The sequence below is a fragment of the Streptomyces sp. NPDC001315 genome, from assembly GCF_042896175.1.
Classification (GTDB): Bacteria; Actinomycetota; Actinomycetes; order Streptomycetales; family Streptomycetaceae; genus Streptomyces.
Genome location: NZ_JBIAWZ010000026.1, coordinates 1 through 57,671, shown reverse-complemented (window position 1 = coordinate 57,671; position 57,671 = coordinate 1). Strand labels below are relative to the sequence as shown.

Annotated in this window: 38 protein-coding genes and 4 pseudogenes; 16 read left to right on the top strand and 26 right to left on the bottom strand. The window is 69.6% G+C overall.

Going from position 1 to position 57,671, the window contains the following annotated elements:
- Window positions 1–43: 43 nt before the first annotated feature.
- From ACFY16_RS38050 to ACFY16_RS38035, 4 genes are all read right to left on the bottom strand, one after another.
- Entirely contained in the window at window positions 44–310 is a 267-nt protein-coding gene (locus ACFY16_RS38050) for a DUF1876 domain-containing protein (protein ID WP_390651797.1), read from the bottom strand.
- 376 nt (window positions 311–686) lie between these two features.
- Window positions 687–1,937, bottom strand: coding sequence for a formamidase (fmdA, locus tag ACFY16_RS38045; RefSeq protein WP_390651796.1), 1,251 nt, complete (start codon window positions 1,935–1,937; stop codon window positions 687–689).
- 25 nt (window positions 1,938–1,962) lie between these two features.
- Window positions 1,963–2,601 carry an AmiS/UreI family transporter gene (locus ACFY16_RS38040; protein ID WP_390651795.1) on the bottom strand — a complete coding sequence of 213 codons (639 nt, stop codon included), beginning with the start codon at window positions 2,599–2,601 and terminating at the stop codon, window positions 1,963–1,965.
- A gap of 186 nt (window positions 2,602–2,787) precedes the next feature.
- On the bottom strand, window positions 2,788–3,066 hold the full coding sequence (locus tag ACFY16_RS38035; RefSeq protein WP_390651794.1) for an FmdB family zinc ribbon protein: 279 nt from the start codon (window positions 3,064–3,066) through the stop codon (window positions 2,788–2,790).
- A gap of 498 nt (window positions 3,067–3,564) precedes the next feature.
- On the opposite strand from ACFY16_RS38035, the gene ACFY16_RS38030 reads away from it, so the two are divergent.
- Both ACFY16_RS38030 and ACFY16_RS38025 read left to right on the top strand, forming a co-directional pair.
- Entirely contained in the window at window positions 3,565–4,728 is a 1,164-nt protein-coding gene (locus ACFY16_RS38030; RefSeq protein ID WP_390651793.1) for an NAD-dependent formate dehydrogenase, read from the top strand.
- A 271-nt stretch (window positions 4,729–4,999) separates the two neighbouring features.
- Window positions 5,000–5,431, top strand: coding sequence for a hypothetical protein (locus ACFY16_RS38025; protein WP_390651792.1), 432 nt, complete (start codon window positions 5,000–5,002; stop codon window positions 5,429–5,431).
- A 245-nt stretch (window positions 5,432–5,676) separates the two neighbouring features.
- Here the strand turns inward: ACFY16_RS38025 and ACFY16_RS38020 are convergent, their stop codons facing one another.
- A complete protein-coding gene (locus ACFY16_RS38020) occupies window positions 5,677–6,219 on the bottom strand; it encodes a GNAT family N-acetyltransferase (RefSeq protein ID WP_390651791.1) in 543 nt (180 codons plus the stop codon).
- Window positions 6,220–6,662: 443 nt separating this feature from the next.
- Window positions 6,663–6,848 (bottom strand): hypothetical protein, encoded by a 186-nt coding sequence (locus ACFY16_RS38015; RefSeq protein ID WP_390651790.1) that lies wholly within the window; start codon window positions 6,846–6,848, stop codon window positions 6,663–6,665.
- A gap of 130 nt (window positions 6,849–6,978) precedes the next feature.
- Here ACFY16_RS38015 and ACFY16_RS38010 point away from each other — a divergent pair, with 130 nt between their 5' ends.
- Complete coding sequence (locus tag ACFY16_RS38010) at window positions 6,979–10,368, top strand: S8 family serine peptidase (RefSeq protein ID WP_390651789.1); 3,390 nt, start codon at window positions 6,979–6,981, stop codon at window positions 10,366–10,368.
- Between the two features lie 219 nt (window positions 10,369–10,587).
- Here the strand turns inward: ACFY16_RS38010 and ACFY16_RS38005 are convergent, their stop codons facing one another.
- From ACFY16_RS38005 to gmd, 3 genes are all read right to left on the bottom strand, one after another.
- Window positions 10,588–11,277 (bottom strand): hypothetical protein, encoded by a 690-nt coding sequence (locus ACFY16_RS38005; protein ID WP_390651788.1) that lies wholly within the window; start codon window positions 11,275–11,277, stop codon window positions 10,588–10,590.
- Window positions 11,278–11,403: 126 nt separating this feature from the next.
- On the bottom strand, window positions 11,404–14,127 hold the full coding sequence (locus ACFY16_RS38000) for a LamG-like jellyroll fold domain-containing protein (protein ID WP_390651787.1): 2,724 nt from the start codon (window positions 14,125–14,127) through the stop codon (window positions 11,404–11,406).
- A gap of 235 nt (window positions 14,128–14,362) precedes the next feature.
- On the bottom strand, window positions 14,363–15,376 hold the full coding sequence (gene gmd / locus ACFY16_RS37995) for a GDP-mannose 4,6-dehydratase (protein WP_390651786.1): 1,014 nt from the start codon (window positions 15,374–15,376) through the stop codon (window positions 14,363–14,365).
- Window positions 15,377–15,516: 140 nt separating this feature from the next.
- Here gmd and ACFY16_RS37990 point away from each other — a divergent pair, with 140 nt between their 5' ends.
- Entirely contained in the window at window positions 15,517–16,473 is a 957-nt protein-coding gene (locus ACFY16_RS37990; RefSeq protein ID WP_390651785.1) for a GDP-L-fucose synthase family protein, read from the top strand.
- Between the two features lie 74 nt (window positions 16,474–16,547).
- Here the strand turns inward: ACFY16_RS37990 and ACFY16_RS37985 are convergent, their stop codons facing one another.
- A complete protein-coding gene (locus ACFY16_RS37985; protein ID WP_390651784.1) occupies window positions 16,548–17,951 on the bottom strand; it encodes a sugar transferase in 1,404 nt (467 codons plus the stop codon).
- 526 nt (window positions 17,952–18,477) lie between these two features.
- On the opposite strand from ACFY16_RS37985, the gene ACFY16_RS37980 reads away from it, so the two are divergent.
- The 3 genes from ACFY16_RS37980 (at window position 18,478) to ACFY16_RS37970 (ending at window position 21,411) form a co-directional block, all read left to right on the top strand.
- The gene (locus tag ACFY16_RS37980) at window positions 18,478–19,482 is read left to right on the top strand and encodes an LCP family protein (protein WP_390651783.1); all 1,005 of its coding nucleotides are present in this window, start codon (window positions 18,478–18,480) and stop codon (window positions 19,480–19,482) included.
- A gap of 113 nt (window positions 19,483–19,595) precedes the next feature.
- Window positions 19,596–21,107: a glycoside hydrolase family 71 protein gene (locus ACFY16_RS37975; protein ID WP_390651782.1), complete on the top strand. Its 1,512-nt coding sequence runs from the start codon at window positions 19,596–19,598 to the stop codon at window positions 21,105–21,107.
- Window positions 21,097–21,411: a hypothetical protein gene (locus tag ACFY16_RS37970; RefSeq protein WP_390651781.1), complete on the top strand. Its 315-nt coding sequence runs from the start codon at window positions 21,097–21,099 to the stop codon at window positions 21,409–21,411. Before ACFY16_RS37975 ends, ACFY16_RS37970 begins: the two co-directional genes overlap by 11 nt.
- Before the next feature lie 194 nt (window positions 21,412–21,605).
- On the opposite strand, the gene ACFY16_RS37965 is transcribed toward ACFY16_RS37970, so the two are convergent.
- The 4 genes and pseudogenes from ACFY16_RS37965 to ACFY16_RS37950 all read right to left on the bottom strand — a co-directional run bounded on the left by ACFY16_RS37965 (window position 21,606) and on the right by ACFY16_RS37950 (window position 24,701).
- Window positions 21,606–22,202 carry a class F sortase gene (locus ACFY16_RS37965; protein ID WP_390651829.1) on the bottom strand — a complete coding sequence of 199 codons (597 nt, stop codon included), beginning with the start codon at window positions 22,200–22,202 and terminating at the stop codon, window positions 21,606–21,608.
- 200 nt (window positions 22,203–22,402) lie between these two features.
- The gene (locus ACFY16_RS37960) at window positions 22,403–22,894 is read right to left on the bottom strand and encodes a sortase (protein ID WP_390651780.1); all 492 of its coding nucleotides are present in this window, start codon (window positions 22,892–22,894) and stop codon (window positions 22,403–22,405) included.
- Window positions 22,895–23,385: 491 nt separating this feature from the next.
- Window positions 23,386–23,678, bottom strand: a pseudogene (locus ACFY16_RS37955) (DUF1684 domain-containing protein); the annotation flags it as partial.
- A gap of 186 nt (window positions 23,679–23,864) precedes the next feature.
- Window positions 23,865–24,701 (bottom strand): helix-turn-helix domain-containing protein, encoded by an 837-nt coding sequence (locus tag ACFY16_RS37950; protein WP_390651779.1) that lies wholly within the window; start codon window positions 24,699–24,701, stop codon window positions 23,865–23,867.
- Between the two features lie 112 nt (window positions 24,702–24,813).
- On the opposite strand from ACFY16_RS37950, the gene ACFY16_RS37945 reads away from it, so the two are divergent.
- The gene (locus tag ACFY16_RS37945; RefSeq protein ID WP_390651778.1) at window positions 24,814–25,407 is read left to right on the top strand and encodes an NADPH-dependent FMN reductase; all 594 of its coding nucleotides are present in this window, start codon (window positions 24,814–24,816) and stop codon (window positions 25,405–25,407) included.
- A gap of 8 nt (window positions 25,408–25,415) precedes the next feature.
- Here ACFY16_RS37945 and ACFY16_RS37940 read toward each other — a convergent pair whose 3' ends face one another.
- Window positions 25,416–25,898, bottom strand: coding sequence for a hypothetical protein (locus ACFY16_RS37940; protein WP_390651777.1), 483 nt, complete (start codon window positions 25,896–25,898; stop codon window positions 25,416–25,418).
- A gap of 199 nt (window positions 25,899–26,097) precedes the next feature.
- On the opposite strand from ACFY16_RS37940, the gene ACFY16_RS37935 reads away from it, so the two are divergent.
- Both ACFY16_RS37935 and ACFY16_RS37930 read left to right on the top strand, forming a co-directional pair.
- On the top strand, window positions 26,098–26,754 hold the full coding sequence (locus ACFY16_RS37935; RefSeq protein ID WP_390651776.1) for a class I SAM-dependent methyltransferase: 657 nt from the start codon (window positions 26,098–26,100) through the stop codon (window positions 26,752–26,754).
- Between the two features lie 320 nt (window positions 26,755–27,074).
- Window positions 27,075–28,313 carry a PP2C family protein-serine/threonine phosphatase gene (locus ACFY16_RS37930; protein ID WP_390651828.1) on the top strand — a complete coding sequence of 413 codons (1,239 nt, stop codon included), beginning with the start codon at window positions 27,075–27,077 and terminating at the stop codon, window positions 28,311–28,313.
- A gap of 443 nt (window positions 28,314–28,756) precedes the next feature.
- Here the strand turns inward: ACFY16_RS37930 and ACFY16_RS37925 are convergent, their stop codons facing one another.
- Together ACFY16_RS37925 and ACFY16_RS37920 are read right to left on the bottom strand one after the other, a co-directional pair.
- Window positions 28,757–30,259, bottom strand: a complete 1,503-nt coding sequence (locus tag ACFY16_RS37925; protein ID WP_390651775.1) for an MFS transporter — start codon at window positions 30,257–30,259, stop codon at window positions 28,757–28,759.
- A 130-nt stretch (window positions 30,260–30,389) separates the two neighbouring features.
- Window positions 30,390–33,854: a phosphodiester glycosidase family protein gene (locus ACFY16_RS37920; protein ID WP_390651774.1), complete on the bottom strand. Its 3,465-nt coding sequence runs from the start codon at window positions 33,852–33,854 to the stop codon at window positions 30,390–30,392.
- 257 nt (window positions 33,855–34,111) lie between these two features.
- Between ACFY16_RS37920 and ACFY16_RS37915 the strand changes: the two are divergent.
- A pseudogene (locus ACFY16_RS37915) lies at window positions 34,112–34,231 on the top strand (anhydro-N-acetylmuramic acid kinase); the annotation flags it as partial.
- Between the two features lie 742 nt (window positions 34,232–34,973).
- On the opposite strand, the gene ACFY16_RS37910 reads toward ACFY16_RS37915, so the two are convergent.
- A complete protein-coding gene (locus ACFY16_RS37910) occupies window positions 34,974–36,206 on the bottom strand; it encodes a cytochrome P450 (protein WP_390651773.1) in 1,233 nt (410 codons plus the stop codon).
- Window positions 36,207–37,594: 1,388 nt separating this feature from the next.
- Here ACFY16_RS37910 and ACFY16_RS37905 point away from each other — a divergent pair.
- From ACFY16_RS37905 to ACFY16_RS37895, 3 genes are all read left to right on the top strand, one after another.
- Window positions 37,595–41,368 (top strand): S8 family serine peptidase, encoded by a 3,774-nt coding sequence (locus ACFY16_RS37905; protein WP_390651772.1) that lies wholly within the window; start codon window positions 37,595–37,597, stop codon window positions 41,366–41,368.
- Window positions 41,369–41,473: 105 nt separating this feature from the next.
- Window positions 41,474–42,478: a helix-turn-helix domain-containing protein gene (locus ACFY16_RS37900; RefSeq protein ID WP_390651771.1), complete on the top strand. Its 1,005-nt coding sequence runs from the start codon at window positions 41,474–41,476 to the stop codon at window positions 42,476–42,478.
- A 393-nt stretch (window positions 42,479–42,871) separates the two neighbouring features.
- Window positions 42,872–46,471, top strand: a complete 3,600-nt coding sequence (locus ACFY16_RS37895; RefSeq protein ID WP_390651770.1) for a S8 family serine peptidase — start codon at window positions 42,872–42,874, stop codon at window positions 46,469–46,471.
- A 207-nt stretch (window positions 46,472–46,678) separates the two neighbouring features.
- Here the strand turns inward: ACFY16_RS37895 and ACFY16_RS37890 are convergent.
- Window positions 46,679–46,829 (bottom strand): annotated as a pseudogene (locus tag ACFY16_RS37890) (site-specific integrase); the annotation flags it as partial.
- 57 nt (window positions 46,830–46,886) lie between these two features.
- Entirely contained in the window at window positions 46,887–47,432 is a 546-nt protein-coding gene (locus tag ACFY16_RS37885; protein WP_390651769.1) for a hypothetical protein, read from the bottom strand.
- A 574-nt stretch (window positions 47,433–48,006) separates the two neighbouring features.
- Here ACFY16_RS37885 and ACFY16_RS37880 point away from each other — a divergent pair.
- Window positions 48,007–49,317, top strand: coding sequence for a glycoside hydrolase family 26 protein (locus ACFY16_RS37880; RefSeq protein ID WP_390651827.1), 1,311 nt, complete (start codon window positions 48,007–48,009; stop codon window positions 49,315–49,317).
- Here the strand turns inward: ACFY16_RS37880 and ACFY16_RS37875 are convergent.
- The 5 genes and pseudogenes from ACFY16_RS37875 to ACFY16_RS37855 all read right to left on the bottom strand — a co-directional run.
- A pseudogene (locus tag ACFY16_RS37875) lies at window positions 49,316–49,438 on the bottom strand (threonine dehydratase); the annotation flags it as partial. The gene ACFY16_RS37880 and the pseudogene ACFY16_RS37875 sit on opposite strands and share 2 nt — an antisense overlap.
- Before the next feature lie 243 nt (window positions 49,439–49,681).
- Window positions 49,682–49,978: a DUF1876 domain-containing protein gene (locus ACFY16_RS37870; RefSeq protein ID WP_390651768.1), complete on the bottom strand. Its 297-nt coding sequence runs from the start codon at window positions 49,976–49,978 to the stop codon at window positions 49,682–49,684.
- 669 nt (window positions 49,979–50,647) lie between these two features.
- On the bottom strand, window positions 50,648–53,014 hold the full coding sequence (locus tag ACFY16_RS37865; protein WP_390651767.1) for a SpoIIE family protein phosphatase: 2,367 nt from the start codon (window positions 53,012–53,014) through the stop codon (window positions 50,648–50,650).
- 186 nt (window positions 53,015–53,200) lie between these two features.
- On the bottom strand, window positions 53,201–54,172 hold the full coding sequence (locus ACFY16_RS37860; protein WP_390651766.1) for a quinone oxidoreductase family protein: 972 nt from the start codon (window positions 54,170–54,172) through the stop codon (window positions 53,201–53,203).
- A 124-nt stretch (window positions 54,173–54,296) separates the two neighbouring features.
- Entirely contained in the window at window positions 54,297–54,677 is a 381-nt protein-coding gene (locus tag ACFY16_RS37855; RefSeq protein ID WP_390651765.1) for a nuclear transport factor 2 family protein, read from the bottom strand.
- 249 nt (window positions 54,678–54,926) lie between these two features.
- On the opposite strand from ACFY16_RS37855, the gene ACFY16_RS37850 reads away from it, so the two are divergent.
- Window positions 54,927–55,526: a TetR/AcrR family transcriptional regulator gene (locus ACFY16_RS37850; RefSeq protein ID WP_390651764.1), complete on the top strand. Its 600-nt coding sequence runs from the start codon at window positions 54,927–54,929 to the stop codon at window positions 55,524–55,526.
- 737 nt (window positions 55,527–56,263) lie between these two features.
- Here the strand turns inward: ACFY16_RS37850 and ACFY16_RS37845 are convergent.
- Window positions 56,264–57,466, bottom strand: coding sequence for a permease (locus ACFY16_RS37845; RefSeq protein WP_390651763.1), 1,203 nt, complete (start codon window positions 57,464–57,466; stop codon window positions 56,264–56,266).
- Window positions 57,467–57,671 lie beyond the last annotated feature (205 nt).

Sequence of the window (57,671 nt, the reverse complement as noted above, 5' to 3'; positions counted from 1 at the left end):
TGAACCGGCCGGTCGTGCTGGTTCCGCCCGACTGAGGACGCCCTCAGGCTTCGACAGGCCCGGCCAGCTGCACGATGTCGTCGGCGGCGACGTCGTGCAGTCGGATGGCCAGGTCCTCCAGAGCGCGACTGGCAGCGAGTTCGTCACCGATCTCGGGGATCGGCCGGTCGATCGGATTGCGCCGCGCCTCACCTTTGCCGGTGACGGTCGAGGTGTCCCGGGTGGTCAGCACGGCACGTGCGTGCGTGTCGTCGCCGTCCTCGGTGATGTAGATCTGCACGTTCCACTGCTTGGCTTCCATCGTGATCATCTCCGTGCCCGAGCTTCCCACTCATCAGGCTGCGCCCCTCCGCGGAACCCGTCCAGAGCCAACCTCCGGAAAGGCCGGCCTCGATCATGTCCGTCGTTCGTGCGGACCGTTCCTATGGACGGGATTGATCGCCACGGCGGCTGCGTCGTGGTGGGTGGTCTTCCTGTTTTCGCTGGTGAGGGGTTCTTGTCAGTGCTGGGCGCCCCCTCGGAGTCCACATATCGCCCGTGCGGGGCGTCGGCCAGGTGGGCAGCGGGGCGGGGAGCCTGATGCCGACCTCGCCGCCGGGGCTGACATGGATGGTTCAAGCCGAGGTCGGCATGCCAAGCGCTGCATCGTACGGCCCCGCAGCGCGTGCTGCGGGGCCGTCGTCCGGTCAGGCGGTGGTGAGCGCGCACTGGCCGCGGTCGGCCTTCATCGGGCCGGCGGCGGTGGGCCGGACGTCGAAGTCGAACATGGCGGTGGGTACGTACAGCGAGCAGCAGGCGTTGGGGATGTCGACGATGCCGCTGATGCGTCCCTCTATGGGGGAGGAGCCGAGCAGCAGGTAGGCCTGCTCTCCGCTGTAGCCGAACTTCTTGAAGTACTCGACGGCGTTGAGGCAGGCCCGGCGGTAGGCCAGCGTCGCGTCCATGTAGTAGTTCGTGTCCGTGTCGTGGTCGACGGAGATCCCGATGAAGGTGAGGAACTCCGTGTACCTCGGCTCGACGTTGCCGGGAATGAACACGGGGTTGGTGGAGATGCCATACGTCTCCATGCCGCCCTTGATCAGGTCGACGTGGAAGTCGATGAAGCCGCCCATCTCGATGGCACCGCAGAAGGTGATCTCTCCGTCGCCCTGGCTGAAGTGCAGGTCGCCTCCGGAGAGCTTGGCGTCCTTGACGTGTACGGGGTAGAACACCCTGGACCCCCGGGTGAAGTTCTTGATGTCCTGGTTGCCTCCGTTCTCGCGGGCCGGGACCGTGCGCGCGCCTTCTTCGCAGATGCGCCGTGCGAGGTCTCCGGTGGCCGTGCCGGCGAGTGCGTTGGTGATGTCCGGCGGTACGGCGAGGGGTGGGACCCGGTTGGGGTCTGTTTCGATCAGCGCCTTCTCGCGGGCGTTCCAGCGGGCGAGCATCTCGGCGGACGGGGCGGTTCCGAACAGCCCGGGGTGGGTGATTCCGGTGAAGCGGATCCCGGGAAGGTGGCGGGAGACGGCCTGCTGTCCGTGGAAGTCCCAAATCGCCTTGTAGGCGTCCGGGAAGTAGTCGGTCAGGAAGCCGCCGCCGTTGGCCTTGGCGAAGATGCCGGTGTAGCCCCAGCCCTGTCCTGCCGCGTCTCCGGTCTGCTGCGGCACGGGCCCGAGGTCGAGGATGTCGACGACGAGCAGGTCGCCGGGTTCGGCGCCCTCCACGCCTATCGGGCCGCTGAGCATGTGAGGGATGGTCAGGTCGATGTCGCGTACGTCGTTGGCGGTGTCGCTGTTGCCGACCTGGCAGTCGGTCCAGTCGCGGCACTCCAAGCGGAACTCCGCTCCTGGCTTCACCATGGCAACGGCGGGGACATCCGGGTGCCACCTGTTGTGTCCGGGAACGTCCTGGTCACGCATCGACTTGCTGTGGTCCACTCTGAAGAGAATTTCAGGCATGACAGCTCCTTATTTTCTGATCCGGTCACGTCGGCGCGCCCACGCTTCCGGGCGGCGGAGCGGCTGGGGTCGGCTGGGGCGATTTCCGGGTGCGCGGCCACAGTCCCGCGAACGCCACCACGCCGAAGACCGCCAGAGCGATGGCGATCTCGGTGGGGTGCTTCCAGTAGCCGGAGAGCAGCAGCCCAGCGGGAATCACGCCGGTGACCCAGCCCTGGATCGCTGTGACCCATCCCGTATAGATCCTGAGGTGGTCCATCTTGAGACCGAGCAGGAGGAAGAACAGGAACCACAGGAATGCCCAGTAGAGCCAGATGACTCCGAAGGGGTAGTCCTTGAAGAGCCGAAAATTGACGAACGAATATCCCAGGGCGGCAACTGCCACAAACAGCGAGTAATAGCCCACGCCGGTGCTGTCGAGGCCGGCGAGCAGGCCGACACCTACATAGAGGTAGGTGAAGCCGAACAGGTAGATGCCGGATGCCGCCAGGATCTTCATGGGGTCGTTGTCGGCGGTGAAGATGAGGTAAGTCGGCGTCAGTACCTGCAGTGCGCCTATGAAAAGGTTGAACACCGCTCCTGCCCGGGCATCCACCTTCCCGAGGAGCAGCAACCCGTTGATGAAGAGCACCGCACCGACAAAGAGCAGCCCCACGTTGCCCACGGGGACGCACCTCCCAAGTCCGCGCGCGGGTGAGAATCGCGTTGCGCCAGGATCGAGCAGCCGATCGCGGTCCAGGCTGCCGCCCGCCGTCACGTGGTTCCGTATTCCGTGCACCGCTACGGGCACGACGTCCGTCCTGCGACGTCGAAGCCCGCGTGAGACGTTTTGGCTTGTCGACCGCCGTCCTCAGGGACGGGGCAACCGCGAGAGCGCGGGGTGTGGGCGCCGCTGTACCTGCCTGCGTGGCGGCACGGCGGAGACCACTGCCGGAGCCTCACGGCTCTGCTCCTCCCGTTCATGGAGGGCGGCAGCTGTGTTCGAGGCCGACGAAAGGCCGGGTGGAGAGTACACGCGTCGCGCAGGGCGTGCGCAAACTGGGCAACCGTAACCTTTGGGCGCTGTTCCGATTGCCAACTTCACATCGAAAGGCCCACACCGGCTGCATGCATATTCATAGGTTGCCATAAGCTGCCTCCGGATGCCGGTGACGCTGGCCAACCCTGAGGTGTGCGGCACGCTCCAACAGGCACACACCACACCACAGTTCCTTTTTCAAGGCTAATCCGCGTGTCAAGTCAAGCGCGATCGGGCCCGACCGTCCCAGCTCGACCCGATGGCGAGCCCTGTCGCTGTTGCCGGCAGACCCACCGCGACGCTCAACGCACCGACGGATTTTCTGGCCTGTCATTTCTCGCACAGGTGGACCACGTGACTGCATTTGGAGAACGTCCAGACGCTGCAGAAACCGGCGTCTGCAAATGTCATGACCGGCTCCGACAGCCCGCACACACCGAGTGCCCCACTGCTGCCGCGGGCTCGTCGGCATTTCTGCATCCCTATCCACTGGCCCACTTGCCCCTCGCCTCCGGGGATTGCAGCGCCGATGCGTGCTCGACTAAAATTCAAGATCATCGGTGCCCCATCGGCTAAGCGGAGCAGGGGCCTTACCGATGGAGGGCGGCCATGGCAAAGATCCTTGCGGTGCTCTATCCGGACCCCGTGGGCGGTTATCCTCCCGACTACGCCCGCGACGAGATTCCGGCCATCACTGGCTATCCGGGCGGTCAGACCGCGCCGACCCCACAAGCCATAGATTTCACCCCGGGGCAGCTCCTCGGCAGCGTCTCGGGGGAACTGGGACTGCGCCGGTTCCTGGAGGACCGGGGCGACACCTTTGTCGTCACCAGCGACAAGGAAGGTCCGGACTCCACTTTGGACCGTGAGCTGCGTGATGCCGACGTGGTGATCTCGCAGCCCTTCTGGCCCGCCTATCTGACGGCGGAGCGGATTGCCGCGGCTCCCCAGCTCAGGCTCGCGATCACTGCGGGGATCGGGTCGGACCATGTCGACCTGCCGAGCGCCATCGCCCACGGCATGACGGTGGCCGAGGTGACCTACAGCAACAGCATCAGTGTGTCCGAGCATGCCGTCATGCAGATCCTCACCCTGGTGCACAACTACATGCCCGCCCATGACTGGGTGACCGCCAAGAAGGGCTGGAACATCGCAGACAGCGTCTCGCGCGCCTACGACGTGGAAGGCATGGACGTCGGCGTCCTCGGCTCCGGCCGTATCGGCCAGGCGGTACTGCGTCGCCTCAAGCCGTTCGACGTCGCACTGCACTACTTCGACGTGCACCGGCTGCCCAAGGAGGTCGAAGAGGAACTGGAGCTGACCTGGCATCCCGACGCGCGTTCGCTGGCCTCCTCGGTCGACGTGCTGTCGATCCACGCTCCACTGCATCCGCAGACGCAGAACCTCTTCGACGACGACCTGATCGGGGTCATGAAGCGCGGTTCCTACATCGTGAACACAGCACGCGCGCTCATCGTCAATCGCGACGCCGTGGTGCGGGCCCTCAACAGCGGCCAGCTGGCCGGTTACGCCGGTGACGTCTGGTACCCGCAGCCGCCACCGCCCGACCATCCGTGGCGCACCATGCCGTACGAGGCGATGACGCCGCACGTCTCCGGTTCGACCCTGTCGGCGCAGGCCCGCTACGCGGCCGGTACCCGGGAGATCCTGGAGTGCTGGTTCGACGGACGCCCGATCCGCCCCGAGTACCTGATCGTCGACAGCGGTGGGCTTGCCGGGACGGGAGCGCGCTCCTACACCGTCGCCGGATGACGAATAACAGCCGGTGGTCATGATATCGGCAGAGGATTCATTGGAAGATCCAGCACAAGATCCATCAGACGAGGGGTAATGGATCTTCCGGTATGTCATGCCCAGTGAGATTCCATGCCGCTGTGAGTCGACTCACTCCGGCATATGCTGGACGCACGTTTCCGAGGCCTTTAGTGTCCCTAAATGGATTAATTTTTCCCTATGCGGAGGCATCGGCGCCGCGCAGACCGTTTTGCAAGAGAACCAAGGCGAACGCCGGGAAGGCGGATCAGTGAGCAGCAGCGACGCCGTGTGGGTACGGGGCGTGAACGGCATTCAATTGCATCACGTGACCGACCTCCAGGATGCCAGCAGGTTTTTGGGTAACGCAGCGATGGCACTGCGGGCCGCACACGTAAGGACTGGCGCCGACCGGTACTCCAGCATCGCCGCCGAGCTCAAGAGCCTGGTGGAGCGAGTGCGGGAGCTGGAAGACGAGGCGCGGGGGCGGATGCACGAACTGCACTCCACCGACCCCGAGCGGTTCGTCCGCTGCCGGGATGGGCACGAGCCGTGGCCCGGTGAGATCCCGGCCGGATTCATCCCGCGCCACACTTGCAGGGATGAGTGCCTTTACCACGACCGCGAGGTCTTGGACGCCATCATGCAGTGCACCTGCGGTCAGCCGCCGTGCCGGGCGTGTGAGATCGGTGGGAAGCTCTGACAAGCCCGGGTCCGGGGGGCTCCCTCACCCCTCGCCGACGTTGAACGGGAGCTCGGAGCTGATCACCAGGGCGGTCCAGGGCAGCTCGGCCCTCGATTGCCCACATCCAGCCGAACTGTCGCTGGTGGGAGAGCATCGCCTCGGACACGGCGGGCTCTACGGCGCCCCGGCGGGTCCTCACCAAGGTCCCCACGTAGTCTCACGCTGACACCGATCGGCACCGCAAAGGGACGCAGACTTGACGATCAGGGGAGATTGAGGCCCCACGTCTGCAGGGCATAGGGCCGCCCCTTCTCCTGCCCCTTGATCAGCGGCACGTCGAGCAGGCTGAAGCCCGCCTTCGTGGCCACGGCGACGCTGGCGGCGTTTTCGGCCTCCAGCTCCAGGATCACTTGCTCCACGCCCAGCTGCTCGAAGGCATACGCAGCCATCACCCGCACTGCCCGCGCAGCCAGCCCCTGGCCGCGGTGCGCCGGGCCGATCACGTAGCCGAGCTCTGTGCCCTCGGGGGCACACCGCAGCATCACCTCGCCGAGCGGTGCGCGGCCGTCAACGGTGATGGCGAGCAGGATGGTCGTTCCCTCCGCCCGCAGCTGCCGGGCCCGCCCCAGCCGTGCGCGGGCGGCCGCTCCGTCGAAGGGGGAGACGATCGGCGTCCAGTACGCGATGTCGGGGTGGTCGAACAGATCCGTCATCGCGCCCAGATCCCCTTCCGTCCAGTCGCGCAGGACGAGACCTTCCCCCGTGAGCTCGATCCGCTCGGGAAAGGGCATCGTGGTGCTGCTCATGGTGAGGGACCTCCCTGGCGTGTTCCGGAAGAGGCAGGATAACCGCGGGCAGTTATCGGCTCGCGAGAATTTCCGGGGGACTCTCATACCGACGCCGAGCACTTGTTCTGCGGCTGACGTATTCCTGGCAGACTCCGCTGATCTCCTCATCGACCTCCACGTACAGTGCGCAGGCAACAGATGGTGGGCACTGGCGTGCAGATGATGTATCACTGGCGCGTGCCGCCGGACACGGCTGCGCTTCCCGAGGAACTGGCGGACGTGGAGCGGGTCGTGGCCTATTGCGGAGGCAGGCCGGAGGTACGCCGTTGTATCGAGGCCCCACCGTCCGAGACCAGCTTCTTCGAACCGCACCGGACTTACGATCGCTGCTGCATGACAGCTGGATTTCGCTTCCTTGGCCGGGCGTTGTGGCTCCGATGACGTTGCCGGCTTCCGGTTGCTCAAGGGGTGCCGGATTCTTTGTGTCCGTTGCCTGACTCTGCTTCTGCGTCGTGTGCGACCTGGCCGTTGACGTTGCCCGGCTCATGGTCGCTCACGGCGTCGGCTTTCACTTCTGTGCCGCTTTCGCCGGACACGTCCGGCTGTGGCGGAAACAGGCCATGGCGGGAAGCCGTCACGATCGCCATCCGCCGCTGAATTGACGCTGTGGCAGGGTCTCACCAGCAACCACCCATCCTCCCGTGCAGGGGGCTGCGCCGTACGCAGTCGCCCGGGCGCACACCCTGCCCGCCGGGGGGAGCGCAGCGAGGGAGTTCCATGGCTCTGATATCCCGGCTGACGCTGGGCGCGGCGACCGCCGCGGTCCTGGCTGTCACCGCGGCTTTCCCCTCGGCGGCGACCCCGCCGTCCTCGGGGGACGGCGGAAGACCGATCGTCGGCAGTGAGGCCGCGTCGAAGACAGGCGGTTCGACCGCGACCGTGACTCTGGTCAGCGGTGACAAGGTCCGCGTCACCACCGATGCGCAGGGCCGCAGTTCCGTCGTCGTACTGCCCAACGAGGACGGTACCGACCCGATCGTCCAGACCCGCCAGGTCGGTGACGACCTCTATGTCTACCCCGCCTCGGTGAGCCGGGCGCTCGCCGACGGCCTGGTCGACGAGGAGTTGTTCAACGTCACCGGCCTGGTCCGGCAGGGCTACGACGACGCGCACTCCGACACCCTCCCGCTCATCGCGACATACCAGGACGGCACCGATGTCGGCCGCAGCCTTCCGGTCACGCCCCGCGGGGCCGAACGGGGACTGACTCTCTCGGCGGTGGACGGTGTCGCGCTCAAGGCCGACAAGGCCTCCGCCACCGACTTCTGGCAGGACGTCACCGACAAGAAGTCCCGCGCCGCCTCCACTCTCAAGAAGCTGTGGCTGGACCGTAAGGTAACCGCCACCCTCGACAAGTCCACCGCCCAGGTGAACGCCCCCGCGGCCTGGGCGGCCGGCTACGACGGGACCGGTACGAAGGTCGCCGTGCTGGACACCGGAGTCGACGCCGACCACCCCGACCTGCAGAACCGAGTCGTCGAGTCCGAAGATTTCACCGGATCCAGCAGCGGCACCGCCGACAAGCAGGGCCACGGCACCCACACCGCCTCCACGGTCGGCGGGTCGGGCGCGGCGAGCGACGGCAAGAAGAAGGGCGTCGCCCCCGGAACGTCCCTGCTCATCGGCAAGGTGCTCAACGACTCCGGTGAGGGCGACTCCTCCTGGATCATCGCGGGTATGCAGTGGGCCGTCGACCAGCAGGCCGACGTGGTCTCCATGAGCCTGGGCTCCACCGACGTGGGCGACTGCACCGACGTCATGGCGCAGGCCGCGAAGGAGCTCTCGCAGAGCACCCGCACCCTGTTCGTCGTCGCCGCCGGCAACTCCGGCCCGCACGCTGAGACCGTCTCCTCGCCCGGCTGCGCACCCGGTGTGCTGACCGTCGGCGCGGTCGACCGCGACGACACCACGGCGTCGTTCTCGAGCCGGGGCCCGGTCGCCGTCACCCACACGCTCAAGCCCGAGATCGCTGCCCCCGGCGTCGGGATATCCGCGGCCAACGCGGGCGGCCGCGGCGTGTACGCGTACCAGACGATGTCGGGTACCTCCATGGCCACCCCGCATGTCGCCGGTGCTGCCGCCATCGTCCGCCAGGCGCACCCCGACTGGACCGCGCAGCAGGTCAAGGCCGCCCTGGTCGGCTCTGCCCGGACCGGCGGCAGTGTCGGCGAGGCCGACGAGGTCGGCGCCGGCGTGCTGGACGTCGCCGCCGCGATCAACGAGACGGTGGTCTCCGAGTCCGCCGTCCAGGCCGGCGCCTACGACTGGCCGCAGCAGGCGTCCGACCGCACCACCGTGGATGTGCCGTTCACCAACAGCGGCAGCAAGGCCGTCACCCTGAAGCTGGACGTCAGCGGGGTGCACGGCAACGACGGCAGCGCCGTCACCACCCCGGTCGCCCAGTTGGGCGACAAGAAGGTGACCGTTCCGGCCGGGGGCACCGTCAAGGTGCCGCTGCGGATCGATCCGACGGCGCACCTCAAGGACAACCAGTACGGCGGCGTCACCGGGCGCATCCTGGCCACCGGCGACGGGGTGCACGTCTCCGTGCCGTTCACGCTGTACGTCGAGCCGGAGACCGTGACGCTGAAGGTCAAGGTCCTCGACCGCAACGGCGAGCCCGCGACCGGCGACAGCTCCCTGGACGTCACCGCGATGGACACCGACAGCGCCGAGCGCCGCACCCTCGACGGCACCGCCGAGGAGGAGTACAGCGTCCGCCCGGGTGACTACACGATCAGCAGCTTCGCGGTGTCGTACGACGACGCGGGTGCGGCCACGTCGGTCAGCTACCTCGCGGACCCGCAGTTGCGGATCACCGGTGACACCACCGTGGTCCTCGACGCCAGGAAGGCCGGCCGGCTGAGCGTCGAGACCGAGCGCCCGGCCACTGTGGGCCGGACCACCCTCAGCTACGTCCGGACCTGGGACGACTACTGGCTGATGACCGGTACGCTCACCGCCGGCAGCACCGTGCAGGACTACTACGCGTCGGTGGACGGCCGGGCCAGGACGGGCTCGTACGAGTTCCGTTCCACCTGGCGCCTCGCCGGCTCCGACGCCGACTCGTCCTACGTGTACAACCTCACCTATCCGACCGACGGCCCGATCGAGTCCGACCAGGTGTACCGCGCGAAGAACGCGGGCCTGGCCCAGGTCACCGAGAAGTGGAACGCGGTCGGCAAGGAGGCCGACTACCGCGACTTCCTGTGGGTCCGCCCGTCCTGGAGCGATGACACCTACATCACGGTGAGCGCGGGCGACGCGGTCCACGCGCCCGGTACCCGTACCGCCTACTACACCCCCGGCGACGACGCATGGTCGCACTACGCGATGACGACCTTCCCCTGGGCGGCCGTCCTGCAGGACCAGGACCGCACCTACCAGGCGGGGCAGAAGCGCACCGAGGAGTGGTACCGCGGCGTGCTGCGCCCGGCCGCGGCGCGCGACGTGAACGGCGCGCTGGAGCTGGCCGCCGAGCGGCAGGGCGACCTGATCGGCTTCCAGAGCGCCTTCTGGCTCGACGGCTCCGGGGACCACTGGTCCTACGGCGGGTCCTTCGGCGACTTCGGCAACCTGGAGCTGAAGCGCAACGGTGAGACGATCGGCACCAGCGCCTGGCCCTCCGGCGTGTTCGAAGTGCCGGACGAGGACTCCGCGTACGAACTCACCCAGAACCTCTTCAAGTTCCCCAGCTCGGACCGGAACTGGCTGCGTTCCAGCCAGATCACCACGACCTGGAGCTTCCGCTCGCACCTGGAGTCGGACGTCTACTCGCAGGGCCTGCCGATCCTCTTCCCCGCGTACGACGTGCCGGTGGACTCCCTGAACCGGGTTGCCGCCGAGAGTGGGGTCCGGATCGGCCTGTCGGCCGAGGGTCACGCCGGCTACACCCCGGGTGCGATCAGGGCGGCCTCGCTGTCCTACTCGTACGACAGCGGGACCACCTGGACCCAGGCCGAGACCCGGCAGCAGGACGGTGCCTGGACGGCGGTCCTCGACCACACGGGCGCCAGTGGCAAGCCCGTCACGCTGAAGGTCACGCTCACCGACGCGAACGGCAACACGGTCACCCAGACCGTGACGCGTGCGTACGACGTGAGCTGACACCGGCAGGACACGGCCGCGTCGGTCCCCGAAAGGGACGGCGCGGCCGCATTGCAGAGGGGTGAGCGGGGGCCGGCGCGTGCGGCGGCAAGGCGGAGGAGCAAGTCGACGCGATGGGCCCCCGCGAGCGCAGCCGAGCGTGGAGGAGCCGGCGACCGACGACAACGCGGCAGACGTGCGTCGGTCCCCGCGTCCGCGGCGTGATCCAGACGGCAGCCCCTACGCGGGCAGCCAGGCGTAGCAGCCCGACGAGACGAATGTACGTGTCCCGGCCGGGATCTTCGCGGTCACCTTCTTCGGGCCGTCCGGGCCGGGCCCGGACGCCAGCACCTTGGCGCCTGCGCCCACCGCCTTCCAGGTGCAGCCCTCGGCGGTGGTCAGCGCCCGGTACGTGCCCGGCTCCGGCTTCGTGCGGGTGCCGTCGGTGAAGCCGGTCTCCGCGGCGTCCAACAGTGGCTTCTGCTTGGGGCACAGCTGGGCGATCGCGTCGGCGGCGGACGGCACCTCCCCGGCGATGATCGCGCCGATCGCGGCGTCCTTGTCGTGGGCGGCGGTGCGCTCGATGCGCTGGCAGGTCTCCTGGCCGGCCTGGAGCACGGCGGCCGGGTCCATGTTCTCGGGTACGCGGCCGTGCAGGTACTTCTTCTCCTTGGCGGTGAAGGAACCGGTCGCCGGGGTGAGTTCCGCGTCGGGCAGGACCGGGCCCTTGGGGGACGCCGACGAGCCTTCGGGGGCTGGGCTCGCCTGGTCGTCGGGTACGGCGGCGGCCTGGTCGTCGGAGATGCGCTGCGGGGACTTCGGCACCGCCTGCGTGCCGCCGCCAGAGCTGCAGCCGGCGAGCGCGAGGAGCGCGGTGAGAGCGCCGGCGGCGGCGCCGCGCCGAAGAGACCGAAGAGTACGAGTGTGCATGGTGGCTCCTGCGGCCCCGGTGGGCCTGGGTATGGAGGCGGGCCCACACGAAGGTGCGGGCCCGCGTGGGGTGTGTGGGGCGCCGGACCGTGGTCGGGCGCCCCACACACGGGGACGCGGTGAGGGTTACGGCGCCCCGAAGGTCAGCACCAGCTGCGGGGTGTTCTCCGCGGCCGTCGCCTCACTGGACCACAGCCACAGCGCGTCCGTCCCGGTGCTCGTGAGCGCCAGGTCGTAGGTGCCTCCCAGGGCGGGAGACAGCGCCGAGGTGTCGAGTGTCGCCGAGTAGACCGTCGACATGTCGGAGGCTCCGCTCAGGGTGCCCACCACGGTCGAGGACACCGCTGGCTTGGAGGCATAGGTGGTCCCCGCCTGCGTCCAGCTTCCGGTGACCGGCCGCACGGAGATGTCGTCCGTACTGCCCGCGCTGCTCAACGTGGTCGTCTTCACCGCGAGCCGCGCGCTCTTGAGTACCGTCCCGGCCGGGGCCGACGGCAGAACGAAGCGCAGATACGTCTCGTACGCCGAGCTGCCGCGCACCGCCAGCGAAGTGGAGGTGCCGTAATTGCTGCTCGGGGCACCGGCGTTGACGTACGTATCGACCGATGCCCGGACGGTCTGCACGCTGTCGGCCGGGGCCGAGGCCAGCGTGTAGTGGTTCTGCACCTGGGACGCGCTCAGCACCGACGGGTAGATGGCGGTCTCGTCGATCTGCCCGGCGAGGTAGTTGCTGGAGGGCTGGTCCGGCCAGCCGTTGAGGTTGTCGCCGCCGACGTGCCAGTAGCCGCTGTAGCTCTGGCTGTTGGTCTCGGCCAGCGTGCCGACCTCGTTGCCGTCCACGTACAGCCGCATCCCGGAGGAGCCCTGGGTGGCGACGACGTGGTGCCAGGCGCCGTCGTTGTAGCCGGCCGACGACGTGATGGTGCGGGCCGTTCCCGTCCACACGCCGAAGACCAGTCGGCCGTCGTTGCGCATGTAGACGTGCTTGTCGTAATTCCCGCTGGCCTGCGTGGTGTTGTTGCCGAACCCGACGAGCTTGCCGCCCTGGGTGGTGGTCGTCCTGAACCAGGTCTCGATCGAGTACTGACTCGGCACGGTGGTGCGCTTGTCGCTGTAGATCTGCTGGTTGCTGCCGTTGAAGCCGATGGCGGTGGAGGGGCCGGTCACGGCGGCCGGGGTCTGGCGCAGCGAGGGCCCGTTGACGTGGATACCGCTCTGGTCGCCGGGTGAGGTGTCGCCGACGAACGGAGTGGCGGACTCGTCGTAGCGCCAGTACAGGTTCGCGCCGTCCTCGAGCACCTTGGCCGGGTATTTCTGGGCGGAGGTCGGCACGGCCACCGTTGCCGCGGTGGACAGCGCCGAGGCGTTGCCCGCGCTGTCGGTGGCGGTCACCCGATAGCTGTAGGTGGAGCCGGGGGTGACGTTCGTGTCGGTGAACGACAGCTGTGGACGCGACCACTCCAGCGAGTCGCCGTCCACGGTGTACACCGGCGTGGAGCCACCGTTGCGGTAGACCTTGTACGTCAGCTTGGTGTCGTCCAGGTCGGTGCTGGCGCGCCAGCGCACATGGGCCTCGGTCGGCGTCACCGACTCTGCGCCGACCTGCGGGACCCCCGGAGCGCCGGTGTCGGGAGAGGCCGCGAAGTGGGTGAGGCCCTGGGCCGCGGAGCCGTTGACGGTGGTGAACTCGCCACCGACCCACATGTACTTGTTGTCGGAGGTCTCGGAGATCGCCAAGGCGCGCGGGCCGATGCCCTCGCCCAGACCGTCGTTGGTGTCCGGGAACCAGCCCAGCTTGTTGGTGCCGGTGGTCGGCTCCGCGAGCAGGTGATGCCGGCGTCCGTCGGGGAACTCGCCGACGCTGGAGCAGTCGTGCGCGTGCGAGGCGCTGTACAGCACGCTCTCGTACGACTTGACGGCCTGGGTGGCGCCCAGGCAGGTGTCGCGCCAGCGCTGGTTGAGCGTGGACAGGTCGAGTGCGATGCGGCCGTCGAAGACGCCGCCGCCGGTTCCCTCGTTGCCGGTGTAGAAGCCGGTGGCGTCCGTGTCGAGCGCCTTGACCACCGAGTTGGTCTCGATGAAGTCCGGGTAGGTGCGGACGTTGTCGCCCGTGGTCGCGTCGACGACGGCCAGAGCGTGCGAGTTCGCGCCGTTGACGGTGAAGAAGTCGCCGCCGAGGATCACGTTCTGGCCGTCCGGGGTGACCGCGACGGCCCGGCCGGGTTCGTCGACGTCGGCCTGGAACGTCTTGACCGCGCCGCTGGTGGCGTCCACGGCCGCGTACCGCGCATGCGCGCTGCCGCCGACAGAGGTGAAGTCGCCGCCCAGGTACACGGTGTTGTCGGTGACCGCGAGGGCACGCACGGTGGCCGAGACACTGGGATGGAAGGTGGCCTTGGGCGTACAGGTGGCGATGTCGATGGCGGCCAGGCTGCTGACCTGCGTGCCGTTGACCGCGCCGAAGTAACCGCCCGCGTACAGCGTCTTCTTGTCCGGCGAGACGGCGAGCGCCCGCACCGTCGCGGTGCCGCTGCCGACGGTGAAGGACAGTGTGCAGGCGGTGGGAGAACCGGTCGCCGCGTCCAGCGCGACGAAGTTCACCGCGTTCTGCGCGGTGCCGCTTCCTCCTGCCGGCGGGCGCACCTGCGAGAAGGTACCGCCCGCGAAGACCGTGCCGCCCGCCTCCGCCAGTGCCCACACGATGCCGTTGGTCTGCCAGGTCGGCAGGTCGTCGGCGGTGAAGGCGACCGGCGCGGTGAGCGCGGCGGCCGGTTGCGGCAGGGCCACCAGGCCCAGGCCCGCCGCGGTGGACAGGACGAGGGCGGCGCTGAGCCCTCTGGATCTGTGCATGAACCCCCCGGCTTCCGGGCCCGGTCGCGGGCCCTCTGCCTCGACGAGCCCGCCGGAATCCCCCTGGATCCGAACGGGCCGTATGAACTGTTTGCTCGCGAACCATACGAGTACATGACACGTTACGGAACACATTTGACTCATCTAGCAGGAAATTTCAATGTGTTCACGGTGACCCCACGGCATCAGGCGTCCGCACACCCGGGCGCGTCCGCCTTTCCGCACGTGACAGGCGTCAGTGGTCGATGCGCACGACGGCGCCCGCGAGCTCCTTCTCCACCTGCAGCACATCGGCGTCGACCATGATCCGTGCCAGCTCCTCCACCAGGACGGTGGGCCGCCAGCCCAGCGTCTCGCGCGCCTTGGACGCGTCCCCGATCAGTGCGTCGACCTCGCTGGGACGCTCGTACTTGGGGTCGTAGCGCACGTGCTCGTTCCAGTCGAGGCCCGCCTGGGCGAACGCCGTCTCCAGGAACTGCCGCACGGTGGCAGGGACTCCGGTCGCGACCACGTAGTCCGTCGGCTCGTCGTGCTGGAGCATCCGCCACATCGCCTCGACGTACTCGGGCGCGTATCCCCAGTCGCGGACCGCGTCGAGGTTGCCGAGGTAGAGACGGTCCTGGAGACCGGCCTTGATCCGGGCGACGGCGCGGGTGATCTTGCGGGTCACGAAGGTCTCGCCGCGGCGCGGGGACTCGTGGTTGAAAAGGATGCCGTTGACCGCGAACATCCCGTACGCCTCACGGTAGTTGACCGTGGTCCAGTATGCGAAGACCTTCGCGGCGCCGTAGGGGCTGCGCGGGTGGAAGGGGGTGTCCTCGTTCTGCGGGGGCGGCGTGGAACCGAACATCTCGGAGGACGACGCCTGGTAGATACGGGTCTCTATCCCGCTCGCCCGGATGGCCTCCAGCAGGCGCAGGGTGCTCAGGCCGGTCACGTCGCCGGTGTAGAGCGGCGCGTCGAAGGAGACCCGCACATGGGACTGCGCACCCAGGTTGTACACCTCGTCAGGCTGTATGTCGCGCAGCAGGTTCACCAGTGCCACCCCGTCGGAGAGGTCGGCGTGATGCAGCACGAAGCGGCGCTCGGCCTCCTGGGGGCCCTGGTAGATGTGGTCGATCCGCTCGGTGTTGAAGCTGGACGACCGCCGCACCAGGCCGTGCACGCGGTATCCCTTCGACAGCAGAAGCTCCGCCAGGTACGAGCCGTCCTGCCCGGTCACGCCGGTGATCAACGCGGTCTTGGTCATGCGGTGTTCCCCTCCCCGCCGGACCCGCCCCCGGGGCGGATCCGGTCCGTACACCCGCCGTGCGCGGGTTGCATGTCGCGAACTACAGGAAATGTCATCAGAGTTGGCGATACGGGCATGCTGGTCACGCGGTTCCTGGCATGATCCGCCTCATGACCGCATTGCTGCTGCCCGAACGCGCCCGTGTCTTCGTCGCCGGCCACCGTGGCCTGGTGGGCTCCGCCGTGGCCCGCCGGCTCGCCGCCGACGGGCACGAGGTGCTCACCCGTACCCGCGCCGAACTGGACCTGCGTGACGCCGCGCGCACCGCGGCCGAACTGACCGCCCTGCGCCCCGACGCGGTGGTGCTCGCCGCCGCGAAGGTCGGCGGGATCATGGCCAACAGCACTCAACCGGTGCAGTTCCTGGAGGAGAACCTCCAGATCCAGCTCAGCGTCATAGCCGGGGCCCACGCCGCCGGAGTGGGCCGGCTGCTCTTCCTGGGATCGTCGTGCATCTACCCCAAGCACGCCGCCCAGCCGATCACCGAGGATGCGCTGCTGACCGGACCTCTGGAGCCCACCAACGAGGCATACGCCCTCGCGAAAATCGCGGGCGTCGTCCAGGTGCAGTCCTATCGGCGCCAGTACGGCGCCTCGTACATCAGCGCCATGCCCACCAATCTCTACGGTCCCGGCGACAACTTCGACCTGGAGACGTCGCACGTTCTGCCCGCCCTGATCCGCCGCTTCCACGAGGCCGCGACCGAGGGGCGCGAGGAGATCGTCCTGTGGGGCAGCGGTACCCCGCGCCGGGAGTTCCTGCACGTGGACGACCTCGCCGCCGCCTGCGCCGTGCTGCTGCGCTCCTACGACGGCGACGAGCCGGTCAACGTCGGCTGTGGCAACGACCTCACCATCAGCGAGCTGGCCGCGACGGTCGCCGAGGTCACGGGTTTCGGCGGCCGGATTGCCTGGGACACGACCCGGCCGGACGGCACCCCGCGCAAGCTGCTCGACATCTCCCGGATCGCGCAGCTCGGCTGGAAGCCGGCGATCCCGCTGCGTGACGGCATCGCCGCGACCTACGCCCACTGGCGCAGCGGCCTCGACGGCTGACGGGCCCCGCTCGTGCACGGACTTCGGCGGCGCGCTGTGCGCGCCGGGGAACTGTGCGGCCATGGGCGGCGCTCTCAGTACGCCCCGCGGCCGTCGACGACGGCGCGGAACGTGCGGGCCATGACGTCCACATCACTGGTGAACGACCAGTTGTCGACGTAGCTGAGATCGAGCTGGACGGTCTCGTCCCAGGACAGGTCGGAGCGTCCGCTGATCTGCCACAGCCCGGTCATGCCCGGCCGTACGCTCAGCCGCCGCCACTCGACGGGCGTGTAGTGCGCCACCTCGTCGGCGAGTGGCGGACGCGGACCTACCAGGGACATGTCACCCTTGAGGACGTTGACCAGCTGTGGCAATTCGTCCAGCGAGGAGCGGCGCAGCCAGTGGCCGACCCGGGTGACCCGGGGATCCCGGCGCATCTTGAACATCGGGCCGTCGTGCTCGTTGTCCTCGGCCAGTTCGGCCTTCTGGCGGTCGGCGCCCACCCGCATGGTGCGGAACTTCCACATCACGAAGGGGCGTCCAGCCCGGCCGATGCGCTCGTGGAGGTAGAGCACCGGCCCCCGCGAGGACAGTTTCACCGAGGCCGCGACCACCAGCAGCACCGGCGTCAGCACGAGCAGGCCCAGCAGGGCGGTGCTGCGGTCCAGGACTTCCTTGATGAGCGGCTGCATGCCCTCCCGCAGCGGCGGGGCCACGCGCAGCAGCGACATCCCGCCGGCGGATCCGGTCTCCAGTCGCTTGATGGACACGTCCACCAGACCGGGCGCGACGAACAACTCGATGCCGGCGTCGTGCAGGCCCCAGGAGAGGCGGCGCAGCCGCTCCCCGGAGGTCGCGGCACCCGGGACGACCAGCACCAGATCGGCGCCGAGCCGATGCACCGCGCTGATGACCAGGTTGGCATCCTCCCCGGGGGACTCCGGCGCGGTGGCGGCAAGCCGTTCCGCGGTCCGGATCCCCGAGGCGAACGGGCCCCATCCCACGGGGACGGCACCCACCGCCACGTACGGGTGGTCGGTGCGCGCGGCGAGGTGCGCGGTGACACCGTCCACCGCGGCCGGCTCGCCAACCACCAGGACCTTGATCACCGCCTGTGCCCTGCGGCGCACCGCCGCGAGGTGACGGTGCACCGCCTTGCGGCACACCAGGGTCAGCACCAGGGCGGGCAGCAACGCCGCCAGGCACAGCGGCGCGCGCAGCCGCACCCCCGCCGCGGTGTGCACCACCGCGAGCACTCCCAGCAGGATGAACCAGTCGTGGAGCACCGGCAGCGCGCCCCGGCTCTCGCCGATGACCCGGGCCGCGTAGCGCGAGCGGAACAGCTGGACTCCCGCCCAGGCATGCCCTGCGACGATGCCGCTCGGCACTGCCCACGGCTGGTGGGTGGCGAAGAGCATCAGCGCCACCGGCACCCCGGCGCCGACGAGGTCGGTGATCAGCGACGCGGGAAGATACCAGCGGGACTTGCGCCCCATCCACAATGAGGAGCGCGCTCGTGAGCGCGCGTTGCGTGATCTGTCGGATTCAGCGGCCTGAACATCCCACATGTACCCCCCCAGGCACGTTCTGCGGCACGACTTGCCGAATGTCGCGAACAATCGTTCGTCGAACTTGCGGCACGATGGTGAACAGTACGGCAAACTTGTGTGCGCATGGGGGCGTTTACGTGAACGTCACCGAGAAGCGCCGAGCCGTACGAAATGCCGCGCCGCGCACGCCTGTTGATCACCATGGGCGCCGCGGCCTTGCGAAAAGCGGTACGAACACCGAACGTGCTGGCTACAGTGTGCGCCCGGTGCGGAAGGGGCCGCACCGCGTCGATGTGGGGGATGCGTGGTGGGGGACAAGTACACGGCTGAGGCCGAAGTGACGGGCCGGGGCGAAGCGGCAGACCGGGAGGAAGGGGCGGGCGGAGTCGGTTCGGTCGCATCCGACCCGGTTGGTGACGTTCGCGATTCCTCAACCGATGCTTCACAAAAGGGGGTTGACGCCTCCGGAACCGTGCAGGAGCGGCCCCGGCGCCGCACGAGCCGCGCGCGGCGGGTGCTCCTCGGGGCGCTCGTACTGCTCACCGTGGGCCTGCTCATGGTGGGCGGGGTCGCCTGGTGGGCCATCGAGCACTACACGGGGGCGGTCGACCGCATCTCCGGTGTCTTCCCGACGAAGGTCCCCGCGGGGGCGCAGCCGGCGCCCTCCGACGGCGGGCAGACCTTCCTCCTCGTCGGCGTCGACAGCCGCTCCGAGCTGCCGACCACGGGCCGCGACGCCAAGGCCCCCGAGTGGAAGTACGGGGCCCAGCGCAGTGACACGATGATGCTGGTGCACCTCCCCGCCGACCATTCCGGCGCGTACGTCGTCTCGCTGCCCCGAGACGCGTGGGTGGACATCCCCGGACACGGCAAGGCCAAACTCAACGCCGCCTTCTCCTGGGGCGGACCGCCGCTGCTCATCGACACCGTGCAGCGGCTGACCAAGGTGCGCGTCGACCATCTCGCCGTCATCGACTGGGACGGTTTCAAGAAACTCACCGACTCCGTGGGCGGAGTGGACCTCGTCGTGGACGGCGCCAGCCGTCACATGAACGGCACGCAGGCCCTGACCTACGTGCGTGAGCGTCACCACCTGGCGCGCGGCGACTTCGATCGCACGCACCGGCAGCAGTACTTCCTGCGGACGCTGCTGGCGAAGGTCATGCGTCCTTCGACCTTCTCCAACCCCGTCAAGGCCACCAGGGTGCTGGACGACCTCACCGCCGCCGTGAGCGTCGACGACCGGCTCGACGACGGCGACCTGCGTGCTCTGCTATGGGACAACAAGAAGGTCCGCCCAGGGAACATGGTGTTCATGAACGCTCCCGCCAAGGGAACCGGCACGATCTCCGGTCAGTCTGTGGTCCTCCTGGATTCCGACGCCGGCGCTCAGCTGTGGCGGGCCATGCGCGAGGACGCCCTCGACATCTATCTGCAGTCACACGAAGCCGACCTGCTCGGCGCCACGACTTCCTGACAGGACGGCGGCGACCGCCCAAAACGACCGTCTGGTAACGGTTCGGCATGCAACGACCCGCACATACAGTAGAGTTCGCCCCGGTGGCCCATCGGCGTCCGCGGAGGACACCCATGACGGATCAGCCCGCTCGTCCAACGCACCGGCACCGAAAACCGTCAGTACGGCGGCGGCGTACCGCACTCGGTGCCCTGTTCGGACTGCTCCTGATCGGGCTGATCGCCGGCACCGGACTGGCCGGCGACCAGGAGGACGCCGCGCCCCGCGCCGAGCGAACGAACGCCGCGGCGCTTCCCTTCGATCTGCCGGCCGCCGAGGTGCTGCGCGACAGCCCGCATCTGGTCTTCGCGCACTACTTTCCGCCGTATCCGCTCTCCCTCGACAACCAGCCCGCCGAGCACGACTACTACGCTCGCAACTACCTCACGCCACAAGGCGAGAAGGGCAAGCACGCGGCCTACGGCGGACTGCTGCGCGACCGTCCCCTGCCCGTGCCGCCGTCCAGCGGAGACTGGCAACTCGCCAACCTGGAAAGGGAGGTGAGGACCGCCCGTGACGCCGGACTCGACGGATTCACCGTCGACATCCTCTCCCTGACCGGCAGCAACCGTCAGCGGGTCGACATGCTGCTGCGCGCGGCGCAGCGCGTCGACCCGGGCTTCCGGATCGCGCTGATGCCGGACATGACATCGCTGCACACCGACCCGGTCACCCTCGCCGATCAGCTGGCCCGCCTTGCCGCATCCCCGTCCGCATACCGGCTGGCCGACGGGCGCCTCGTGGTCTCCCCGTTCAAGGCCGAGGCCCAGGATCCCGCCTGGTGGGGTCAGGTCATCGCGCGGCTGCGCGACCACGGCATCGGCACCGCGCTCGTCCCGGTCTTTCTGGACTTCCGCGCCAACGCCGAGAGGTTTGCGCCGATCAGCCATGCCTTCTCGTCCTGGGGCAATCGCAGCTACACCCGACAGAACAACGTTCCCGGCGACATCCAGCTCGCCCATTCGCTGGGAAAGAAATGGATGCAGGCCGTGTCCGTGCAGGACACCCGGCCCAACCAGGGCGTCTACGACGAGGCGGGCAACACCGCCACCCTGCGGTCGACCTGGAACCACGCGATCTCCGACGGTGCGGACTGGGTGCAGCTCACCACCTGGAACGACTACTCGGAAGGCAGCCAGTTCGCCCCCTCACTGCACAACGGCCACACGTACCTGGACATCTCCTCGTATTACCTCACCCGTTTCAAGACCGGGGTTTGGCCGCGGATCGTCCGCGACACCGTGTACGTCACCTCCCGCGTCCAGTTCACGGATGTCGGCAGCGCCTCGCTCCAGCCCCGGCTGATGCGCCCGCGTCCGGGCACCGCGTCCCCGCGTGACCAGGTGGAACTGCTCACCTTCCTGACCGCGCCCGCCACGGTCTCCGCGCGCGTGGGCACCGTGCCCCACACCTATCGTGCTCCCGCCGGCGCGTATGTCCAGGACCTGCCGCTGAGACCCGGCCGCACCGAGGCCGTGGTCCGCCGCGCGGGTGATGCCGTCGCCGCCGTCACGACCCGCTTTCCGGCGCGGCGTACGGTCACCGTGCAGGACCTTCAGTACTACGCGGTCTCCAGTGGCCGTTGAACTCCTCGAAGGCTTCGGAAAGGGGCCTACCGAGATCGAGGCGACGCCCGGCCGGGTGCAGGTCCTGGCCCGTATCGACCCACTGCGATCGGTGATGGCCTCCTATCCGACGGCCGTGGGCCCGGTGGTACTCAGGATCGAGGTGGCCGCCACCCAGGAGATCACCGACGCGCGCCAGCCCCGCTCGAGACCGCTCAGCACCGGCCCCGAGTCGCCGAACGTCACGACCATCCTCGGGAAGGGCTCCGGGCCGAGCAGGGTCGCCCGCATGTTCTTGGCGGTTTCCGGGTGCCCGCGACGGTGAAGGCGACCTTCCGCAGGCAGTCCTCCGCCCTGGGTATCACCGTGCGGGCGGGGCATCAAGAGCCTTTATGTTCACCTGAACAGGTCGCAGTGCCATGCCGGCGATCCGATGCGCCCGCCGCGCAACGACATCCGCACCGTCGCCGAACAGAGATGAGCACACCCCACAGTTCGCCTGAAACAAGATCAGGCTGTTTACCCTGCCAGGGAGTGGTCGTTTCGCTGTTTGACTGCGGTGAGCGTCGCGTAGACCACGACGTTGGCCTGGTATCCGGTGTCCTTGACATAGCGGCCGCAGGTGATCACCCGTAGTTCGGGCAGGTCGGAGCGGCCGTAGACCTTCTCGTTGGGGAATCTCTCCTTGTCGTAGACCTCCACGGCGTCGACGCTGAAGACAGCCGTGCGCCCATCCGCCCGGCTGATCTCGATCACGTCACCCTTGGTCAGGGCGCCGAGCTCGTAGAAGACGCCGGGACTGCCCGTGCGCATGTCCACATGACCCGCGATCAGGGCTGTGCCTGCCGAACCTGGTGCCGTGCCCTCGCCGTACCAGCCGGCAAGGTTGGGGTCGTCGGCGGGCGGGGGCTGCAGTGCCCCCGCCCTGTCGAGGTCCAGATTTGTCATGGGGGCGTTCACGCTGATGGCGGGGATGCGAAGGCGGACGGGCTTTGCCGGGGACAGCGGCTGGACGGCGGAGAGTGTTGCTCGGGCAGTGCTGCCGGGCGTGCGGCCTGTTGAGGGGGTGGAGAAGGCCTGGTCGGCCGAAGGCTGCGGTGGCTGCCTGTGGAGCATCGGGCCGATCACCAGCACGCTGCCTGTCACCAGTGCCAAGGCCAGATACTTGGCCGGGGGGACGAACGTGTGTGGGGGCGCGCCGGCCTTGTGCCGGGGCTCCTTCACGGTCGAGCCTCTTGCCTGCGGCCGGGTGGGGTTCATTCTCGCGGTCCTCGGGGCGAATGCGGCGCCGGGCCGGTGTGGCGGGAGCTGGGCGGTCAACTTCGGTTGCTGTGCGAGCGGCGGCGCATCCTGACCAGACTCCCGGCGGCGGCTGCGGCGAACAGCACACCGCCCACGGCAATTTGCGTATCGGTGTCCTTGGCGTCTCCGAAGCCGGCTTCGACGGCGCCGTTCGGTTGCAGGCCGGCGATCCGGTACGTTTCCGTGAGCTTGGTCCGTGGCGGGCACTTTACCGTGACGGTGTCGGTGTCGGGCCTTCTCCCTTCCGGGATCTGAAACTCGCCGGTGAGCTCGCCCGCGCGGTCTCCTTCGAACAGGTGGAACGGCCCACCCTCCTCCGACTCGCCCTTGCCGTAGGTCACGTCCGGGCCGCAGGCCGTGGTGGTGACGGTGACTGTAGAGCCCGGGGAGGCATTCTCCGGGCGGATGTGGAGATCTGAGTCATCGGCGGCGGCAGCGGCCGGACTCTGCAGAGCCAGGACACCGATGACCAGGCCGATACCAACGCCAACGTGGGTGTTTCGCAAGTGAATCCTCCAACAAAGCAGTGGCCGCCCTGTCTGCGCGGCGCCCCTGTCGTGCTCCACCGACGAGGCAACCGACACTCCGTCAGCTCCGCAACAGGAGGCATCGGCACATGCGTCACTCGGGCAGGCGTAGCGACTGCTCTCGCCTGAACGTTTACGCAGGTCGCTGGAGCGGCGACCGACACGGTAGAGGGATTGCCGGAGGAGAGCGGATGGGCTAACCACCCTCATCCTCGGGCAGGTCCCTGGCGCACGGTGTCGGTACCGGCCCAGCCGCCGCGACGTCCGTCTCTTGGTAGGCGGCGCTGATACCCATGGCACCAAAGCCCTGGGCGCCGACGAGGGGGCCGCCGGTGCCCAGCTCGACCTCACGGATCGGTTCGATGGCGTTGCTCATGAAGGCTCTCGAGCCCTCGCGAGCCCTCTCGGGCGCCTGGTGGGCGCCCACAGTCGTGTTCCGGGGGTTGCGCAGGAGCGAGGTCGCGATGCTCGCCGGGGGTCGCCGACGGTCTGGACAGGGGGCGCCCGTCGAGTTCGAACTCGATCCGGCCCGGCGCGTCGTACACGTGCTCCAGGCCCTCGACCGCGGCACCGACGGTGGTCGGCCGCGGCTCGCGAAGGCGAGGTACCGGCCCGTCACGACCCAGCGCGGATGCGGTGCGTAGGCGGGCGTTCCGGTGGAGGCGGTACGCAGCGGCGCCTCCGGGTGCCGGGGACGCACGATGTCGTTTCCGCCGCGCCTGGCCACCTCGATCACGGCGTCGCCCCGGACCGCGTTGACGCCAGCGTCCGCCTTGATCCACGCGAGCGACTGTCGGACGTGCACGTCGCTGTCGTCGAGGGCGAGTATCACGTACACGTTCAGCTGAGCATCCATGCAGGCCACCACGGCCGAATGCTGGGAAGGGGGGCAGCGGGAACGGTCTCCGCCGCCGCACGGCTGAGGGGACCAACTCGACGTCCGCAGGAGCTACGAGACGGCGCTGAGCCGACCGTGCGAACGGCGGCGGAGACGGTCGACGGCCTCTACCGTCTTCTCGTCCGCCGGCAGGTGGACGACCAACTGCTGTGCGTCCGAGGACAGTTCCAACGTCTCACGCCGCAGGCGGAGCCGGAATCCGGCGGGATGATCGAGCCGGAGCGTCCTATTGCGCGGCACGGCATGGCGGTTCACGCGCTGTGTGAAGTCGGGGCCCGCGCCGGCCGCGAGCTCCGCGGTGAACCATGCGAAGTTCTCGACGGCCGGTCCGAGCCACAGGCCGAACGCCTGCTCGTCCGCGACGTCGTCCCAGTCGGTGAAGAACGCACGGGCGCGGGGGTCGGTGAAGACGTACCGGGTGAGGTTGGGACAGTCGGCATCGAGCAGACCGCTGTCGCCCAGCACCGCCTCGAACCCGCTGGTCCGGGCGAGGACGTCGCCCAGCCGGTTGGTCACCATGGCGATGCCCGGTTCCAGGAGGCGCAAGGTCTCCAGCACGGACGGGCGAACGTCACGACTCGCCGGCGCGGGCCGGGGATGGGCGCCACACTCGCCGCCGGTGATCTTCGCGAGGTGACGCAGATGGTCGCGCTCCGCGGCATCGAGGCCGAGTGCGTCGGCCAGCGCGTTCATCACCGCGATCGAGGGATTGCGGTCGCGGCCCTGCTCGATGCGGGTCAGGTACTCGACACTGATGCCGGCCCGCGTGGCGAGGTCCAGGCGCCGAAGCCCGGGCGACCGTCGACGGCCACGCTCCGGCAGCCCGAGCGACTCGGGCTGGATGCTGTCGCGCTTGGCCCTGATGAAGTCTCCCAACGGCGTTCCCATACCTCGAGAGTATGGGCAGGGCGCTCGATCTCGCAGCGCTCAGCGTGGCCCTGCGGGGGCCAGCCTGAGCGCGGTCTGGCTGCCACCCGGGTGCCGCCCGATCGTGGTGGGCATGAAGAGCGAACACAATCTGGTGATCATCGTCGGCAGCGTCCGGGAAGGGCGATTCGGACCGGCCGTGTCCTCCTGGGTCGCCGAACAGGCAGATGCGCACGGTGGATTCGATGTGCATGTCGTCGATCTGGCGGAGGTCGACATCCCCCTGGAGTTGCCTGCCGCGTCCCCGAAGTACGCGGGCGACGACTACCCCCGTCCGGCGGGAATGGCGCCGCTGACCTCGGCCCTGTCGGAAGCCGACGCGTTCGTCGTCGTCACGCCCGAGTACAACCACAGCTACCCGGCCTCTCTGAAGGCGGCCATCGACTGGCACTTCACTCAGTGGACGGCCAAGCCCGTCGCCTTCGTCAGCTACGGTGGCGCGGCAGGCGGACGCCATGCCGTGCTCCATCTGGAGAACGTGCTGACCGAGCTGCACGCGGTGACGATCCGCGACGGTCTCGCCTTCCCGGACTACTTCACGGCCTGGCGGGACGGTCGCCCCCTCGCGCCGGAGGCGCCTGGGTACGCCAAGACGATGCTCGATCAGCTGGCTTGGTGGGCCGACGCACTCCGAACTGCCAGAGAGACCGCCCCCTACCCGGCATGATCCCTGGATCACCCGGGCTCGACGCCGGGGCTGGGCCACTGCCGGCGGTCTTCCGGAGTGAGGAGGAAGAACCAGCCTGGCGTGACATGGTAGGCGCCTTCGCAGGTGGCGATGTTCGCACCGCTGTGCACTGCCGCGCGGTAGGCGATGCCGCTTCCGAGGTAGTCCATGCTGTCCGCGCCCACGAGGAGTATGAGTGCCACGGCCAGGTGAAGCATCGGACGCAGGGGACGGCGGGAGGGTGTTCTGACGGCCCAGACCGTTCCGGTGACGGACACGGCCGCGGCTGCGACGATGAGCAGGACCGAGGCCAAGGAGAGCGCCTTCAGGGATCCTGGGGTTCGGCACAGGATGTAGAACTGGGGTGATGGAACCGCAGCGGGCGCGCGCTCGTAGACGGCGAGCCAGACGGCTGCCATCCCTGATGCGGGGATGAAGAGCCACAGCCGCCAGATCCTCGAGCGCCGTCCGACTATGGGGTCACCCTGCATGTATCTTCCTCATTCGGTACCAGGACCAGTCGGCGCCGACCTTCGTCCATGGCTCGGCGGCCATGTGATCGCGTCAGCTTACGACCGCGCAGATTGATGCGGTCATCGATCACGCAAGCCGACGGCTCCGTCATGACTTGGGCGTACCGCCTCGAGCCGAAGGGTGTGCATGGTGCCCGGGACTTGATGGACTGGGTGGATGAAGATCCTTTCGCCTCGTGTCCTGCGGGCCCTTGAACGGTTCAATGCCGCCCATCCCTGGGATCACAACGCCCACTACCACCGCTGGATCCTGCGGCAGCTGCCGAGACGTTTCAACCGTGCCCTGGACGTCGGCTCCGGCAGCGGTGACCTGGCAAGGCTCCTGGCCCGACGTGCAGCCACCGTGGAGGCAGTCGATTCCGATCCGGTGATCTCCGCCCAGGCCCAGAAGCTGACTCCCGCTGCGCTTCCCGTGACGTTCACCGTCGCGGATGCAGTGGCCGAGTTCCCTGCCGGCTCCTACGACGTCATCACGTGCGTCGCCACGATCCATCATCTGCCGTTCGCCCAGGCACTCTCCTGTTTCCGCCGTCACCTGGCGCCGGGAGGGACCTTGGTGGTCGTCGGCCTGTCCCGCGCCCAGACCCCTGTGGACCACCTGCTCGGTGTCGTCGCCATTCCGGCCAACGCCGCCATGGGCTGGCTGAAGAACAAGGGCCGCCCCTCGCCCCGGCCCGTCTCCATGACGGCTCTCACTCGCTCAGCGGACATGACCTTTGACGACATCGTCCGCGAAACCAGAAACGTCCTCCCTGGCGCGCGCCTGCGCCGACGGCTGTTCTGGCGCTATACGCTCGTATGGAATCACCCCTGAGTCGCGAGTTCGTCCTGGCAGCGGAGGCGGTGCCGCGCCCGCTGGTCGGCGGCCGCACCGTGGACCTGGCCACGCTCGCGGAAGCAACCGGCCTGGACGTGGAGTCCGTCGCCGGGCTTGTCCTGGAGCCGGTCGTGGGACAGGCCGCGGCCCGACTCGCTCGGTCCCGTCCACGCAGGTCACGCGAGCAGCTCGACTGCGCGGTCCCGCGAGTGCCGTCGGAGCGCGGCGGGCGGTGCTGCCGCAGTGGGCGCCTGAGCTGGGCGGACCGTAGCGTGGAGGGACTGAGCGCTGGAGGCACAGGCAAGGAGACGGTGACGATGCCGAGGATGGATTACGCGGCACTGTTCGCTGCCACGCCGAGCCCGTATCTGGTACTGGATCCCGATCTGATGATCGTGGAGGTCAACCGGGCCTACCTGGAGGCGACCGCCCGGAGCAGGCAAGACCTGATCGGGCAGTACATCTTTGACGCCTTCCCCGACAATCCCGACGATCCCGAGGCCGACGGGGTGCGGAATCTGAACGCCTCGTTGCAGCGCGTCCTGGCCTCCCGAGAGCCGGACACGATGGCGCTCCAGAAGTACGACATCCCTGTCATGGGGCGGTCCGGGGAGTTCGCGGAGCGGTGGTGGTCTCCGGTCAACACGCCGATCCTCGGACCGGAGGGGCGGGTGGTGTGGATCATCCACCGGGTGGAGGACGTGACCGCGTTCGTCCACGCCCGTGCCGCCCGTGACCGGCCGCCGTCGAGACAGCTGACCGAGCGTGACGCCCTGGAGGCCGAACTGTATGCGCGGGCGCATGAGCTGCAGCGGCTCAACGAAGAACTGAGGCGAGCCCACACCCGCGAGCGGCAGGTGGCCGTCACACTGCAGGAGGCCATGCTCCAAGCGCCGGACCTTGCCCGGCACCCGGACATCGCGGTGCGCTACCTGCCCGCCACCGGATCGCTGAACGTGTGTGGCGACTGGTACGACATGGTCGACCTCTCGGACGGCCGTTACGCGGTGGCGGTCGGCGACGTCGTGGGTCACGGCCTGGAGGCCGCCGCCATCATGGGGATGCTCCGCAGCGCGCTGAGCGCCGCCATCCGCGCGCTGGAGCGCCCCGCCCAGGCGCTGGAGGTACTGGGTTTGTACGCCCGGTCGATCGAGGGGGCGCTGAACACCACCGCATTCAAGGCGATGATCGACCCCCGCAGCCGCCTGATCATCTACAGCAACGCCGGTCACCCGCCACCGATCCTGGTGCACCCGGACGGCACCTGCGAAAGGCTGGACCAGGCAACCGACCCACCGCTGGGCGCCCGGCCGCAGCACGTGCCCCGCCCCCAGGCGGGTCAGCCCTACCGCCCCGGGGACACGCTCGTGCTCTACACCGATGGACTCATCGAACGCCGCGGTGAAGACATCGAAGCCGGTCTGGAGCGCCTGACCGATGCTCTCTGCCGCTACGGCACCGTCGGCCCGGAACGCCTTGCCGACGTCCTGCTGGCCCGTCTTGGCCTCACCGGCGGATCCCGCGACGACATCGCCCTGGTCATCGTCCGGCTATGACGCCGACACCAGCAGGCCACTTCTCGGGCGAGGCCCGCTGGGTCGAACAACCCCCGTCCGGCTCCCGTGCGACCCGAGTTCGGCAGTTTCGCCGGCCGACAGACCGGGAGCAGACCTCGGCCACCGCCGGGCATCGATCGGGAGGGCGACGGAGGGTGGGCGGGGCTGAACGCCGAACCAGTCGGCGGAGATCATCGCGCACACGGATTCGGACTACAACGGCGACAGCGGCCCTTCGCGCCGTGGCGGGAGCGCCCCTCGGCAGTCGGAAGAACACGAGAAGAACGAGCGAAGCGAATCGTCATCGTCGCGGCCACGCTTGCAGGTCCCCGCGAAGGTGATGGGCGGGAAGCCCGCGGGTCGTAGCGCACGGGGTCCGCGCCGGCTCGGGGGTGGCGCCGAGCCGGCCGGGCGGGGGAAGCCACGCCGGAGGCCGTGACCCCTCAGCTGCCGTGCCGGACCGTCTCCGCGGCGCCACCCTCCTCGGAACCCCGCGGGACGGTCTCCACGGCCCGCTCCGGCTCGGGGCGCACGTGACGTTCCCGCAGGTCCGCGACCGCCAGCAGCAGCGCGATCACGCTGATCCCGATGGCGGTGAGCAGCCCGAGCTGAATGGCCGTGACGGAGCGCCCGTGGTTGGCCTGATGCGCGAAGTACACCGCGCCCACCACGGCGATCCCGGCCGCCGAGCCGATGCGCTGCCCCGTCTGCAGCACCCCGCCGGCCGCACCGGCACGGTGCACGGGGACGCGGGTGAGAGTGAGCGTCGTGTTGGGGGAGACCGTGAGGCCGGAGCCGATCCCGCCGATGACCATGGGTACGGCCGTGGCCCACCCCACACTCTGCAGGGGCACCAGCTGCACCGCCACGACCACCCCGAGCAGCCCCACCGCCACCGCGCTGAGGCCGATGACGACCAGCTTGCGTCCGTGGCGCATCACCAGCCGGCCCCCGATGGCGGCGCCGACCGCGGAGGCGGCCGCGAAGGGCAGCACCGAGACACCGGCCGCCAACGCGCTGTATCCCACCGTGTTCTGCAGGAACAGGGAGTAGACGAAGAAGACCGTGGTGAAGCCCGCGAAGTAGGTCAGGCTGATCAGGGAGCCGAGCGTGAAGGACCGCAGGGAGAACAGGTCCAGATCGACCAGGGGAGCCTGCGCGCGCCGTTTCTGGCGCCGCTCCCACGTCCAGAACGCGGCCAGCAGCAGCGCGGCCACCGGCAGCAGCGCCCACTTCAGCCGCCCGGTCCACTGCTGCTCCTGCACCAGCGGCAGCATGAGCGCGAGTACGGCGGCGCCGAGGAGCAGCACGCCGAACAGGTCGAACTCCTCCCGCTTGCCCGTCGACGCTGGGAAACGGGGCAGCAGCCGCAGTCCCGCGGCGAACGTGGCCACCCCGATGGGCAGGTTGACGAAGAACACCCAGCGCCAGCCGTCGTCGGTGCCGACGGCGTTGATCAGCAGACCGCCCGCCAGCGGGCCCACCGCCGTCGAGACCCCGATGACGCTGCCGAGCAGGCCGAAGGCCTTGGCCCGTTCGGCGCCCTGGAACATCTGCTGGATCAGCCCCGAGGTCTGCGGGGCGACCATGCCCGCCGCCGTGCCCTGGAGCAGCCGGAACAGCACCAGCCAGGAGGCACTGGGGGCGAGGCCGCACGCCCCCGAGGCCAGCGTGAACACGGCGAGCCCCAACAGGAAGGCCTGGCGCCGCCCGCGCATGTCGCCCAGCCGGCCCGCCGGGACGAGCACCAGCCCGAAGGTCAGGGCATATCCGGAGACCACCCAGGACTGGGCGGCCTCCGAGGCGGCCAGCCCGTGCTCCATCGAGGGCAGCGCCACGTTCACGATCGAGGTGTCGAGCAGCGAGATGAAGCCCGCCGTCAGACAGACCGCGAGCGCCTTCCACCGCCGGTTGTCGGGTGTGGGCCGGGCCTGGACTGTGGTCATGGGGTCACGCTAAGCAGCCACCCCGCCCAACGCGTGGAAGGCGCCCTTCCGCGCGCGTCGTAGCCGGCGTCTGCCACTTCGTGCTCGGGGCAGGGCGGCGGACGCGCGGGGAGCGCGGGACGGTTCGCTGTCAGTCGGTGAGTTCCACGGCAGCCGAGTCGGTCTGGTCGGCGGCGGTGACTGTCAGGGTGACCGTGCCGGGGCGGACGGCGGTGAGGGTGTGGGTGGTCAGGTCGAGGACGGCCAGGGTCCGACGAGCGCGGGTGGCCTTCCTCGCCTCGGTGGCCGAGTCGGCGACCACCAGGCCGGGGGAGCCGGTCCAGGTGACGCTGGCGGGGTAGCGGAGGGGGAATCTGAGGCCGTACTCGCTGGTGATACCGGTAGCGGAGACGGCGGTCGAGGTGCCGGTGGTGAGCTGGGCGGGGGCCGACAGCTCGATGGCGTCGATCAGCGGGCGGCTCTGGGCCTGCAGCCAGTGGCGGGTCTGCGGGCTGGGCAGGCCGCGTCTGATGCGGGCCGGGCGAGGGTCGACAGCGACGTTCATCCAGCCGAAGAAGCCGCCTTGGTCGGGGGAGCTGTAGGGGGTCTTGCCGACGGCGGGGGTGGTCACCTCCAGGACACCGTCGGCGCGGGTGACGGACGCGGTGTGGGCGTGGCCGGTGAACAGGGCGATGGGTTTGCCGGAAATCTCCCGGAAGCCGGCCAGCCAGCGCTGGATGAGGTCGGCGGCCAGCTGGTCGGAGAGCTGGGAGGAGCCGGCGCCGGACGGGTCGTGCAAGGGGTGGTGGAAGGAGACCACCACGCCGGTGACCGTGGCATCCTTGGCGGCCTTCGCAAGTTCGGACTTCAGCAGCGGGACCTGGTCCCAGTCCGAGGTGCGCATGTCGCCGGTGTGCGAGTCCAGCAGAATGAACCGGGTGCCCTTGTGGTCGAAGACCTGACGGTTGGGGCGTCCGGTGGCGGTTACGAAGGCGTCCAGGCCGCCGGTGGCCGACAGGCCCGCCTCGTGGTTGCCGGGCGTCCAGTACACCGGAAGGTCGGTCGGCACGTGGTCGCGCAGCAGGCCGTTGGCGAGGTCGAAGTCCGCGGGGCTGTTGTCGTCGACGAAGTCGCCGTTGATGAGGATGAAGTCGGGGTTGCCGGCGACGACCTGGTCCAGGGCCGTGGCCGCCTGCCGTCCGGAGAAGGAGTCCAGGCCGGCCGCCGCGCTGATGTGCAGGTCGGACAGGACCGCGAACGTCCACCGGCCGCTCGGCAACCCGGCCTGCTCGACCACGTACGGGTCGGGCAGCGGCGCCTGGGCGGTCTGCGGCTGCTGCCCGACCTGGGCGGCGAGACCGTCGAACTCCAGCGCCCCCGCGTTCTTGTTGGTCTGCGAGGTCTCCGCGATGTAGAGGCGCAGCAGGGTGATCGGGCCGGAGAAGCCGTCGGGCAACTCGCCGACGACCTGCCGCCAGCCGGTCCAGTCCACGGTGGTGGAGAAGGTGAAGGGGACGTTGGTGGTGCCCTGGGAGCGGAGCATGGCGCGCAGCCAGTGGCCGCGGCCGTCGCCCTTGACCCACAGGGCGAGCCGCTTGGTGCCGGAGGGCAGGGTGATCGGGGCGCCCGCCACCGCGTACGCCGCCGAGGTGCTGGATTGCCCGGTGAAGTCGTACGTCATGCGCAGGGCGTGGTTGTCGGTGGCGGCGCCGGGGCGGTCGGCGGCTTCTACGATCTCGACTGAGGCGGTGCCGCGGGCCGACACGACGGTCCAGGTCTCGCCCGGCTCGAATTCCGCGAGTGGGACGTCGGCCAGACCGACCGTCACCACCAGCTTGGCCGTGGTGCCGTCCACGGTGGCGGTGAGGACGGCTGCCTTGCCGTCGGCTTCCGCGGCGCCGGTAACGGTGAGGCGGCCGTCGGCCTCCACCGCCACACCGATGACCGACTTGTCGTAGTCGAAGGTGACGTCGCGGGCGGCCACCGGGGCGTCGAAGCCGTCGGCGTCGTAGCCGGTCAGGCCGACCTTGGCGGTGGCGGCGGGCTCGATGGTGAGGGCCTGTTCGGTGAACGTGAGCTGATACAGCTCACCGACGACGCGCAGTTCGTGCTCGCCGCGGGCGGCGCCGGAACTGGCTTTCAGCGTGCCGATGCCGGGGCGGCCGGCGCGGAAGACACCGTCGTTCGCACGGCCCAGCGTGCCCGGCTGGGCGGTCCACTTGACCTCGTGCTTGCCGGCGTCGACCGGCGACCAGGTCTCGTCGTGACCGGCGACGGCGACGTTCATGGTGAGGCCGGGGACCACGCGGTCGGCGGCGGCGCGGACGTCCAGGCCGCGCAGGGTGCCCGAGCCCTTCGGGCCGAACAAGCCGACCCCGTTGGGCACGGGTCGCTCGCCGCCGTCCGAGGGCGTGTTGACCACGCTGACCGCACTGTCGCCGGGCTGCCGGGCGACGATGCCGGTGGAGCCGCCGCCGTCCAGCATGAACGCCTCGGTGGCGCCCAGGCGGACCAGCAATTCGGCGGTGGCGTCGTAGGTGAGGCCGCGGGAGAAGCTGACGGAGCCGTCGACGGCGACCAGCAGCAGGCCACGTCCGCCGTCCAGCCAACCGATGACTGTGCGCGGCTTGTCCGCGTCGTTGCCCTCGCTGGGCGGGAAGCCGACTGCCTTGCCGTCCTTGACCAGCACGGCTCCACTCCCGAGGGCCATGCGCAGCGCGGCGGGCGAGTCGGACCGCGGCTCGAAGGTGACGGTGACGGAATCGCCCTGGCGGGCGGCGGCGAGCCGGGAGGCGGCCACGCCCCGGCCGACCACGATCAGCCCGCCGTCGGGCACCGCGGTGTCGGTCAGCTTGTCGTTGACCGCGGTGACCGTGCCGTCGACGACGACGAGTTCGGTGTAGGGGCCGGAGCCCTGGATGGTCGTGCGCAGGCCCGGTCCCCACAGCGCCGTGTAGACGGTGAGACCGTCCATGGGCACGGAGGCGGAGTTCAGTGCGGCCAGCGGGCGACTGGTGCCGGCCACCGTGACCGTGCCCTGGATCAGCAGGTCGGCCAGGCGCGCGACCCGGTCCGCGCCCACCGTCGCGACGGTCATGGCCGTGCTGGTGCCCTTACGCAGCCGGCCGTCCTGGATCTCCGGCCCGATGGCGGCGTTGGTCTGCGTGATGTCGTAGAAGTCGCCGTTGACCGCGGCGACCGCGCCTTGCGCCTCGGCCGCCGTCGACGGCGTGCGCGTCTCGCTCACCTTGTCGGCGACGAGGTCCACGCCGACGGCGGTGTTGCGCAGGTCGGCGTTGAGCACGTGCACGCGGGTCCAGCCGGTGCGACCGAAGGTGTCGAACGAGGTGAGGACGATGCCGGGGGCCACGGGACGGTCCACTCGGTCCACTTCGACGGATTCGCCTGGAACCGTGGTCTGGTAGATGGGGACCGTGTAGTCGAGGCTGGTGGCCCCGTGCATCTCGCCGGTGTCGGTCGCCGGGGTGCTGGTGGGCCGGGCGGGAGCGGCGGTGGCGACACCGCCGGTCGCGGTCGCGGTGAAGGCGGCGGCCACCGCGCCGGCGAGAATGCCACGGCGGCTCAGGACCCCGGGTCTCTGGGGGAGTTCATTCATGAATCGTGAAGCTATAGGGCGAGATCAACTGGCGTCTGAACGGCATGTTGATGATCTGACCGCATTCCGTGGGGAGCATGGGGTCGCGGTGGTGGCGTGGGGGTCGGACGGCAACGCCCGGCCGAGCATCTGCCGCCGCCACGGTCACTCAACGGGCTTGTTCCCGACGTCTGTTCACGACGGCCGAGGGGCGCGCCTGCGGTCGGGGCGCTTTCCGGGAAGTGCGGCGTGGTGAACCCGTGTGGCCCACCTTTGCCTCGGGCACCGGAGCCCGCCGGGCCGCGCTGCTCGGCAGCACGCTCCCGGGCCTGTTGCTGCTGTGTCTGCCCGAGCCGGCCGCGCAGCCGCCGCGCGTGCTGCGGATCGCCCCCGACCCTGACCACGGTACCGAGGATGCCTCAGCCGTGCCGCCGCCTCGTCCGTGCTGGAGCGGCCGGCCGCGGTGCGCATCGTGTCCGCGGCGGAGGTGGATGTCCTGAGGGCCGAGGCCCGCGCAGCTGGATTGTCGGCACTGTGCTCAGGCGGCACCAGCCCCGGCCGGGCAGGCGGGAGGCGGCGGCATCCTCGTGGACGTCCACAGCCGTTGGCGGGGCCGCCGCCAGACCGACTACGTCCTGTCCCTCTCGGGCCCTGTTTCGAGGCGAGGAGCCGTCCGTCGCGCGCTGTACTCGGATGTCCGCGTCCGGACCTGGTCGAGCGGCGGCTTGACCAGGGCTCCGGGCGCACCGGTCCTCCCGCCGGTTACATGTACCAGCCGCTCGCCGGGAATCCGGTCGGCGCAGCTGAGGGCACCAAGTTCGAGTGCCGCAACCCCCATTGCGCCCCGCAGGACACCTGGTGGGGCAAATTCCTGGGAGAGGCGGTCCCAAGCTGTGGCTCGCCCGGTACGGACGCCGGCCCGTCCCGGTCCTGCGAGCGAGTCGGTCTGCATCGTCGGCGGGGGCCGGCCGCTGGTGTGGTGTCGTTGCCGTGTGCACGGTGTGCACCGTGTGCGCACGGGCCTCGGGGACGTGGGGCCGGCGTGGGGGTGCGGGTGGGTGTGTCGCAGGGCTGCCCGCGCCGCGGCAGCGCATGCCGGCAGCGGGTGTTCAGCCAAGACCGGCTGCCGGCGGCGGGCGTTCAGTGAGGCCGGTTCGTGGGCGGGTCCTGCCAGGTGACGGGCAGTTCGATCGGGAAGCGACGGATGGTTTTCGTGTCCCAGCGCACTGCCTCCGGCGGTAGCGCCAGCTGCAGCCGCGGGAACCTGTCCAGCAGCTGCCTGATGGCCACCTCCAGCTCCGCCATGGCCAGTGGCACGGCGATGCACCGGTGTCCGCCCCAGCCGAAGGTCATGTGCGGCTGCGGTGGCCGGTCGGGGTCGATGGAATCGGGGTTGGGGTAGCGTTCCGGGTCGCGGTTGGCCGTCAGGTACGACACGTGGACGAAGTCACCCTTGCGGATGAGGACCCCGCCCATCTCCACGTCCTCCAGTGCCACCCGGGGGATGCCGACTCCCTTGCGGAAGGGGATGACGCGGAGCAGTTCGTTGAGGATGTCGGTCAGGTCTTCTGGCCGGCTGACGACGTGGTGCATCAGTTTGGGACGCGTCAGGAGGAGGTAGAGGATGTTGCTGATCTGGCAGGTGGCCGTGTCCTGCCCGCTGAGTGTCAGCGTCAGCGCCATGACCGTGAGTTCCTCGTCGTCGAGTGTGTCCTCGCCGTCTTTGGCGGCCACCAGGGCGCTGATCAGGTCATTGCCGGGGGATTTTCGCCGTTGTTGGACCAGTTCGCCGAAGTACGCCCGCAGCTCTGCCTTGGCGGCTGCGGCGGTCTTGCGGCTGTCTGGGCCGGTGGCGAGGAGGTGGTGAAGGTGCTGCTGTGTCGGGGCCCAGTCGTCCTGGGGGATTCCGAAGAGGTCGAAGATGGTCTGCTGGGGGAGGGGGTTGGACAGGTGGTGTACCAGATCCGCCGGCTGCCCCTTCGCGGCCATCTCGTCCAGCAGGGTGTCCGCGAGCCGGGTGATCCTTCCGCGCATCCGGTCCGCCTGCCGCTGGGTGAACGCCTGTGACGCCAGGCGTCGCAGGCGGCTGCTGCGCGGCGGGTCCATCACATTGATCGACTCGGGGGAGACGATGGGTTCCGGTGTCAGCCGTGGATAGTCGCATTCCACGATCGCTGCCCGGCTGAAGCGCTGATCGGTGGTCACCTGCCGCACGTCCTCGAACCCGGTGACCAGCCAGGCGTCGCCGTCACCGTAGGGCAGTCGGATCCGGGTGATGGAATCGCGGTGCATGAGCGCCGCCAGGGAGGGATCGAACTCCAGGCCCTCGCTGAAGTCGAAGGGGCACGTGAGCGTTTCGCCGCCTGAGGTCATCGCGCACTTCTCTCTGTTAACCGAATCTTTGCTACTCCATGCATATGCCCTTCGGTGGTTCGAGGCCATCGGAACGCCTCCGGTGCCCGATGCCGCCCGCTTCCCGCGCGGAGCCAGAAATTGCGCAGGTCGCAGGCCGACTGCCGGGGGGGCCGAGCGCCGGACCGCGGTGCGCGAGATGAGTGGCGAGCGGCCGGTGGCACGGCAGCTCGCAGGCGTGTGTCGGTGGCGTGGAAGGTCGGGCAGCGCAGGTTCAACGCGCTTGTGTGTCGTTCGGCTCGGTCCGCTCGTCCGAACGGACGCCCGGCGGCCACGGCCGGGTCATGGCCGCCCCCGCCCCCGCGGGCGGCAGCGTCGTGGCCGGGCCGGCGGACTGTGCCGCGGCCGCGCACGTTTGCCGCGCCGTGGGCGGCCCCCTTGCGTGGCCAGAGCCTCCCGGGGCCCGGTGCTCCTGCCGTGGGCGCATGATCGGGGGCATCGACATCGGCATCGAGATCGGTGATGGGCAGTTCGAGCTGCCACAGAGGGCGGCGTATGAGCGGCACGGGGATCAGGCGGCGTACGACGCACATGGCCGGGCCGGTGGTCTGGACATGGCGAGGTTGTCCGAGGGCAACGCCCGGTTCCTCCGGCGTTCCCGGGCTGCGCGAGGAGTTCGCCCGCCGGTTCGGACCGGAGCCTGGTCCCGGCGTCGCCGCTGTGCGAGGCGGGCTGCCCGCGGTGGATCTGGCTGCTGATCGTGCACGGCTGCTGGAGCTTGTCCCTGCACGGCTGGGAGCCCGAGGTCACGGACTGGGGCGCTGGGAGCTGCCCGTGTGCCGTTACTGCTTCCGGGTGACGGACGGCCCCGTTCGTGACCGGCCCACCACCCCGCACGCGGTTTCCTGTTCAAGCACGCGGTCCTGTTCAGGCGCGGGGCTGCGGTGCGGGGGTATTGCAGGCGGCCGCCGCTGTTGGCCGTTGCTCTTCTTCTCCTCACGCCGCCCACGCTCGCTGGGCTGTCCCGGTCGCCCTGCGCCCCGCACGGGCCGTCGCCGGGTCGTGGCCGTCCGGCTGTGATCGTGGCGTACGTCCTGCGGGAAATGCCTGTCGGACGGGCGCGAACGCGGTTCGCGGACGTCGACGTTCTCGGCGCCGACTGAACGCTGCCCCTGCGTAGGTCCACCACCTCGCGGTGGACGGGACTGCCTCGATCCGGACACCGTGCTCGGCGGCAACGGCCGCCGTCCGCTGTTCGTGAGCGTAGCCCGGCGCTCGGCGCCGCAGGGTGTCGCCGTTGCGACATGTCCCATCCGTGCCAGCCGAATCGAATGACACCCCGTCCGGTGCCAGCTGATTCTGTCCAGCGCATGAACACCACACCGCGGACACGGGAAGGCACGACACTGATGAGACGGATCCGCCTTGCGGCGGCGATATCGGCCGGCTTCGCGCTGGCTGCCGGCGCTGTGGCGCCCCTGACCGCAGGCGCAAGTGGCCTGGGAGAAGGCGCCGTTGCGGGCTCGCCGGTCGACGGCACCGCGACGGTGCAGTTGATCACGGGTGACAGCGTGACCGTCAGCAAGGCTCCCGGCGGCCGGCAGATCGCCTCCGTCACGCCGGGGGCCGGCCGACGGGGCATCGTGTTCCGGACCCTCGAGGAGGACGGGCACCTGACGGTGCTTCCGTCGGACGCGGGAGCCTTGGTGGCCGCGGGCCGCCTCGACCGGCAGCTCTTCGACGTGACCGCGCTCGTCGCACAGAAGTACGACAAGGCTCACACCGACGCGCTGCCGGTCATCGTGGCAGGCCCCGGAAGGGCGGCGGCATCGGCCGTACGCGACCTGACCGCCCTCGCAGCCGAGGACTCGTCCGTCCGCAAGCTCGACAGCATCGACGCACGGGCGATGCGCGTCGCCGACTCCGACCTCGGCCGTTTCTGGCGGCAACTGGCTCCCGACGACGGGCAGATGACGGCGACCGAGGTCGCCGCCACTCCCCGGGTGTGGCTGGACGGCCGGGTGGGCGCCACCCTCGACCGCAGCACGGCCCAGATAGGTGCCCCGGACGTGTGGCAGGCCGGTTACCGGGGCGACGGAGTCAAGGTCGCCGTCCTCGACACCGGCGTGGACCAGACCCATCCCGACCTGGCCGGGCGCATCGCCGAGGCCAAGGACTTCTCCGGCAGTTCCGGCACCGGGGACGTCTTCGGGCACGGCACCCACGTCGCCTCCATCGTCGGCGGCAGCGGTGCCGCGTCCGGCGGCAGGTACAAGGGCGTCGCGCCCGCCGCCCAGCTGCTGGTCGGCAAGGTCCTCGGCGACGACGGCTACGGCAGCGAGTCCCAGGTGATCGCCGGCATGGAGTGGGCCGCTTCGCAGGATGCCAAGGTCGTCAACATGAGCCTCGGTTCGGAGGAGGCCACCGACGGCACCGATCCCATGAGCCAGGCGCTGAACGAACTCAGCCGGAGCACCGGCACCCTGTTCGTCGTGGCCGCGGGCAACAGCGGGGAGCAGGGGACGGCCACAGTCGGCTCACCCGGTGCGGCCGACGACGCCCTCACCGTGGGGGCCGTCGACCGGGACGACTCGCTCGCCCCGTTCTCCAGCCGCGGGCCACGCCTCGGGGACGACGTGGCAAAGCCCGATGTGACCGCACCCGGTGTCGGGATCGTGGCGGCCCGCGCGGCCGGGACCACCATGGGCGATCCGGTGGACGAGCACTACGTCGCCGCCTCCGGCACTTCCATGGCGACTCCGCACGTGGCGGGCGCCGTCGCCCTGCTCGCCCAGCGCCACCCCGACTGGACGGGCGCCCAGTTGAAGGACGCGCTGATCAGCACGGCCCGTACCGTCCCCGGCCAGCAGGTCACGGAACAGGGCGGCGGCCGGATCGACGTGCGCGCCGCGGCCCTGGGAACGGTCACCGCCACCGGCACCCTCGCCCTCGGCCAGTTCTCGACCGGCGACGGTGCCCCTGCCCCGTCCCGGCTGCGGTACACGAACACTTCCGACAAGGACCTCACCCTCACACTCGCCGTCGAGCTGACCGCCGCCGGCGGCCGCGCTCCCGGCGAGGGCGCGGTACGGCTCGGATCCGACTCGGTGCGCGTGCCGGCCGGAGCGACGGCCGAGGTCCCGCTGACCGTAGACCCGGCTCGTGCCGGGAAGGGCAAGTTCTACGGCTATGTGACCGCCACGTCCGCCGACGGGAAGATCACCGTGCACACCACGCTCAGCCTCGTGGTGCACGGGCCCGTCCACCGGCTCACCGTGGAGACGTACGACAAGACCGGCAAGCGTGTCCCGGCCCTGCCGACCATCTGGGGATCCGACGGCTTCGTGGGCTACACGAGCACCGACCCGGCCGTCGCCGAGGTCGAGGAGGGCACCTACCAGGTGGACAACACCTGGCTGGACACGGAGGGCGACGGTCAGGAGCTGCGCGATGTGGTGCTGCCCGAGGTGAAGGTCACCAAGGACATGACCGTCACCCTGGACGCCCGCAGGACGGTTCCGGTGGACATCCGCACGCCCCGGCCCGCGGAACAGCGTGGTGTCCTCAGCTACCAGACGTACCGGGAGATCGACGGCCACAGTCTGACCCAGGGCACCATGTACTTCGACAGCGCCAAGCGGCTGTACGTCAGCCCCACGGCGCGCATCACGGAGGGCACCTTCGAGTTCGCCTCCCGCTGGCAGCTCGTCGCTCCGCTTCTGCGGGCGAAGGTGACCGGCAGCGACCTCGATCTGAACGCCTACTACATGCCCGCCTCGCCGCTCCTGTCCGACCGCGGGGCGACCCTGACCGCGGTCGACGCCGGTGACGCCGCCACCGCGGACTTCAGCCACGCCCGCGGCAGGCTCGCGGTCGTGAACGACCCGACCGGCGCTAACGAGAAGGACCTCGTGGCGCGGGCGGCCGCGGCCGGAGTCCGCGCCGTCATGCTCGTCCACTTCAGCGACGGCGGATGGACCCGCTGGGACCCGCAGGGCGAGCGCTGGGCCGTACCGACCGTGCGGATCGGCTCCCGCGCGGGAGCCGATCTCCTGGCACGGATCGCCCACCGCTCCACCTCGGTCACGCTCTCGGGCACCGCACGCAGCCCGTACCTGTACGACGTGATGCAGGTGTCCGCGCAGCAGATCCCCGAGCGTGTCGTGTACACCGTTTCCGAGCGCAACAGCGCGGTCGTACGGAGCACTTACGCGGACAACGGCGGCACCGGCTGGGCGAGCGAACAGCGCTTCGGCTGGCGGCCGTACCAGAACACGGCCTGGCTGCAGTACACCCGGTTCGTCCCGACCGGCTTCACCCGTACCGAGTACGTCAGCGCCGGGAACACCATGTGGCAGCACCTGGTGCACCACACCACGACGTTCGACGTCGACATGCCGCTCGCCGTCGGCATGCGTGAAGCCTCGAGGACGTACCGGGCCGGAGCGCAGCCGGCCGAGACCTGGCAGGGCGCGGTCGTACGGCCGTCGATCCCGATCGGCACCACCACCCCGACGGTGCGCGAGGGCAACCTGCTGCGGCTGCGGATCCCCGAGTTCACGGACTCGCAGTCCGGGCACTGGTCGCGGGCCGTGGCAGGCGAGGGCGGCGGTGTCGGCGCGTCCGGCGCGAACCAGGTCGGCGACGCCGCGAGCGCCGTGCTCTACCGTGACGGCCGCGAGCTCACACGGACGGACAGCGCCTGGGCGGACGTGGAAGTGCCCGCGGACGCGGCACGGTACCGGCTGGACCTGACGACGTCGCGGACCTCGCCGGACTGGAAGTACGGCGTGTTCACCACCACCTCCTGGTCCTTCCCGTCGGCCCGGACGGACACGGCTACGCCGCTGTCGCTCCTCCAACTGGACTACGAGGTGCCGGTCGACGCGCACAACACGCTGCGTGCAGGACGTACGCACACCATCGGCGTCCGGGTCCGCGCCCAGGACGGGCTGTCCGCCCCACGCGGAGTGACCGTTCACATCGAGGCGTCCTACGACGACGGGCGCACCTGGCGTACGGCCAAGGTGGCCGACCGCGGCCACAGCACCTTCCAGGCCCGGGTCGAGGGGCCGTCGCGGGCGGCCGCCCACACCTGGGTGACCCTGCGTGTCACGGCTCGCGACGCCGCCGGGAACACGGTCCGCCAGACGGTGCAGCGCGCCTACGCCCTGCAGCGGTAGGTGCAATGCCGGGGGGCGCGCGGCTATCGTGCGCCCCCCTTGCTCCACGCCTCCCATGCAGTACGGTATTCAACTGCTGAAGCACAGGATCCGGGGAGGACGTCCGTGGTGCTGGAGGTCGCCGGCGTCTCGCCCGAGGAGGAAGCCGTCTACCGGCTGCTCGTCACGTCCGGCCGGGCCACCCCGGCGGACCTGGCCCAGCGTGCCGGTCTGCCCGACGCGGAGGCCGCGCGGATTCTCGACTCGCTGGCCTCCAAGGGTTTGGCAAGTCATGCGGACGGGATACCCCGGGTGTTCCGGGCCGCTCCCCCGGACGTGGCACTGCTGCCCCGGCTCAAGCGGGGCGCCGATGCACTGGAGCTGGCCCGGGTCGAGGCCGCCCGTCTGGTCGAGTCCTACCGGGACACGATGCGCAGGCACGACGCCGGCCAGTTGCTCGAGGTCATCACCGGGGCGGAGGCCCTGCGGCAGCACCTGAGGCAGATTCAGGCGGGCGTGCAGGACGAGATGCTCTGGTTCTGCAAGGCCCAGTATGTGGCCATGCCGTCGGGCAGCAACGCCGAGGAGTTCGAGGCGCTGGCCCGGGGAGTACGCTACCGGGTGCTGTACGAGAAGGCGTTCTTCGACGACGAAGGAGCCGTGGACAACGTGGTGGCGGGCGTGCAGGCCGGGGAGGTCGCCCGGGCCGTGCCGCAGCTGCCGCTGCGCCTGGCGATCGCCGACCGCTCCGTCGCCATCTTCCCTCTTGTGGCCGGTGGGCCGCACGGCAGCCCGGAGGAGCCCACCACCGCACTGGTCAGGGACAGCAATCTACTCGCGGCCCTGATCGCCTTGTTCGAGCGCTACTGGGAGGACGCCGTCCCACTGAACGTCGACGGCACCGGTGTCATCTCGGGGACGGACGGAGTCGGGCCGTCCGATGGGCTCTCTCCCACCGACCGCAAGCTGCTGTCCCTGCTGGTGGCCGGAGTCGCCGACAAGGCGATCGCCTCGCAGATGGGGCTGAGCCGGCGGACCGTCCAGCGCCGGATCCAGGGCATGATGGAGCGCGCCGGCGCGGCGACCCGCATGCAACTCGCCTGGCAGGCCGCACGCCGCGGATGGCTCTGAACCGGCTGTACGACTGGCGCCCGTGCTCGTCCTGGCCCTCCTGCCGACCGGCCCCTGGTGCCTTCGGTGAGTGGGATGACGACGGCGACGCGGCTGTGAGCGGTCAACTCCACGCGCGCCTCGAGCCGGTCACACCAGTGCGCCGAGTTGCCGTCGTGGCCCCCGCCCGGCAGTAGCGCAGTTGTGCCATGACGCAGGTGCGTCAGCCCGAACCCATTGCTGGCGGCGGAGGGTGCCTCCATGCTCCAAGTCACCTCCCGTTCTTCCATCACCTTGGGGTTCTCCTTGCCCGAAAAGCCCGTATCCAGACCAGGGTTGCTGGCCCTCGGCGTGGTCGCCGCCCTGGGGCTCGGGGTCGTACCGGCCACAGCCGCCGCACCTGCAGACCCAGTCATGTCCGTGCCTGCCGAAGCCGCACAGCGGTCACCTGGCGGCGACCTACACACCGTTACGCTGATCACCGGTGACAAGGTCACCATCGGTACCACCGCCGAAGGCACCGACGTCCGGTCCTTCGAGGGCGCGAACGGCGCCACTGCGGGATTCCACCGCGCCCTCATCGACGGCGCCACGTACGTGTATCCCGACGCCGCCCTGCCCTACGTCAGCTCCGGACAGTTGGACAAGCAGTTGTTCAACGTGACCGGGCTGATCGCCGACGGCTACGACGACGCGCATGCCTCTCGGCTGCCGCTCATCGTGAGCTACACCGACGCTGCCGCCAGGTCCCGGACGCAGCCGAAGGTGACCGGTTCGAACGTGGTCCGCCGGCTGGAAAGCATTCAGGGTGCCGCCCTCGCGCAGAACCGCGAGCAGGCCCCGGCGTTCTGGTCCGCGCTCACCGGGGATCTCGGCCCGGCGGCCCGCTCGGCGAAACCGGCCTTCGCGGGCGGCATCGCGAAGGTCTGGCTCGACGCCAAAGTGAAGGGCGACCTGGCCGACTCGACCGCCCAGATCGGCGCGCAGCAGGTCTGGGCGGCGGGGAACACCGGTAAGGGCGTGAAGGTCGCGGTGCTCGACAGCGGGGTGGACGCCGAACACCCGGACCTGACCGGGCAGATCGACACCAGCGCGAGCTTCGTCCCCTACGAGGAGGACGTCGCCGACTACAACGGCCATGGCACCCACGTGGCCTCGACGATCGCGGGCACCGGCAGCGCCTCCGAAGGCAAGGAGCGAGGCGTCGCCTCCGGTGCCCGGTTGGTCATCGGCAAGGTGCTGGACGCCGAGGGCCGCGGCCAGGAGTCCTGGATCATCGGGGGCATGGAGTGGGCCGCCCGAGATCAGCACGCCAAGATCATCAGTATGAGCCTGGGCGGGAGCGGCGACGGCACCGATCCGATGAGCCGGACCGTGGACCAGCTCAGCCACGAGACCGGTGCACTGTTCGTCGTGGCGGCAGGCAACGGAGGTCCGCACGCCATCAGCAGCCCGGGTGCCGCGGACGCCGCGCTGACCGTCGGCGCCGTGGACGCCAAGGACCAGTTGGCCGATTTCTCCAGCCAGGGTCCGCGTGACGGCGATGCCGGGCTGAAGCCCGAACTCACCGCACCCGGTGTCGACATCGTCGCGGCGCGCTCGCACTACAAGCGGGGCTCCGGCTACTACACCACGATGAGCGGCACGTCGATGGCCACGCCGCACGTCGCCGGAGCCGCCGCGCTGCTGGCCGCCGAGCACCCCGACTGGACGGGCTCGCAGCTGAAGGAGGCACTGGTCAGCAGCGTCAAGGCGACCCCGTCGTACACGCCGTACCAGGCGGGCGCCGGCCGGCTCGACGCGCTGGCGGCGGCGCACGCCTCTGTCTTCGCTACCGCCAGTGCCTACTCCGGCTTCCACACCTGGCCGCCGGAGCCGGGAGAGACCGACGTCCGGAAGGTGACGTACACGAACGTCGGTGACACTCCGGTCAGCCTCGCCCTGGCGGTCGACGGCACCGTCCCGGCGGGGTTGTTCACCCTCTCCGACGACGGGATCACCGTTCCCGCGCACGGCACGACCTCGGTCGACCTGACCGCGCACCTGGACCGTCTGTCGGCCGACCAACCCGTCAGTGCCATGGTCACCGGTACGGACAGCGCCGGCGCGGTCCGGGCCCGGACCCTGATCGGCGCCGCCAGGGAGGGACAGCGGCAAAACCTCACCGTCGTCGCGAAGGACCGGTCGGGCCGGCCGCTAGCCGGCAGGGTCGTCCTCACCGCTGAGCACCTCTTCACGGTCCTCGACCTCGACAAGTCCGGCACCGGAACGACGCGGCTGCCCGTCGGCAACTACAGCGGTTGGCTCACCGCCGACGTGCAGGGAGCGGGCGGGCCGCACTCACTGGGCATGGCCCTGCTCGCCTTCAACGACGTACAGCTGAACCAGGACCGCACCGTCACCCTGGACGGCCGCAAGACCCTCCGGATCCTGGCACACGTACCGAACCAGACCACCGCTGTCGCACCGCGCCTGGACGTCCACCGGTCGTTCACCGACAGCCTGGTCGAGTCGTCCATGCTGCCCAACGACTCCTACGACAGCATCTGGGCACTGCCGACCGGCAAGAAGGTCACCACCGGCGAGTTCGAGTTCGGTGCCCGCTTCCGCCTCGAGCAGCCGGCGCTGACCGTGGGCACGATGTCGAAGAATTATGCCGACCCGCTGGTCAAGCGCGCGGCCAAGCCACTGCCGGCCGGCACCCGGACGCTCACGGCGGTCTACGCCGGCGAGGGCACGACGCAGGAGCTGGCCCGCCTGGACGTTCGCGGTGAGGCCGTGGTGGTCCGGGGCAGCGACCCGGCCGGGATCAAGGCACAGGCGGAGGCCGCCGCGGCCGCGGGCGCCCAGATGCTCCTGGTCGTCAACGAGGGCATCGGCCGGCTGCAGCCCTGGGACGAGACTCCGTGGAGCCCCGAGAGCCCCGCACCGCTGACAGTGGCGACCCTCGACGCCGATCAGGGCGCCGACCTGATCGGCTCGCTCCGGCACGGAGCCGGCAAGCTGAAGGTCACTTCTCACCCCACCACCGACTACCTCTACGACGTGGTGCACCACTGGTCCGGCGCGGTCCCGGTGGACCCGACCTGGCGGGAGGAGCCGAAGGGCCTGGGCAAGGTGGACGTCTCGTTCCGCAACCACCGTCCGGGCAAGGCGGCGGAGTTCCGCACCGACGTCTGGCGGGGCTGGGCCGTCGGCAACCAGCTCACCGCACCCGCCCAGGGAGAACGGACCGACTGGGTCACCTCCGGCGCCGCCTGGCTGGACGATGCCTTCATCCAGGGCGAGACCGGGCAGCATTCCATCGACGTCCTCCACTACCCGGCGCGGAAGACCGGCAAGGTCAGCTGGTTCGGGCCGATCCAACGGCCCCGGATGGGCCCGATGGGCTACCAGCCCGTGCGCTACCTCGACACCATGTACATCACCGCTCCCGGCTGGGGCGACTCCGGGGCCGGACACGTGGGCGAAGCCCGTGCCAACTTCGACGTCAAGGACTGGGTGGCGCTCTACCAGGGCGACCAGCAGCTCGACTGGGGCAACGCCGAGTGGTTGCAGGTTCCCGCACTCGCCCCGGAGCGGCTGCCCTACCGGTTGGTGGTCGACAACGACCGGGGGACCTGGGCCAATCCGTACTCGACACACACCTTGACCGAGTGGAACTTCACCTCCGCGGCCACCGGGGCCGAGTCGACCGAGTCCCTGCCGCTGATCCAGCTCGACTACGGCGTGGACACCGACACCGCCGGCCGAGCTGATCGGCGGGCCCAGCTGACGGTGACGGCCTCGCACCTGCCTGGCGCCACCGCCGCCATCGGGAAGCCCTCGCTGGAGATCTCCTACGACGACGGCAAGAGCTGGCACCCGAGCGACCTGACCCGCACCGGTGAAGGATGGCGGACCAACCTGAGCGCGCCGCATTCGGCGGACTTCGCCACCCTCCGGGTCACGTCCCGGGACAACGCCGGGAACACCGTCTCCCAGACGATCACCCGGGCCTTCGGACTGCGCTGATCTCACCGACGGTGATCCACCGTGCGGGGCTTCATCGCGAGCCCCGCACGGCCGCGCGCCTCGGCCCGCGCGGGAACGCTACGCATCCGGACGGCGCGTTTCTCGGCCGATGGCGCCGGGGCCAGGGGCCTGGGCAGCGCCGTCGCGGTAGCACGCGCCAACGGGGTCCGTCCCGCAGGACGGTTGGCCGGCCCGTCGGCCGGAGACGTGCAAGCCCCGGCCCGTTCCAGGCCGGCGCCCCGCAGTGCTCGTTCAGCAAGGCGCGGGCCTGACCGTAGGAGAGCCGGGCGAGGCCGGTGTCTGGGCGAACGTCGCGCGGGTTGACGACCTTGCCCCGGCCAGTGCGGCGTCTTGACATGCCAGGCCGATCGATCTGGGTTGTGGAGTCTGGCGGGGTGGGCCGGCGGTACTGCCGTCAGCCCTCTGACCCCTCGTCGTCCCCGGCCGCGTCGCCGATGGCCACGCGCAGGTCATGCATGCCCTGCATGATGTCGATGAGGGCTTCCTCCGCCCCGCTCAGAGCCCGCCGGGTCCCCTCCACATCACCTCGATCGGCATGCAGCTGGGCGCTGAGGGTGTACAACGCCGTCATCGCGGCAGCGAAGGATGCCTCGCGGCCCGGGGGCGGTTCTTCCTCCTCGGATTCCGAGACCTGGATGGCGGTGCGCTGCAGCCTGTTCGTCAGGACGTTGACCGCAAGGCCGGTCTCAGGACCTAGCTGGTCTGTCCAGCCGAGCGTCGTGTCGAGGACATCCTCGATCTCCCCCTCCTCACTCAGGCGCGTCGCGGTGGTGATCTCCAGCTCTGCTTTGGCCAGCAGGTTGCCCAGCAGCCGCAGACGGTCCGTTTCCTGCGGTTTTTCGGCCCGCGCCTCCGGATCCGCCACCGGTTCAGCCCCAAGAGCGACCAATGCTGCATGGATCTGTTCAGCACTTACCGGACGTTCACTTTTGATACTCACGCCCTCAGCTTCGCTCCATGGAGGCGCGAGCGCTCGCCCACACACCGGGGGAACACTGCTGGTTCAAAAAACACCCTGTCAGAGGTAGTTTTAACCCTGACGCGCCAATGGATCATGGATTGCGAATCATGGGTAGCCGGTGCTGGTGAGGTTCTCGGGACGGGGAGTTTCGGGAGTCGGCTGGGGTGACGTCTGGGCGATTGTGACGTGGGCATGCCTCATCTCGAGATGTCCTGTTCCCTGTCGTGCTTCGACGGTCGACGACGCATGCCTGGGCGCACTCGGCTCGAGGCGGTACGCCCAGGTCAGGAGTGAGCGGTAGCCGTATCCGACGTTGCGGTCCTCGTCCTGGACGGCGAGCGCCGAGGGCGTTGCGGAGGGGCAGGGTGATCGTGTCGGCTGCGGCTCTCCTTCTACACGCTGCCGCTCGTCGCGGACCGTACGAAGATCGTGGCACTGTTCCAGAAGCCGGCCCAGCTATAACCTGAGCAAGATCCGTCTCTTCCTTGGAGGTTGAGTCTTGCGCAGGCGTACGTTCGTCACCGCTCTCGGCGCCGCAGCCACCGTGTCCGTGATGCCGGGAGTGGCACGGGCCGCCGCGCCGCTCATCGCACCCACGCTGACGGGCCGGGACCCCGCGGCGTCGGCGAACGCCCAGAAGGTGTACAACCACCTGGTGTCGCTGGAGAACGCCGCGCGCTCCGGGAACGGCCCGATGACGATCATCGGGCAGCACATCGAGACCCAGCAGGAGCTGTACAACGCGAGCTACGGAGACACGGGCGGCACGACGTTCTCCGGCTACTACTACAAGAAGGCCCGGGACATCACGGGCAAGCTGTCCGGCTTCATCGAGATCGACCTCGGGCCCGGGTACGGCGCGACCGGCTGGGGGACGTACGGGGACCGGTCCTACAACCGACCGCTGGGGCTGCCGACGGGGCAGCGGGCATGGCAGTACACGGACGACGCCGTCGACCTCGCCTTCGGCGTGTGGAAGGGGCTGCCGCGCGCGGCGGACGGCTCGTACAACCCGGACGGCACCATGACCCGGCTCGACGGCACCACCGCGACCCTCACCAATGGCGGCGCGGCCTCCGGGATCGTGGGCATGAGCTTCCACCAGCCGTACCCCGGCTCCTCGGTGAAGTCCTGGAGCCGGGTGCTGACCCAGGTCGAGGGGGAGCACCCGGGCGGGTACGAGTCCTATCCGGTGGCGACGCTCACCACCGACCAGGCGTGGTTCGACCGGGTGGTCGACTGGGAGTCGAACACCGACGAGTACCGGGCGCTCCTTGCGGACCTGGGCTTTCTCGCGGCCGCGCTCTCGTACTTCGCCGCATGGGACGTTCCCGTGCTGCTGCGGCCGTACCACGAGATGAACGGCGACTGGTTCTGGTGGGGAGGGAAGACCGCGGCCTCCTACAAGAAGCTGTGGCGGATCACGTACGACTACCTGGTGAAGACGAAGGGCCTGCACAACCTGATCTTCGTCTGGTCGCCCGGCGCCTGGGACCCGCAGGGGGACGACGTGCCGTGGAACTACTACCCCGGGGCCGACCTCGTCGACGTCGTCGGCGTCGACGACTACAGTCCGGCCGCCTCGGACCTCACGCACGTGTACCACACGGGGCTGGTCGACTACGCGAAGCCGCGGATGCTCGCGGAGACGTACAACGTGCCGATCACGGCGGGGGGTTCGAACGCGCTGACCCGCAGTCCGTGGGTGATCTGGAGCATCTGGGGCTCCGGTCTGACCAAGACGGAGATCAACACGAACGCGGACGTGAAGGCGACGTACTACGCCACCAACCAGGTGTACACGGGTGGTTCGGGCACCGGGTTCGGGCAGAACTTCGCCTGGGGCTCGGTCCACGCCCACTGACCGGCGGCTCCTGGTCCAGGACGGCGTCGTCAGCGACCAGGAGGAGGTCGTCCAGGACGGTCGGGATGGGACACCGGCCGGCGACGCCGTCAGCGATGGTGTTGGTCGAGTCGGGGTCCACCCGTTCCAGGCCGATGGTTGACACAGCAGCGTAGCGCCGTCGGCACTGTCCGATGAGAGTCTGTCCCATGAGAGTCGTAACCCTCCGCGGCCACATCCAGGACACCTCACTCATCTCGGTCGCCGTGCGCCTCGTGCGCGCCGTGGAGGGTGGGGTGGACGTCGAGCCCCACCTCGGCGGCGAGTCAGCCGTCCCGGGATCGGACCGGGTTCGTCACTCGCTCCGACAGGTTTCCCGCATGGATCATTCTTGCAGGGGCCACCCGGCCTGCGGGCGAGCACTCCGCCCGTCCGCGGGCATGTCCATGTCCTCGATGTCACGCTCGGCAATGCCCAACAGCTGCCGACCGAGGTCACGCATGGCTCTGCCGGCCGCCAGTTCGTCACCGATCTCCGGCACGTCCGTGTCCGCGGGATTGCGGTGCGCGGCTCCGTGTCCGGTGAGTTCGCTGGTACCGGTGTTCAGGACGACGCGCGCCTTGGTCGTGCCCTCTTCCTCGAAGAAGTAGAGATGTATCTTCCATTCCCCGGTATGCGGCATCGCTTTCCTCCTCATTTCGGTGCGGTATGCAGGGGTGTGGATGGGGTTTTGTTCATGGCTTCGCAGGAACATCTCCCGCGCCCACCGACCTGGTGCAGGAGTGCGCCCCACCGGCCTCAAGGCCGCTGACGCACGCGGACGGCAATGGTCCGGACGGGGGTGGCCACGCTCACGTCACTCCAGCTTCGTACGAGACGGAGGCAGCCGCCATGGAACGAGTCTTTGCCGTGGGCACCACCGATGACCCCGGGGAGACGGTGAAGAGCTACGTGCGGGGCATGCCCAATGCCTGGACGGCCGACCCGCACACCCCCATGGCCGTGCTGCTGCGAGCCGGCATGACCAGCGAGGATGCCGCGGAGCTGCGCGACGAGGTCCGCCGTCAGCTCGGTGAACTGGACATCCAGCTCGTCCTCGGCTCCCCGCTGAAGGAGAACCCACCCACCGAGCCGGGCGAGCGCGGCACCTTCCATGTCAGCACCGCTTCCGACATCGACATCACCGCCGACATCTGGTTCCGCTGCTTCGGTGTCGTCCCGCAGACCGCCTACCTCGCCGGGGCCCTGGCGGACGTACGCCGGCCGAACGGGCAGGTGGCGGTGACCGAGACCCTCCAGGTCAAGGGCCAGGACACCGCACCCCCGCGGGGCGCAGCGTGCATCGGCGCGCTCACCTGTTCGGCAGAAGCTGCTCCGCCCAGATCGTCTTGCCCGACCGGGTGTAACGCGTGCCCCAGCGCTGGGTCAGTTCCGCGACCAAGAACAGACCGCGGCCGCCCTCGTCGTGCAGCCGTGCCCTGCGCAGGTGCGGACTGGTGCTGCTGCCGTCCGAGACCTCGCACACCAGGGTCTCGTTCCTGATGAGCCGGAGACGAATCGGTCCGGTGGCATGCCGAATGGCGTTGGTGACCAGCTCGCTGACGACCACTTCCGTGATGAAGGCGACGTGCTCCAACCCCCATGAGTCGAGCTGTTGCGTGGCACGTCGGCGGGCCTCGGCCACGGCAGCGGGGTCGACCGGAACATCCCATTCGGCAACCCGGTCCCAGCCGAAGACGCGAGGCCTGGCCAGCAGCAAGGTGCTGTCATCGCCTGCCGGTTCGGGGTTCATCGTGCGCAGGACACCGTCGCACAGCGCGTCGAGTGAGGAGGACGGCTGCGCCAGGGCGTGGCGCAACTCGTCCATCCTCTCGTCCACGTCGCCGGCGGCCAGCAGGCCGTTGGTGAACAGTGCGAGCAGGCTCCCCTCGGACAGGGTCACCTCGGCCGCTTCGAACGGCAGGCTGCCCAGCCCCAGCGGTGGGCCGGCCGGCGCGTCGACGACATCGCTCGTGCCGTCCGGATGGACCAGGATCGGAGCCGGGTGACCGGCGCGAGCCAGGGAGCAGGTCCCGGCGACCGGGTCGTAGACCGCATACAGGCAGGTGGCTCCCACATCACTGGGGATCTCGTCGGCGACGTCGCTCCGTTCGGCGGCGTCGTGGGTCACGATGTCGTCGAGGTGGGTGAGGAGTTCTTCGGGCGGCAGGTCGATGTCGGCGAGGGTACGGACGGCGGTGCGCAGGCGCCCCATGGTCGCCGACGCGGCGATGCCGTGGCCGACGACATCGCCGACGACCAAGCCGACCCGCGCTCCCGGCAGCGGAATCACGTCGAACCAGTCTCCGCCCACCTGAGCGTCACCGCCGCCTGCCGGAAGGTAGCGTGCGGCCGTCTCCGCGGCCGCGTGCGGGGCAGGGCCCGGCGGCAGCAGTGCGCGCTGCAGCGCCAGCGCGACGCCACGTTCGCGGGTGAACCTTCGCGCGTTGTCGATCGAGATGCCGACCCGCGTGATCAGGTCCTCGGTGATGGCCAGATCGTCATGGGTGAACGGCTCGTGGTGCGGCGCGCACCTGAGGAAGAGGGCCGCTCCCAGAACGGTGTCCCGGGCCCGAATGGGGACTGCGATCAGCGAGTGCGTTCCGCATTCCTGCGCCTGCGCCGCATGAACGGGATCTTCGGCGAACCAGCGGGTGACGGCGTCGTGGGTGACGTGGTGCATTTCCGCCTGGCCGGTAGCCAGGCATCGGGCGACGGGCGACGAAGCGGGATGATATGCCGTCTCGCCCGCGGCAGGCTGCTGCCCGGACACCAGGTACGCCGCCCGGACGGCGGCCCGGTTCAGCCGGACGGGGCCCGGTCCGACCGGCAGCGGCTGGTCTCCTCGGACAACGGCGTCCAGCAGGTCGACGCAGACCACGTCTGCGAAGCGGGGCACCGTGACCTCGGCGAGTTCACGGGCGGTGCCCGCCACGTCCAGGCTGCTGCCGATACGCGTGCGGGCCTCGCCCAGCAGCGCGAGCCGCTCTCTGGAGTCATATTGCTCGGAGTAGTCGTACGACGACACGGCCGCGCCGCGCACCCGGCCGGACGCGTCCTCGAGCGGATAGACGTCCATGGCCCAGGCGTGCGCACTCGGCTCGCCCGGCAGCCTGTGGAAGTGCTCGGCGAACTCCGGCTTGCCCGTCTCGAGAACCCGTCGGATGCGGTTCATGACGTCTTCGTACTCGTCACCCTGGGCGATCTCCGTGATGAGCCTGCCCCGATGCTGCTCCTCGGGGCAGCCCGTCGCTCGCACCAACGCCTCGTTCACATGGAGTACTCGCGCGTCCGGACCGTGTACCGAAAGCGGGAAGGGATGCTGGTCGAACGCCCACCCCTTGAGCGGCTCCGGCCCAGCCGCGTCCTGAGGCGCGTCCGGACGCGCCGTGAGCAGGAATCCGGCCTCCCCTCCGTCTTCCGACAGGGGAACCGCGTGCACCTGGGCACGGAGTGGACGGCCGCTGCGATGCCGGGGCCCGCCCCCTGCTTCGGTGAACAGATCGGCGAGCGGTCTGCCGACGATCTCTGGCGCAGTGTGCCCCCAGAGAGCCCGGGCAGCTTCGCTCCAGTGGGTGATGCGGCCGTCGGCATCCGCGACCACGACCGCGAGGGCCGTGTCGAGGACGGTGCCGGGTGGCAGCGGGTGGCGCTGCCCGAGCGGCTCATGGGAGTTCATCGGCGTGTCCTGTCCGGCCTGTGGCTATGTCAACGATGCTCTGCCGCGCAGGCCGACAGCAAGCCGGGCGGTCGTACCGCGTGCGGGCCGCCGGCCGGACGTGCCGGTCCGGCCGACGGTCGTCGTTCATTGACGCCGCCCACGACGAAAGCCGCTCCCGCATTGATGTCGATGATCACGCCAGGCTCAGAGCCTCGGGTCGAGCAGCAGCTTGCCGGAGGTGCGGCGTGATTCGATGTCGATGTGCGCCTGATCGGCCGCGCCCAACGGGTAGCGTTCGGTGATGTCGATCCGCAGGCTGCCCTCGCGGATCTTGTCGAACAGGTCTCCGGCGTGCTGGAGCAGCAGCTCCCGACTGTGGATGTGGTCCGAGTACACCGCGTAGGTGATTCTGATGCTCTTGGGCAGCTCGAACATCTGAATGGTGGGGACGTCGCCGATCAACGGGCCGTAGTAGACCAGCGTGCCGACCCGCCGAAGCACCTCGATCGAGGGCCAGAACGTGGTGGCGCCACCACCGTCGAAGACCGCGTGCACTCCCTCGCCCCCGGTCAGGTCCTTGACCCGGGCCACGAAGTCACCGCCGGAGGAGACGAGGACCTCGTCCGCGCCCGCGGCCTCGGCGACCGGGACCTTCTCCGCGCGGGACACCAGGCCGATCACCCGCGCGCCGCGCAGCTTCAGCAATTGGGTGACCATCCGACCCACACCGCCGGCGGCGGAGTGCACGAGCGCGGTCTGGCCCTCGGTCAGAGGCGCGGACTCGGTGACGAAGTGGTGCGCGGTGAGTCCCTGCATCATCGTCGCGGCGGCGACATCGCTCGGAATGTCGTCCGGGACCGGGACAACCTGGTCGGCGGGGACCGCGATCTTCTCGGCGTAGCTGCCGTAGACCGAGACCCAGGCCACCCGGTCGCCGATCGCGAAGCCGCTCACCCCCTCGCCGAGGGCGGTGACCCGGCCGGCGCCCTCGACCCCGGGAACGAGGGGCAGGCCGCCGGGCAGCCCGAATCCGACACGGGAGCCGGTGTCCATGAAATTGACACCCGAGAACTCGATGTCCACCACCAGCTCACCCGGACCGGGTTCGGGGTCGGGCCACTCCCTCAGCTTCAGTACTTCCGGCCTGCCCAGCTCTTCCATGACCACTGCACGCATAAAGCACACCTCTTTCTGTCGGTATGACCGCCGAACGCCGGCGGCTTGATTCGGAGGGACCTTCTCGTCCCGGGATACGTGTGAACACGGCGATCCGCGCCGCGTTCTCGGGCGAGCGGCCCGATCAGCCCTGCAGCAGTTTGGACGCGTAGGCGGGGTTGGTGTAATCGCGCCAAGCCGCGATCTTGCCGTCCCGAAGCTCGTAGACCGCCATGTTCATGATCGGAGCGAGCTTCCCGCCGGGCAGTGCGAGCCCGTGGACCTGCTCGGCGATGACGACATCGCCGTTCACCGCTTGGTGCACGGTCTCGAACTTGACCTGCCCGAAGTTCGCGAACACGCCCTTCCACAGGGCGACCACCGCGTCGCGCCCCTTGACCGGCGCGTCGCCGTAGGCGGCAAAGACGATGTCCTCGGTGAAGAACGGGGCCAGGGCGTCTGCGTCCTGCGCGTTGAAAGTGTCCACGAAATCGCGGACGAGTGTGTCGCTGTCGATGGCAGTCATGACAAGGACCTCCAGGGTCGGTACATGTCGGTAGTCGTCGGTGTCGGTCACATGCCCCGTGAAGAACAACCTCAGGGAGCCGTCGGAACCGGCGAACTCTTGCGTTGTGTCAGCGAGCGTAGGACCAACTTTTTGGACCAGCAAGTCCAAGAAATTTCGCGAGCAATTCACCCAATAACGGGGCAAAACCTCCCACAGGGCAGCCCTTGTATGGACCCGCCGTTCCATAGAGGCGGGTAATCTGCAGACATGGCACTGACGACGAAAGGCCGTGCTACTCGGCAGCGCATCATCGAGGGAGTGTCGGCACACCTGCGCAGCGACGTCCCAGGCACTGTGACACTGGACGACATCAGGGCGATCACCGGCACCAGCAAAGGGCAGTTGTTCCACTACTTTCCCAGCGGCAAGGAGGAACTGCTGCTCGCCGTCGCACACTTCGAGGCCGAACGCGTCCTCACCGACCAGCAGCCACACCTCGACGCGCTCACTTCCTGGTCAGCCTGGTCACGCTGGCGGGATGCCTTGGTCGCCCGCTATCGAGCGCAAGGGCCGCAGTGTCCGCTCGGCAACCTGATGGACCAGGTAGGCACCACTCCCGGCGCCGCCGAAGTGGCCGCGACTCTGCTCACTCGCTGGCAGCGGCTCGTCCGCGAGGGCATCACAACGATGCAGGCACAGGGTCTCATCGACCCGGCGCTCAACGCCGACCGGGCCGCCGCGGCGTTCATCGCCGGCATCCAGGGTGGTGTGCAGATGATCCGGTCGACCGGCGACAGCACACACCTCGAAGCCGTCGTCGACATCTTGATCGACCACCTCAAGGCCCACCACGCCGAAGAGGCCTGAGGCGGCCCCGGACCACACTGGAGCGATGGATCCGCCCGGCGCGAGGCGCCCGGTACCCGGTCACGCCGCGGACATCAGCGGCTATGGCGCTGTTTCGGACCGACTGCGCACGAGTCCGCCGTGCTGTATGAAGCATGACCCCCGCGCCGTTTCACACGTGTGTCACGCGGTCACGCCGAGGCGGCTGATGGGGACGGCATGGCGGTGTCACGCGTCGGGGCCGGTGAGCACAGGCGGAGAACCGAGGCTCGGCTGTGCGTGCCGGCCCGCGTATCGCGGATGATGGTGACGGAGGCGTCGGACAGCGGCAGGGCGCTGGGTCGGCCTGGGTACCGATCACCTGCGGGAAGGCCGCGCCCAGCAAAGGGGTGAACCCGCCGTTTCCCGAGCCGAGTTCGAGACATCGGCCATTGGGCAGTGGTTTGCCGCCCGCCAGGGCGTCGTACACGAGGCGTCGCGGCCGGTGGCGCGGGCGGTGTCCCAGTCGGCGGCGAACTGGTCGAACTGCTCGGCGATGAACTGCGCTGTCTCGGCTGTCCAGGGCCGGCGGCCCAGTCCTGGGCGAAGGCCCGGAAGACGTCCGCGGTGCCGGGCGGTGGGAGAGGGGTTGGCCGTCCGGGCCGGGCAGGACTCGCTGCAAGGCGGCAGCCACAGGGGTACTCCAGCATGTCTGTAGCGCTCGGTGGGTCGGCCCGGGGTCGGAATGCGCCCTCCACCCGCGGGCGGAGGAGCCGCCCTCAGTGGTGTCCGCCGTGGCTGTCCCCTGCGCGGTGCCCGTGCTGCATGTGGTCGGCGTCGTCGTGGCCGGTGTCGGGTGAGCCGCCCATCATGCGGAGCATGGACAGGCCGCCGGTCCGCCAGAAGCGCACCAGGAGTACGGCGGCGAGGACGAGGAAGGCGATGTTGAGCCAGGTGGTGTAGTTCCAACTGATGCCTTCCATGGGGACCTTCGCGTCGGCCTGGTCGGGGATCAGGCCGAGGCCGCCGAAGGCGAATTCCACGATGTATCCGGCGATGACCATCGAGAGGTAGAAGGTGCCGAGGAGGAAGGCGGCCATCTTGGCGCCGTAGTACTTCCGGTAGATGTTGAGGATCGGCAGGATCAGCAGGTCGGCGAAGACGAACGCCACCACGCCGCCGAAGCTGATGCCGCCCTTCCACAGCACCACAGCCAGCGGCACGTTGCCGATGGAGCACACGAACGAGGCGATCGCCACCAGTGGGCCGACGATGGGCCCCCACAGCTTGGCGGCGAGCGGGTGGCCGTCGAAGAAGAAGGTGCGCCAGAACGAGTCGGGTACCCAGGCGGCGATGGCGCCGGCGATGAGCAGGCCGACGACGAGATCGCGCAGGATCGCTGCCCATTCCATGACGAACACGTGGCTGACGGCGGTGAAGCCTTCGCGGGAGAGGAGCCGGCGAGTGAAGGAGCCTTGGCGCTGGACGGACATGTCCATCGCGGCGTGGCCCTCCATCGACCCGGCCAGGCCCCGTTCTGCCTGCTCGCGGGCCTGGTGCAGGAGCCTGTCGCGCAGGAACAGCCGGAACAGGAAAGCCAGCACGATGATCATAATGGGGCCGCCGAAGAATTCGGCGGCGGTGAACTGCCAGCCCATCAGCAGCGCCAGGATGACGCCGAGTTCGACGACGAGGTTGGTGGAGGCGATCTCGAAGGCCATTGCGGCGGTGAAGTTCGCGCCCTTGCGGAACAGGGAGCGGGCCAGTGCCACCGCGGCGTAGGAGCAGGACGAAGACGCCACGCCCAGGCCCGCGGCGACGGCGAGGTTGCGGGGCCGGTCGCCGCCGAGCAGGGAGACGACGGTGGACTTGCGGACCACGGCCTGGACGACCGCGGACAGCGCGAAGCCCAGGATCAGGGCCCAGGTGATCTCCCAGGTCATGGACCCGGTGATCGACAGTGCGTGGAGTACGGCGTGCATCTGAAAAGCCTTCCTCGCGCAGTAGGCCGTACGCCCGCGGGACACGACCTTGTCGGGGAAGCGGGTCTGTCGGGCCGGGGTGGGGGGGGGCGCCCCCGGGGGGGGCGCCCCCCCCCCGGGGGCGCCCCCCCGGGGGGGGGGGGGGGCGGGGGGGGGCGGCCCCCCCCGGGGGGGCCCCCCGCCCCCCCCCCCCAGGGGGGCGGGG

Excerpts from the sequence above, each read along its gene's own strand:
- ACFY16_RS37930 (WP_390651828.1), top strand. The coding sequence starts at position 27,075 with ATGCCGAGGATGGATTACGCGGCACTGTTCGCTGCCACGCCGAGCCCG.
- ACFY16_RS38030 (WP_390651793.1), top strand. The coding sequence starts at position 3,565 with ATGGCAAAGATCCTTGCGGTGCTCTATCCGGACCCCGTGGGCGGTTAT.
- ACFY16_RS38010 (WP_390651789.1), top strand. The coding sequence starts at position 6,979 with ATGGCTCTGATATCCCGGCTGACGCTGGGCGCGGCGACCGCCGCGGTC.
- gmd (WP_390651786.1), bottom strand. The coding sequence starts at position 15,376 with ATGACCAAGACCGCGTTGATCACCGGCGTGACCGGGCAGGACGGCTCG.
- ACFY16_RS38050 (WP_390651797.1), bottom strand. The coding sequence starts at position 310 with ATGATCACGATGGAAGCCAAGCAGTGGAACGTGCAGATCTACATCACC.
- ACFY16_RS37945 (WP_390651778.1), top strand. The coding sequence starts at position 24,814 with ATGAAGAGCGAACACAATCTGGTGATCATCGTCGGCAGCGTCCGGGAA.
- ACFY16_RS37855 (WP_390651765.1), bottom strand. The coding sequence starts at position 54,677 with ATGACTGCCATCGACAGCGACACACTCGTCCGCGATTTCGTGGACACT.
- ACFY16_RS37910 (WP_390651773.1), bottom strand. The coding sequence starts at position 36,206 with ATGACCTCAGGCGGCGAAACGCTCACGTGCCCCTTCGACTTCAGCGAG.
- ACFY16_RS38020 (WP_390651791.1), bottom strand. The coding sequence starts at position 6,219 with ATGAGCAGCACCACGATGCCCTTTCCCGAGCGGATCGAGCTCACGGGG.
- ACFY16_RS37860 (WP_390651766.1), bottom strand. The coding sequence starts at position 54,172 with ATGCGTGCAGTGGTCATGGAAGAGCTGGGCAGGCCGGAAGTACTGAAG.
- ACFY16_RS37990 (WP_390651785.1), top strand. The coding sequence starts at position 15,517 with ATGATCCGCCTCATGACCGCATTGCTGCTGCCCGAACGCGCCCGTGTC.
- ACFY16_RS37920 (WP_390651774.1), bottom strand. The coding sequence starts at position 33,854 with ATGAATGAACTCCCCCAGAGACCCGGGGTCCTGAGCCGCCGTGGCATT.
- ACFY16_RS37845 (WP_390651763.1), bottom strand. The coding sequence starts at position 57,466 with ATGCACGCCGTACTCCACGCACTGTCGATCACCGGGTCCATGACCTGG.
- ACFY16_RS37985 (WP_390651784.1), bottom strand. The coding sequence starts at position 17,951 with ATGGGGCGCAAGTCCCGCTGGTATCTTCCCGCGTCGCTGATCACCGAC.
- ACFY16_RS37880 (WP_390651827.1), top strand. The coding sequence starts at position 48,007 with ATGCCGGGAGTGGCACGGGCCGCCGCGCCGCTCATCGCACCCACGCTG.
- ACFY16_RS38035 (WP_390651794.1), bottom strand. The coding sequence starts at position 3,066 with ATGGCAACCTATGAATATGCATGCAGCCGGTGTGGGCCTTTCGATGTG.
- ACFY16_RS37865 (WP_390651767.1), bottom strand. The coding sequence starts at position 53,014 with ATGAACTCCCATGAGCCGCTCGGGCAGCGCCACCCGCTGCCACCCGGC.
- ACFY16_RS38000 (WP_390651787.1), bottom strand. The coding sequence starts at position 14,127 with ATGCACAGATCCAGAGGGCTCAGCGCCGCCCTCGTCCTGTCCACCGCG.
- ACFY16_RS37905 (WP_390651772.1), top strand. The coding sequence starts at position 37,595 with ATGAGACGGATCCGCCTTGCGGCGGCGATATCGGCCGGCTTCGCGCTG.
- ACFY16_RS37965 (WP_390651829.1), bottom strand. The coding sequence starts at position 22,202 with ATGCTCCACAGGCAGCCACCGCAGCCTTCGGCCGACCAGGCCTTCTCC.
- ACFY16_RS37925 (WP_390651775.1), bottom strand. The coding sequence starts at position 30,259 with ATGACCACAGTCCAGGCCCGGCCCACACCCGACAACCGGCGGTGGAAG.
- ACFY16_RS37850 (WP_390651764.1), top strand. The coding sequence starts at position 54,927 with ATGGCACTGACGACGAAAGGCCGTGCTACTCGGCAGCGCATCATCGAG.
- ACFY16_RS37940 (WP_390651777.1), bottom strand. The coding sequence starts at position 25,898 with ATGCAGGGTGACCCCATAGTCGGACGGCGCTCGAGGATCTGGCGGCTG.
- ACFY16_RS37935 (WP_390651776.1), top strand. The coding sequence starts at position 26,098 with ATGAAGATCCTTTCGCCTCGTGTCCTGCGGGCCCTTGAACGGTTCAAT.
- ACFY16_RS37895 (WP_390651770.1), top strand. The coding sequence starts at position 42,872 with ATGTCCGTGCCTGCCGAAGCCGCACAGCGGTCACCTGGCGGCGACCTA.
- ACFY16_RS37975 (WP_390651782.1), top strand. The coding sequence starts at position 19,596 with ATGACGGATCAGCCCGCTCGTCCAACGCACCGGCACCGAAAACCGTCA.
- fmdA (WP_390651796.1), bottom strand. The coding sequence starts at position 1,937 with ATGCCTGAAATTCTCTTCAGAGTGGACCACAGCAAGTCGATGCGTGAC.
- ACFY16_RS37950 (WP_390651779.1), bottom strand. The coding sequence starts at position 24,701 with ATGGGAACGCCGTTGGGAGACTTCATCAGGGCCAAGCGCGACAGCATC.
- ACFY16_RS38015 (WP_390651790.1), bottom strand. The coding sequence starts at position 6,848 with ATGGCGATCGTGACGGCTTCCCGCCATGGCCTGTTTCCGCCACAGCCG.
- ACFY16_RS37870 (WP_390651768.1), bottom strand. The coding sequence starts at position 49,978 with ATGCCGCATACCGGGGAATGGAAGATACATCTCTACTTCTTCGAGGAA.
- ACFY16_RS38005 (WP_390651788.1), bottom strand. The coding sequence starts at position 11,277 with ATGCACACTCGTACTCTTCGGTCTCTTCGGCGCGGCGCCGCCGCCGGC.